This window comes from Saccharopolyspora sp. NPDC049357 (genome assembly GCF_040677225.1).
GTDB lineage: Bacteria > Actinomycetota > Actinomycetes > Mycobacteriales > Pseudonocardiaceae > Saccharopolyspora.
The window spans coordinates 1-54,725 of sequence record NZ_JBFAQJ010000038.1 but is presented as its reverse complement, the minus strand read 5'-3'; the positions used below and the strand labels follow the sequence as shown (position 1 = coordinate 54,725).

Genomic DNA, 54,725 nt, shown 5'->3' with positions numbered 1-54,725 from the left:
TCTGCCCAAGTCGGGCTCGGCGAGCGACCTCGGGCACCCCGTCCTCGGTCAACCACGTGTTGTGGCTGTGCCGGCCTTCGTGGAAGCTGAAATCGGACAAGATCGCCGGGGCGTGCCTACTGTGTCGGGGCTCGTCTGGCCGCACCCCGTCCCACGCGGGACGCCAACAGCGTTGCCGGAAGTTCGACCGGCGAAGTGGTGCTCGGTCCGGGGTGCAGAACACCCAAGGGCTGTCGTGCGAGTGCATCAGCGTCTCGTACGCCGTGGCAATGCCAGGCGGCAGCGGTACCCACCGGGTCCCGGCCGGGCTCTTCGTTCGTCCCCTCTTAGCCGCCTTTCCCCGTCGCTTCGGACGCTGTGAAGCCGATGCTGGGATGGTGCCTTCGAGCGCACCTCCAGGCCCGACTCGGCGGCCCCCCTTGAACAGGTTCCCACCGATCTCCTTGAGTGGTTCCTGGATGCAGATCGCTCGGTTTTCTCGGTCGTACTCATGTCGTTGCTGGCCGACCAGCTCGCTCCAGCGTGCCCCGGTGTAGAGGTCCATGAGGCAAAGAACGACCCCCGACAGCCCAGCGGTGGTGTGCAGGCGCATAGCGGCGCGGAGAGCTTGGACTGGGTTCGCGACCAGCCGATCTGACTCATAGGCACCGGAGGTGACTCGGATCCCCGAGCACGGGTTGGCTGGCATGCAACGGGCTCTGACGGCTGCGTTCAACATCGTGGAAAACGTTGCGAAAACGGACGCCACGGTCGAATCTGCGTAGTCATCGTGGAGCTCCGACACCCACTTCTCGATCTCCACGTAGTTGTTGAAGATCCCGATCAGTGGCCACGCTGACCACTGCGGTAGCAGCTGCGAATCCAGGTGGGACTTGTACTTGGCGAGAGTGCTGGGCTCCAGCCGTGGCGCTAAGGCATCGAGAAACTCGCGTGCGAACGTGCCGAACGGCGTCTCGCCATCGCGAGGGTCGATCCACATGTGCCGGCGGATCAGTGCTTCCTGCTCGTTGCCCCAGTTCTCGGCCGCTCTCTCGGAGGGAAACCCGGACTTGCTGCCCCAGGTTCCGTCAGGGCGCTTGAACCGGGCGCGCCATCCTCCACTGTCGTCTTGTTGGCCGTAGGCCATGACCACTTCCTTCCTTGCTCTTTCCCTCTTGTGAAGCCACCTCGGCAGACGTGCCGGGGTGGACATTTGTGTGGGGCTGTGCCCGGGTCAGGCCGCCCGAAACCCGTTCCCTTTCCCCTGCCCCTGAGGCGCGGGTGTTTTCCTGGCGAGCCGTACGATTTCTGCGGCGTCCTCGCGGCTGAACCGGTAGTGCTTCCCGAACCTGCGGTGCGGGATGAGCCCGGCTGCTGCCTGCTCCTTCAACGTGCGTGGTGATAGCCGCAGGAGGTCTCCGAGCTGTTCCGCAGTGAGCAATGCATCGGGGTCATGCGGCGCATGTTCGGCAAGTGCGCGGACGGCGCCAGCTAGTTCACGAGCCGCCGAGGCAAGTTCCGTCGCTGCCGGGATCGTGTCAGCGTCCGGAGTAGCGGCATCGGCGAGCGGATCGTGCGGGTTCATGTGGCAGCCCCCTCAACCCTGTCGCGAGCGTCGCGGCGGGAAGCGTAACGCCGGCGGACTGGATTGAGTCGCGACTGCCGCGTCACACACCTCTGCACAGCCTTCTGGTTACGTCGTTGTGCTGGGGGAAAACTCGTGTTGCTGGCGGCACACACCTTGGTTTCAAGCAACGCTGGCTCCCGGATTCGTTTCGTCGTTGAGCTCGGTGCGCCCGTTCTGTTGCTGGAGTCGCCGCAGGAAGATGTCGTGGTAATCGGCCCGCAGATCGATTCCCTGGAAGGACCGGCCCAGTCGTCGGGCGGCGAGGCCGGTAGTTCCTGCTCCCGAGAAGGGGTCAAGGACACCGCCATCTTCAGGGCAGCCGACCGCAATACAACGCTGTGGAAGGTCGACCGGAAATGGGGCGCAATGCGCCTCCGGTAGTGGTCGCGTGGATATCGACCAGATGTCTCCGACGTTCTTCCCGGTCCCTCGTGGTTTCCAGGGCGATCGGATTGTGTGCGGCTTGTTGCCTCCGCGATGGTTCTTCCGATGCTCTGGACGGTTCGGTGACAACGGTTCGAGCGCGTGGGCTGCGTTGAAGTAATAGTCCGGCTGCTTGACCAAGAGGAAAACCATCTCGTAGCGTGAGGAGAAGCGATCTGATGCCGGGTCCGGTATGGCGTTGGGCTTGTGCCAGACCATCGCGTTGCGAATGATCCACCCATCTTGTTGCAAAGCAAGAGCAGTCCGCCACGGAATACCCATCAGGCTCTTGTGACGCACCACCGCGGATCCCGCGTCGGCCGTGATTCTGCGCGTGTTTCCTGTGCCGCTGTTCTGGTAGCTGAAACTGTCCCGGACGTTGAGCCAGTAGGTTCCCCGTGGTGTGAGAAGGCGCCAGGTTTCCGCGCTCACCTCTCGCAGTCGATCAATGTAGTCATCGATGGTTGGTTCCAGACCATATTGTCGATCGTGCGCAAGAGCACCGCACTTCCTGCAGTTCTTGTTCACGCTCGAATGAAGCCACCACGATGCCCGTTTCTTGGTAGTCCGGCGTTGATGGGGTGTGGTCCCCAAGGTGTGTCGGCAATCCGGGTTTCCGCCGATCCAAACTGCGGTTCCGTAATCGCGCAATCCCCAGTGGGGTGGCGAGGTGACGACACAATCCACCGAAGAGCTGGGAAGTGATGCCATGACCTGAAGCGCGTCACCAAGATGCAATTCGATGGTCTCGTCACGATAGTAGAGACTGTTCACGCGACACCTCGCTGCGGAGTTTCTTCACGACGTGCGGTGTTGGGAAGTCGGAAAATCAGCACGTCAAGATGGGCCGAGATGGCTGTGGTACGGCCGTGAATATCGGTATTTTCCGGGAGGTGCCCCGCGCGGGTGACGATTCTCGGGCGCACCCGATCTCCTCGAGTAGGTGCTGTCAGAGCGATGCAGTGGTCGGCAGGGACGAGGCCGATTGCGTCGGCGGCGTCGCCGACTTTGCCGGGCAGGTCGAGCAGCCTTCCGTGGCGCCGCCAGGGGCGGCAGGTGATCACGATGTGCCCGCCAGGCCAGACCCAGTCGGCGGCGGCATCTAGGTCCTCATACAACCCGACGAGCACCTGGCTGGGGTCGCTGGCCGGGGTGTGCCGCAGGCCGGTGAGCACGAGGTCGACGGCGCCCGGCAGTTCGGCGGCGCGGGGGTCGTCGACGCTGTCCAGCAGGGTCGCGGTGCCGACCGGGCCAGCGAGGCGGGCAAGGTCGAGGTTGGCCTCCAGGGCGGATTCCCACCGGGGCTCGGCGGGGAGGCCGATCGCGTCCCGGCCTGCCCGGAGGGCTTCGGCCAGGACCAGTCCCGGTCCTGGGTTCGGGTCGCAGACGGCGTCGCCGGGGGCGGTGTAGGTGGTGATGATCTGCCGCGCGACGTCCGGGGTCAGGGCGGTATCGGCGCGGGTGGCCCCGACGTGCCGGTCCGCGATCTGCCGAGCTGGGGTGGTGTGGCCGGTGTCCCAAACGCTGGCGGGACGCAGGAGGGCCTTAGGCATGACCGTCCTCCGTGGACTGGGTCGAGCGGCGGAAGACGCTGGCGGTGGTGTGGATGCGGCGGTGGCCGCCGAGGGCGATTGCCCGGAAGCTGCGCCGGCTTGCCAGCCGAGTGCGCGACGGGGGTTGATGGGCCAGGATCAGCCGGTCGGTCAAGATCAAACCGGCCAATGCCGCGGCCCGCGACAACTGCCCTGAATGGCCGACTCGCGCTTGGTGCTGATCGCTACTGTGTGTGAGTACGACGGCGGTGCCGGCAGGGGCGAGCACCGGTGTCCAGTCGGCCATCGCGAATGGGTCCGCGGGCTGGTCGGACCAGCCCGCGATGATCAACCCGAAGCCGTCGGAACCCGAACCGGGCGACTGGTCGAGCGGTTGCTGATCGGTCGGGTTCACGACCGGCTCGGCTAGGCCGCCGGACCGCGGTCCGAGTCCGGATTCGGACTCCCGGGCGCCGGGCAGACACCCACCCGCCGTGTTGGACCCATGATCGCCGTGAGTGCGGTGGTCCGGTGTGGTGGTCGCGCCGCGGCCGAGTCGGAGGACGGACTCCACGAGCCGGTCCCGACGCGTCGGGACCGGCTCGTAGCGGGGGCCTCTCCGTCGACGAACATGATCCGGTCGCCGGGCGCGGTGTAGGTCGTGGTGATCATCGAGACGGCGGCGGTGACGATCTCGTCCGCGTCCGCGGCGGGGTCGACGAGACACAGCCGCACCGTCGCCGACACCGGCGAGCCGGTGCGTTCGCGGGCCGACCCGACGCGGGGGTTCGGCCCGTGGTCGTCGGGGGTGTCAGGAGGCGGTACCTCCGGGAGCGGGAGGGCAGGCATCGAGTGCTCCGGTGATCGGTCGGTCTTGCCAAGGACACCCCTGAAGTCCGCGAAAACGGCCCCGATCGGTCGCCGACGGGCCAAGATTTTCTCGTCATCCCTCGACCGGAACCGACACCCAGCGTCACTGGCGTCTCCGGTTCCTCCAAGACGCTTGTTGATCTCGTGGTGCGCTGGTGAAGATCGACAGTCGCGGCGGCTGGCCGGCGTCAACGGTCCCGTGGCGGCCGTTGTTCAAGATTGCTCCGGAAACTTCTCAAGATCCCTTTTCTTGTTCCGTCTCTCCGCCTGCTTGAGGTGGCAGCAGCGGAACAGCATATGACTAACACCGCAGCACACCGGCTTGCTGTTCATCTATGTCGTGATCTTGAAATCGATCAGAAGATGATCTCCTTGTTTCGGAACAGGAAGATCATCTTAGTTTCGTCTTAGTGCGGAACCGTGCGCTGCGCTGTTCCTCGCCTGGCCCTCTCGGCGGCGTCACCAACCGCCGTTCGAGAGGAGCCGAGCAATGGTTCTCCCCACTTACTCCGAGCGCGAAGAGTGGCCGGGCAACCCACTGGATGCCGCCCGTGAAGCCTTCGGGTGGCTGACTGCGGGCGATTACCCGGTGGCTGTGGACGGCCGCCTGTTCGACCATCTTCCGGACCGGATCATCCCGGTTAACGAACTCCGGGACCTGCTGCTGGCCCACGGCTGCCCCCGCCGGGTGTGGGACGAGGTCTGGACCCACGTGATCAGCCGCGCCCGTGTCGAGGGCGGCACGTGGACGATTACCGCGGTTGGGTTGGCGCTGCCGATGCTGACCTCCCTGGCGGCCCGGCTGACCGAGCGCTACGCCGACGACCCCAGCGACATCCACGCCGAGGTGCTGCGCGGGTTCCTCGACGCGCTGCAGACCGTGGATCTCACCGAGGGGCGGATCACCATCCGGCTGCGGTGGGCCGCCTACCGTGCCGGGCACTGCGCGCTGCTGGACGGGATGGACGGGCCGACCCCGAAGCCGCCGGGGTTCCACTCCAGCGAACCCAAACCCCCAGCCGGCCATCCCGATCTGGTCCTGGCCCGCGCGGTCGAGGTCGGGGTCCTGACCCGGACCGAGGCTGAGCTGATCGGCGCGACTCGTCTGGATGGCGTCGAGCTGGCCGACTGGCCGCATCATCCCGGGCTGGCCTACGAGGGCCTGCGCAGCATCCGCCGCCGGGCCGAGAACCGACTCGTCGCCTGGCTCGCGGGGTCCGACGCGAGTCCTGGCGACAGTGATCCGACCGGCGATACCGCCGCGGTGCGACTGTCCCCCGACGAGCAGATCGAGGACTCAGGCCAGTCGCAGAGCGTAGCGAAAAAAGTCGGTGGCCCAGCGACCGATCAGGCCCCGAATTCCGGACTTCAGGGACGCGGGTGAGCCCTACCCGCTTCGCACTCCCGCTGCCTCGCACGCGCTCTCTGGAGGTCTCTCTGATGCGCTTCTTGTCTGCCTCATGCCTATCCCGACGCGGTGGTCTCTGGCTGCTGATGATCGCCGGGTTTGCCGCCGCCGGGCTGCTGGCGATCTCGATGCCCGCGGTCGCCGAGACCACCCATGTCCTCGCGCAGGCCGCGCGGATCGAGGACGTTCTCAACAACATCCGGAACTGGATCATGGGTCTGCTCGCCCTGCTGGCCACGGTGTTCCTCACCATCGGCGGCGTCCGCTACGTGCTGGCCAACGGTGACCCGGGCGAGGTCGAGAAGGCCAAGCAGTCTTTCAAGTCCGCCGGGTTCGGCTACGCCCTGGCGGCGCTGGCTCCGCTGGTCGTGGAGATCCTGCGCGGAATCGTGGGGGCTTGATCCCATGTCGGCCACCGCGTACTCCACCTCGGGGGCGGGCCACCGCCTGGGCCGCGTGTGCACCGCGGTGGCCACCCTGCTCGTGCTCGTCGTGGCGGCGGGGCTGGTCTTCACCGGTGCCGCGAGCGCCCAGCCTGCCCCGCCGCCACCTGCTCCGTCCGCACCCGTTCCCGCGCCGCCTCCTCCGCCGTGCCAAGGGCCGAACTGCATTCCCCAACCCGTTCCGGTGCCTCCGGCGAACCAGCCGCCCGGAAATCAATCGAACCCCCATCAAGCTCCGGCCCAGGAGTCGTCGTGCGGGTTTACCGACATTCCGGCCTGCGTGTCGGATGCGATCGAGTCGTTCTTCCGCGATTTGGTCACGCCCGGTTTGAACAGCCTGCTGGACCTGCTCGCGAAGTCGCTGCTGGTCACGCCTCAGTTGGACCAACTGCCGGTCATGGGACAGGTATGGGGTAGTTCGCAGCAGATCGTCATCGCGGTCTACGCGACGCTCGTCCTGGTGGCCGGAATTATCGTCATGGCCCACGAAACCCTGCAGACCCGCCACTCAATCAAGGAAATCCTACCCCGGGTGATCGTCGGGTTTCTCGCGTCCAACCTGTCGCTGTTCTTCGGCGGCAAGGTTATCGAGATCGGTAACGCACTCTCGCGCGCAGTCCTCGGCGACCAGCTAAGCCCGGAGACTGCGGCTCGCGCGATGACCGACACATTGATGCGTGATCTCGACGGAGGCGGGCTGTTTGTCATTTTTATCGCGCTCGCTCTCATCGTCATGCTCGTCGCGGTTCTGCTGACCTACATCGTCCGCGTCACTCTGACCATCATTCTGCTCGCGGGTGCCCCGATCTTGCTGATGTGTCACGCGCTTCCGCAAACAGAAGGCATCGCGTTTTGGTGGTGGAAGGCATTCGCCGGGGTGATGGCCATTCAAGTTGGTCAATCGCTCGCCTTGGTCGCGGCAATCAAGCTCTTCTTTTGGCCCGGCAGCATCACTCTGTTCAACTAACAACAAGGGGGAAGTGCTGTGATTCAGTTTCTGGTCGCACTCGCCTTGTGCTACGTCCTCATCAAGATTCCTTTCTGGATTCTCGGATCTCTGCGCGGCGGAGGAGGCCGCTCTTTGGTCGGCAGTCTCGTCCGGGGATTCGCATCCTACAAGACCTTCGGTCTCCTCGGGGGACTGGGAAGTGGTGGAGGAAAGGCCGCTCGCTCCCGTGGCGGTAAGAAATCGGCCGAGCCGCCGGACCCGTATTCCACAACGCGGGCCACTTCCAACGGGCAGTACATGTTGCCGCTGAACGTCAAGCGAGTGCGGAAACCGACCCAACAGCGACCGGCGCCGCAACCGTCCTCGCGTTCTCGCCCAGCCCAGCAGGGCAAGCAGTTGGAGCTTCCATTGGACGGCGAGTGGCCGGAGAACAAACCGCGGCTCGGCCGGGACGGGCAGTACCAGCTCCCACTGAATGTGCAGCGGCAACCCAAGCCGAAACCGGCTCCGGAGCCGCCCCCGGAGCGGAAGTCCTCGACGGGACCACGTGGCCGACAGATGCAATTCCCGCTCGACGGGGAATGGCCGGAGAACAAACCACGAGTCGGCCGCGATGGGCAATACCGACTGCCGATCGAGGTGCAGCGAGTGCGGCGACCCGCGCCACCCCCGGAGCCGCCGAAACCGACCCGTCCAGCAACGCGGGGGCGACAGACGAAGCTGCCCGCCGATGGCGAGTGGCCGGAGAACAAGCCCCGGGTCGGCCGGGACGGGCAGTACCAGCTCCCGCTGAATATGCAGCGCACGCGCAAGCCAGCCCGCAGTCAGCCCCAGGCACCGCCACCGCCACAGCGGCCGGGGCCGCGTCAGCAGGAGTTGCCGCTGAACCTGCCGAAGCTCCACCCGCCCCGGCCCAACACAGGAAGGAAAGGAGGTGATCCGCGGTGAGCGTGCGGATTCCCGCCGACGTCGACCGCGAGGACCGGATTCTGGCCGGCTTCACCGCCCGCCAGGTCGCGGTGATGGCGGTGACCGGCCTGCTGCTTTACGGCGGCTGGCAGGCAACTCGCGTCGTGATTCCGGTGATCGCCTACGTCGCCGTCGCGGTCCCGATCGGGGGCGCGGTGACCGCGCTGGTCGTGCTGCGCCGCGACGGCGTCACCCTGGACCGGCTGCTGCTGGCCGCATTGCGACAGCGTCTGCAACCGCGTCGACGGGTCGCGTCCGGCCAGCAGCCCGCCGAGGTGCCGGAGTGGTTGTCCGGGGTGGCCCACGGGCACGAAGACGTCGCCGCGGGCGGGCTCGACCTGCCCGCCCACGGGGTCGCCGAAGCCGGCATCGTCGATCTCGGCGACGACGGCGTGGCACTGGTGGCCGCGTGTTCGACGGTGAACTTCGCGCTACGCACCCCGGCCGAGCAGGAAGCACTGACTGCAGCGTTCGGCCGGTACCTGCACAGCCTCGGCGCGAGCGTGCAGATCCTCGTCCGCGCCCAACGCCTCGACCTCTCCGGCCAAATCGCCGAGCTACGCGACCGCGCCGCCGGTCTGCCGCACCCGGCGCTGGAGTCCGCCGCGCTCGATCACGCCGACTACCTCGCCCAGCTCGGGCAGCAGGCCGACCTGCTCCGGCGGCAGATCCTCCTTGTGGTCCGTGAACCGGTGCGCATCACCGGCCAGGACTCGTTGACCCGGCGCCGCCGCTTTGGTCGCCCGCGCAGCGGTGGTGATCAGCCGTCGGACGGAGCGCGCAAGGCTGCGGCCTCCCGGCTGCTGCGGCGGATGAGCGAGGCCACCGAACTGCTCTCGCCCGCGGGCATCAGCGTGACCCCGCTGGACGCCGCCCAGGCCACCGCTGTGCTGTCGGCCGCCACCAATCCGGGCAGCCCGCTGCCGCCCTCGGCGGAGATGGCCGGCGCCGGCGAGGTCATCACCACCCCCATTGGCTCGGACTGGGACCTCGATACCGAGGAGGACTTCTCGTGAACACCACCAAGAAGCGTCGCCAGCCACCCGCGGCGGCGAGTGCCTTCGCGCCGGACGCGATCGAGGTGCACCCGCGGCACCTGCAGATCGGGCAGGACTGGGTCGCCTCGTTCGCGGTCACCGGCTACCCACGCGAAGTGCATCCCGGCTGGCTGCAACCGTTGTTGACCTATCCGGGCCGGTTGGACGTGTCGCTGCACGTCGAACCGATCGACCCGCGCATCGCGGCCGATCGGTTGCGCAAGCAGCTCGGCAAGCTCGAATCCGGCCGCCGACACAGCGCATCCCACGGCCGGTTGCAGGACCCGGAGGTCGAGGCGGCCACCGAGGACGCCTACGACCTCTCCGACCGGCTCGCCCGCGGCGAAGGCCGCCTGTTCCGCCTGGGGCTGTACCTGACCGTGCACGCAGCCTCGGAACAGGAACTCGTCGAAGAGATCGGCGCGCTCCGCGCGTTGACCGCGTCGCTACTCATGGACGCCAAACCCACCACCTACCGCTCCTTGCAGGGGTGGATCACGGCGTTGCCGATGGGCCTGGACCAGATCGGCATGACCCGCACCTTCGACACCGCAGCCCTGTCGGCGGCGTTCCCGTTCACCAGCCCGGACCTTCCGCCCCCGGATGTCACCTCCGCGTCGACCGCAGCCGGGGTGCTCTACGGCTGGAACCTCGGCAGTCAGGGACTGGTGCACTGGGACCGGTTCGCCTGCGAAAACTACAACTCGGTCATCCTCGGCCGCTCCGGAGCAGGCAAGAGCTACCTGGTCAAGCTCGAAGCGCTCCGCAGCCTGTACCGGGACGTCGAGATCGCCATCATCGACCCGGAAGACGAGTACGCCCGCCTGGCCGCCGCCGTCGGCGGCACCTACTTCCCCCTCGGCACCGAGGGCATCCACCTCAACCCCCTCGACCTCCCGATCCACACCCGCCCGGACGGGCGCCGCTCCGCACCAGCCGATGCCGTCACCCGCCGCAGCCTGTTCATCCACACCCTTCTGTCTATTCTTTTCGGACAGCCGTTGACTGCGGACGAACGGGCTGTGCTGGACCAGGCGGTCACCACGACCTACCAGCAGGCCGGGATCACCGACGATGCCCGCACCTGGACCCGGCCCGCACCGCTGCTGTCCGACCTCCGTGCTGTCCTCGCCCACCTCGGCGGCGACACCGCCCGCGAGCTGGCCAGTCGGTTGCAGCCGTTCACCGACGGCGCGTTCCGAGGGTTGTTCGACGGCCCTACAACGGCGCCCCCGGCGGGCCACCTGTTGGTGTTCTCCCTGCGGAACCTGCCCGACGAACTCAAACCCGCCGGCACCTTGCTGACCCTCGATACGGTGTGGCGCCGCGTGTCCAACCCGGCTACCTGCCGGCCGAGGTTGTGCGTGGTCGACGAAGCCTGGCTGCTCATGCAGCAACAGGCAGGGGCCGAATTCCTGTGGCGCATGGCCAAATCCGCCCGCAAACACTGGGCCGGGCTCACCGTGGCGACCCAGGACGTCGGGGATGTCCTCGGTACGGATCTCGGCAAGGCCGTGATCGCCAACGCAGCCACCCAGATCCTGCTGCGCCAGGCACCGCAAGCCATCGACGACGTCGTCCGCAGCTTCGCCTTGTCCGAAGGCGAACGGCAGTTCCTGCTGTCGGCCGGTACGGGCCAGGGCTTGTTGTCGACGGGGACTCAGCGGGTCGCAATGCAGGCCATCGCCTCCGACGGCGAGCACAACTTGATCACGACCGACCCTGCCGAGCTGGCCTCGTTGTCCGAATACTCCGACGAGGCAGGCGAATTCGCTGATATCGGCAGCTCGCAAGACCTTCTTCTCGACTGAGGTTAGGAGGAATCTTTCGTGCCTTCACAGCTTGCCACCGCGGTAGCCGACCAGAAAACATTCGGTTCGTTCCTGGACATCCTCGTCCACGACTTCCTCCCCGTCTTCGCGCTGGCGGCGGGATTAATGGCGGTGATCTGGATCGCCTGCGCGACGATCATGATCTCCGGGTACCTCATCGGGGTGCGGTTGTCTTCGGCGTGCGCGCACTGGCCCACGCGTGCGTGCGGTACGTCCGTCGCCGAGGAGGAGTCGAGTACGCCCAGCTCGTCACCGTCGACGCCGACGGCGCCCACACCCAAGGTCGTCAACCTCGACCGCTACCGCCGACGCCACCAGCACCGACGCTCCTGCGGATGCCAGTCCGACGGCACGGCCCCGCCTCGCTGCGACGACGATCCAGCGTAAGCGCGCATACCCCTTCGTCATCTAGCAATCCAACGCGGATGGCCCTCCATTTTCTTGAATTGTCCCTATCGCCACGGAGGTCACGCATGTCTTCATCTGCCCGCGGCCGGTCAGAGAGTTCTTCTGCCGGGCGCCCGCGCCGGTTGCTGACTCAGAACCGGGAAATGCGGGCCATCGGCGTGTACAACTGGTCCCTGCCCGCCTGGGCCGGACGCCTGCCCGATGGCCGCGCCTACAACACCTGCCCCAGCGCGGGGATCTGCCGACAGATCTGCTACGCCCGCCACGGCACGTACACCTGGCCTGCGGTGCGGGCTAAGCACAAGTCGAACTTGCGGTTCGTGCTCGACGACCTGGCCGGCTGGGAACAGGCCATGCTCACCGAGCTGGCCGCACCGAAATTCCGCGGTAACTGGGTCAGAATCCACGACTCAGGCGACTTCTTCAGCACCCCGTACCTGGAATCCTGGCTGCGCATCATGCGGGCTCGTCCGGACACCAATTTCTACGCCTATACCAAGGAGGTTCGCCTGTTCAGGACGCTCGTGGCGCCAGACCCGCCGGAGAACTTCCTGTGGACCTACAGCTACGGCGGGACGCAGGACGCGCTGCTGGACCCTGCGGTGGATCGAGTGGCCGATGTCTTCCCGGACGAAGACTCCATCACCGAGGCGGGCTGGTCGTCCCAGGAAGCCTCAGACCTGCTCGCGGTGCTCGGACCTCACCTGGTGGGTGTTCCCGCGAACAACATCCCGCACTTCCTGAAGAAGCTGGCCGGGCGTCGGTTCTCGGAGTGGCAGGCCGCAGTCGACGCACAGCGCCGCACTCGCGGAGACGCGGCCGTTCGTTCGATCACCAGTGCCCCGTCGGCTCACGGTCACGTCGTTCCGGGGCCCGACGAGCGCGCCGCGTGATCACACCGAGTATCGCGCCGTCTCTCCCGACAGTAAGGAGATTTCCTCGCATGGGTCTCGCAAGTCAGTCCGTCATGGACAGTCCACTGAGGAGGCTGCTGACCGATCCGTGGGGCGTAATCCAGGCTGTGCTGGACCTGGTGTGGTCGTGGCTGCAGACCTGGGGGCTCATCGCGGTCCCCGCGATCGTGCTCGTGGCGACAGGACTGGGACTCGTTCGCCGGTGGTGGTTCCTCCGCTGCCAGGATGCGCTGCACGAGCGGTCCCGGGTCATCACCATCCTGGCGCCTCCCACCGTCGACGCCGACGGTGCCGAAGCGGTGTGGTCGAACTTGATCGGGCTCGTGCGGCCGATGGTGCAGCGCCTGACCACCGGACAACCCCATCTGGCCTGGGAATACGTCTTCGGTCATGACGGAGTGCAGATCCGGCTGTGGGTGCCGGGCGTGGTGCCCCCGGGCATGGTGGAACGCGCCATCGAAGCCGCCTGGCCCGGAGCGCACACCCGCACCGACGAAGCAAACCCACCGGTACCCGCGGCAACGGCCGAGGGGCGCCGGCAGCTGGTCACCGGCGGCACGCTTCGCCTGGCCCGATCGGAAGCACTGCCCATCCGCACTGACTTCGACGCCGACCCCATCCGCGCCCTGCTGGGCGCTCCCGTAGGGCTCGAGGTGTCCGACACCGCCTGTGTGCAGGTGCTGACTCGTCCGGTCACGGGGCGTCGGGTGAAGCAGGCTCGTCGAGCCGCCCGTCATCTCAACGCCGGGCGGCCGACCCGCCTGGCGGGCCGGCTGCTCGACCTCCTCGCGCCAGGCCCCTCGGGTACGAAACCGTCGAGCAGCCAGCCGAAGCTGGATCCGCAGACGTCGCTGGAGTTCCAGGCACAAAATCGCGCGATCGTCGGCAAACAGCGCGGGGCGCAGTGGGAGACGCTGATCCGGTACGCGGTTGCCACAACGGTGCCGATCGACACACCCAACGAGCAGGTAGCCCGGGTGCGCGAGCAGGTGAGGGGCCGCGCTCACGCCATCGCGAGTGCCTTTTCCGGGTTCACCGAGCACAACCATTACCGCCGTCGACGGTTGCGCAACCCGGTGACCGCTCTGGCGCGGCGCCGGCTGCGGTGGGGTGACTTGCTGTCGGTGCCGGAGCTTGCGGCCGTCGCCCACCTGCCGACCGACGAGGCGCTACCGGGCTTGGCCCGCGCCGGAGCGCGGGCGGTGCCACCCCCGCCGAACACGCCCACGGAAGGAGAGCTGATCCGCCCAGTCGGAGTCTCCGATACCGGCCACGCGCGCCCTGTGGGCCTGCGGGTCTCCGACGCCCGGCACCACTTGCACGTCCTCGGCGCCACCGGGTCGGGAAAGTCGACGATCCTGGCGAGGATGATCCTTGCCGACGCCGAGTACGGGCGCGGGGCAGTGGTCATCGACCCCAAGGGCGACCTGATCACCGACGTCCTGCAGCGGCTTCCCGAACACGCCGCCGAGCGAGTCGTGCTCTTCGACGCCGACTCCCGCGGACCGACACCGTGCCTGAACCCCCTAGAAGGGCCGAAGGAATCCGCCGTCGACAACCTGGTGTCGGTGTTTTCCCGGGTGTTCGTCTCGGCCTGGGGGCCGCGCACAGAGGACATCCTCCGCGCCGGATGCCTGACCCTGCGGGCCGCCTCGGACACACCCACGCTGGCGACCCTGCCGAAACTGCTCACCGACCCAGCCACGCGGGCGCGGCACCGGGATCGCGTGTCCGACGACCCGACACTGCGAGGGTTCTGGGACTGGTATGACCAGCTCTCGGATGCGGCTCGCGCTCAGGCGACCGCGCCGCTGCTGAACAAGCTCCGCGCCTTCTTGTTGCGGTCGTTCGTGGTCAAGGCAGTCGCCGCAGGTCCATCCACAGTGGATTTGGATGCTACCTTGGATGGTGGCCTGTGCCTGGTGCGCATTCCCAAGGGAAGTCTTGGCGAGGACACCACCCGGCTGCTCGGATCGCTGATCGTGGCGCGCGTCTGGCAGGCCACCACCGCCCGCGCCGCACTGCCCCAGCGCGAACGCCGCGACGCCGGCCTGTATGTCGACGAAGCGCACAACTTCCTGAACCTGCCATATGCGATGGAAGACATGCTCGCCGAAGCCCGCGGCTACCGACTGAGCATGACGTTGGCCCACCAGCACCTAGGCCAGCTTCCCAAGGACCTCAAGGAAGGCATCTCCACCAACGCCCGCAGCAAGGTGTTCTTCACCGCCTCCCCCGAGGACGCTCGCGAACTCGCCCGCCACACCGCACCGCGAGTCTCGGAGCACGACCTCGCGCACCTCGGCGTCTACCACGCCGCGGCGCGGCTGGTCGTGGGCGGCGAGGAGACCCAGCCGTTCACAGTGACGACCCAACCACTGCCGCCGGCCATTCCCGGACGCTCCAAAGCCGTCCGCAAAGCCGCTGCGGCCCACACCCGCCCCCTGGAACCCCGAACCGAAGACACCCGTGAGCAGGCAGGAACCACCGGCACAGACCCGCGCCGCGCACGCCGCGCGGCCTGACCTCACAAGCCCCAGGGCGGTCCTCCCATCTCGGAGGACCGCCCTTCCTTATGCCCGGGCCATCCCAGAGGAGGAACGATCGTGTTCACACATCACCAGCAACGCGACCTGCGCGCCCCGATGCCGCAACGGCCGAGCCTGCGCTTCGCGGCCTCCGCCGAGCATCAAGCCCAAGTCGCAGCCCACCTCACCGCCCGCGACCGCTGGCTGGCCCGGGTCCTGGCCGAGCACCGGGTGCTGACCTCCCCACAGATCGCGGCAATCGCCTTCGGTCGATCTCGCCGTGCGGCCAACCACCGCTTGCACAAGCTCTACACCTGGCGGGTACTGGACCGCTTCCAGCCCTACATCGGCCGCGGTCGAGCCCCTATGTACTACGTCCTCGACACCACCGGTGCCCATGTGCTGGCTCATGAAGATGGCATCGACCCCAAGGACCTGAAGTTCCGCCCCGAACGTTCAGTTGGCATCGCCTACAGCTTGAGGCTGGCCCACCTCGTGGGCGTCAACAGCTTCTTCACCGCCCTGCAGTCCGACGCGCTCGTCGACATCACCCAGGAACAGGCCGTGACCGAGTGGTGGTCCGAAGCCCGCTGTGGCCGGCACTTCGGTGACCACGTGCGCCCCGACGGCTACGGTCGCTGGCACGAGGCCGGCCGAGAGATCGAATGGTTCCTCGAATGGGACACCGGCAGCTACCAACTCAGCCGGTTCGTCTCAAAACTGCCCGGCTACACCAGCCTCGCCACCTCGACCAACATCGTCACCCCGTTGCTCGCGGTCTTCGCCACCGCAACCCGGGAGGCACACGCACGACGCCACCTCGCCGAGCACCTGCGCACTGACCCGCGGCGGGACGACCTACCGATCGCCACCACCACTGTCGAACACCTTCGCACAGCCGGCAGCCCGGCCCACGAGATGTGGCTTCCCCTGAATCACACCGACGCCGGCCGCCATCGGCTGATCAGCCTTCTCTCGGCCTGGCCTCACTTGGAAGCACCGACCAGCTCCACAGACGCCAACGGCACCGACCCCAGCCCCGTTCCGCGCTTGAGTCCCCCAGCGCCGATGCCGCCCTGGCAACACAGCGAGCTGACCTGGAACCCGAAGAGGTGATCCATGCATGGCCAAAATCGCGGCCTCCGCAATTGGTGCACTCGTCACCCTGATCGCCATCATCGCGGCTGCCGTGTCCGGAGTCGTCGCCGTGCTCGGCGCAGGCAACTCCGCCGTCAACAGCCAACCAAGCCCCGCAGCACTCGCCGACATCCCCGGCAACTACCTCATGCTCTACCAACACGCCGCCCCGACCTGCCCAGGACTGGACTGGAGCATCCTCGCCGCCATCGGCAAAATCGAAACCGACCACGGACGCCTGGACGCCGAGGGGGTCCACAGCGGAGAAAACTTCGCCCACGCCGGAGGACCGATGCAGTTCCTCCAAGCCACTTTCAACTCAGTCATCGCGGAACACCCGCCCCCGCCAGGTGGCAGCGCACCACCTTCGCGGTACAACCCGCACGACGCGATCTACGCCGCCGCCGCGTACCTCTGCGACTCGGGCGCCCGCGACGGCGGCGACCTCTACCGCGCGATCTTCACCTACAACAACGCCGACTGGTACGTACGCAAGGTCCTCGACCAAGCAGATGCCTACAAAGCGGCGCAACAGAACGCACCTCAACAGAATGGGTGGGCGGTGCCCACGAACGGGACGTGTAGCTCAGGATTCGGACCACGCGGCGGAGAATTTCACCGCGGGCAGGACATCGCCGCACCCATCGGGACACCGATCGTCGCCGCCGCAGACGGCACCGTCATCGACGCCGGACCAGCCACCGGCTATGGGCTCTGGATCCGCATCCAGCACGCGAACAACGTGATCACCACCTACGGGCACAACAACCGGAACCTCGTTCAAACCGGACAGCACATCCACGTAGGCCAGTCGATCGCCGAGGTTGGCAATCGAGGTGAATCAACAGGGCCACACCTGCACTTCCAGATTGACGTCGGCAACCAGGCAGTCGACCCCATCGGCGTCTACCAACAGCAGTCAGCACCACGGCTGTGCACTCGATAACGTGCTGCCAGTTGGACATCGAGCTGTGGTCGGATGGTTCTCTTACGCTCCAGGGGGCGATCCCGGCCCGAGGCCATACCGACCCGGTCGATGCGCAGCAGCGTTCCGTCGATGATGACGAACGCTTTGCGTGCCGCTGTGGTGATCGCCTCGCTCAGCCCGGCCGTCCGGGCAGCGAGGAGCTGGAGGGCTTCGCGGATATAGCGAAACACCGTGGTGATGCCGATGCCGAACCCGACTGCCAGGTCCGCGTAGGTTTCGCCCTTGCGCAGGTAGGCCAGCGCCTGCTGACCTGCTTCCAGCCGCCGCCACCGGGTTCGGCGAACACGGCGTTCGTGCCGTAACGGCTCGGCCAGCACGTTCAACGCGCGATGGGACACCGACATCCCCGACGGGTAAGAAAGCACCCTTGGAGCTCCTGGGCAGACAGAGTTGATCTAGACAATCACTCGTCTACCAGGAGCTTCACTCATCTCCGTAGCCAGTCCACCAGGCCGCACACCCTTACCCGGCAAGTGGAAAAGGCTCACTCCCATCGCCGAGTCGCAGCGATAACTCATACGATGGAACCGTGCCTATGGCGGCTGAACGTACGGGCGGATTGCAGAGAAGTTCGACATCTCGCAGACAGCAGAGCGAGACGAGCTGCACCGGGCGGGAATTCCGAAGGCTGAGCGGTATGGGCGTGGGTCGAACCTATAGAGGGGCTGAATCGATAATTAGCGTCGCTCCAACTGTTCCACAATCCTGCCCCACAGCTTGGTGAACAGCTCCTCTTTCGTGTAGGTCAAGTCACTCCTGCCCATCGAGCTGAATACCGAGAAGTCCATCATGCGAAGTTTCGGCGCACCGGCCTCGCGGTCAAAGTATGGCGTGGCGTACCCGTTGCTGCTGGTACCGCCACCGATACGATTTCCACCGATCATGAAGTTGAGCTGATCGTCGCTGTGAAACCCACCTTTCGAAATGTCGAGGGCGTACGCGGTCTCACCGTTACGCTCGATCCGCACCTTCAGGGTTTCGCCGCTAACACGAACCCTGCCAACGAAGCCAAGCGGCGTGAGCTGGGGCAAAACTTGTTCGAACTGCTGTAGGAGATGGTCGAAAGTGGCATCCAGCTCGTCGTACTTGCTGAAATCGCCCGGAACCATCTTCGGCATGCGGTAGGCCATCGCTTCTTCGACAACCTCACCAACGTCGCGCGGTTGTTGGCCTGCTGACGTAGCCGTGCCGACCTTCTGTACGAGCTGCTCCGCCAGAGCCTCCGGGGTAAAATCATCGCTTCGCAGGTAGCCAATATGTGGATGGAGAAGGTCGGGTGGTACCTGCACGTCACCCATCAGCACCGGGAGCACGTATTCGTCACCTTGCTTAACTGCCGTCATCATGACCGCCGAGAATTCATCCATCGGGATGGGCTTAGCCAGGTACTCAGTAGAGATGAAGGGCACGAAGAAACGCGTCTGCGAACCGTACACTTTTCGCTGCTCGCGAATGAAATTTCTACCCCACCACTCATTACCTTTATCTTTGTCATAAAAGACCTTGAGTCCTCGGTCCTTGGCGGCGCCCACCACCGCCTCTACGTAGTCTCGCTGTTCCCCGGCAAACGAAACAGCAATGTCATAGGTCGTCGCACTCATGATCTCAATTATACGTTGCCCAGTCTCGTAACAGACATCGAGCTTCAGCGGTCGTTAAGCCTCACGACAGTAAACCGGGGCTTTCAGTCAGTCACTGTCTACAGTCTCAACTTTCGACATATCGTAAAATGCTACCTCTCCTGTCTCGGGGAAGTGCACGACTGCACAGTAGACATACTCACCGAAGGCGCCGCCGAAGTTTTTGCCTTCCTGAATGACAATGCCAACTTCTTCCCGGCCTGACACTCGAACGCGGCGAGGCTTGGACCGGGATTCACCGAACTGCATTTTGCACTCCTTCAAGCATGAGCTAACGATAATGATCGAGTGATCGCTACTTGCGACCGCCGGCAGTGGCAAGATCACTCATCAGATTCACCCACTAGGGGCTTGAGTTCCTTTTGCATTGACTCGTGCGGTCGCAGCGGCAACACGACTGCGAAGCCACGCACCTCGGAGCAACGTGCAACCGAACACCGTTGCTGACACCTCGTGGCGATCTTGCGCTTCGTTACGTGGGGTTACCTGGATTCTCAAGGTACCCCAAACTTCGCAAACTCACCGATGGACGTTGCAATTTCGATCCGGGCAGACGAGCGTCACGTTCGTCTCGTGGCTGCGGGTGACTCCGTGCGCGCGACCAGCCGGGGGATTGCACGGAGCACTACTGACCATCGTGACGCTTGTCGGTTGTGAGGTCGGTGAGTTGTTGTGCGGTTCGGACTGCGTGGATCATCAGCTTGTGGTGGCGGATGCGCTCGGAGACTTGTAGGACCTCGGCTCGTTGAGCCTCGGCCCGGCGTGCCCAGTCGCCTTCCGAGAGCGTGTTGGCTACGCACAGGACGATGCGCGGACCCAGTCCCCAGATCAGGCTGTTGACTGCGCAAGCGGCGACCGCCAGGTCGTCAACGTCGGCGCCGTACCAGGTGACCGTCGTTGGGTCGCGGTCGAGCTCGCGCATTGCCTGCGCGGCAGCGCGGAGGAGCCCACCGGTACCTACGGCGGGGTCGCACACCGAAGAGTGCTCCTCCGGTGGGGTCATTCGCGCCATCATGTCCGCGAGCGGCACAGGAGTGTAAATCTGTGCGTTCGCCTTGCCTGCGCTGTCGGACTTGAGCAGCGTGAGTACCACGCCGAGTAAATCTGTGTCGTAACGACGTTCGGTGCCAGTGAGATCCAGCTGCCTCGCGTGTAGCGCGGCGTCGGCAACCTGCTTCGCGGCGCGCTTCAAAGCAGGCTCGGGATCATTGAAAACCCACTGCATGAGGGGGAAGACGAGATGAGTTAGGTCCGGGCGAGAGTTGATGACAGCGGTGTAGATCTCCCGCAGAGTTCTAGCGACTTCCTCGGCACTCTGCGCGCGCAGCTGTTCGGCGAGATCGGCCGTATTGGCGTCGCGCTGGTTGAGGAGGGCTAGCGCAGACACGACCGAAAGGGCGACGTCACGTCGACCGGAGTGGTTGGATTTGTTCCATGCCACCTCGACCGACTGCGCGATGTCGGCGGCATGTCGGTCGGGGTCCGGGTGATTGCCTTGCCTATTGGTGTTTCGTGGCACGGGAATTCCTTTCTGATGTAACGAGGCGTGCTCGTCCTCGGCAGGGACTGCGGAAGGGTGAGATTTGGATTTTGGAGATCTGGCATTGATCCAGGGTTCCTCGGCACTGAGAGGGCCTTGGGGGTCGCGGTACGGGCTCGTTTAGCCCGACGTGTCGGGGGTATTTCGAAGTTGGACGCCAGGCGCTCGGACGCGTCAAGCGGCACAAATTCGCGCGTCAAGGTCGAAGACCGCACGCGCCAGGTCGGCGGCAAGGCGCCGTAGTTGCTACTCCGTGGCGTCGTCGGAACTCTGACGAACCGCTCCGGCCATGGAGATCACGGCTCGATACGGGTGTTCACAGTGCGTTTGCATGGCTGGGCTCCAGGTAGAAAACGCGAGAGGAGAGACGAAGCGAGAGACCGAGTTGCGTGAGCGCACAAATGGCGTCCGGTGCGCGGCGCGAGCGGCTCGGAGGCCCAGAACGTATGGGGCCGGCGGACCCACCCGAAGGGTGTTCGCACGGTCCGCCGGCCTACCGCAAACCCTGTGAAAGGGCTCCCCTCCTTGCAAGGAGGGCATGGTCAGGGTAGCCCACAGAGCTCAGCGGACAACCTCCATGCGTGCTCACGCTGCGTTGTTGTCGACAGTGGTCAGAGTCCGCTTGAGGTGATGGCTGCGCGGTGCATTTGCTTTTGCAATAACGTTGTGCGGTTGACTGGGGCGCCTAGGGCATTGCTGTGGCGCGTGAACAGGCATCAGCAGGTGGCGGTATGCGCGTTCGGGAGCCGGTGATGACCGCTGGTCGAGTTGGGTCGACCAACACCCGACTAAGAACGGCAGCGGTGGCGGAGAAAACTGCGGACGACGATGGGGCCGTGTTCTTTCAGGTAGGCGACCGCTTGTGCTTCAGTGGGAAATACGACGCTGGAACTGTCCGGAAGGACTGCGCGCCAATACCGCTGGTTCCAGTCGTACTCAATGCGCCCGTCCTCGGTGTCGTACCCGCCGGCCGTCCACCAGTCGTCAGGCAGGGCGTGTTCATTGGCGTGTGCCTGCGTGGCGGACCGGCAGCTACCGGGCGCGTTCGTGGGTGTATTTGCCGATGTCGTCTGGTGGCGACGGGTGTGCATGTCTCGGTTCCTCCTCGGTCTCGGGAAGGGGGTCCCCGCCGTCGACGGGCGGGCACCCCGGGAAGGTCAGCCGACCCAGTAAGTTCCGGTGTGGGCGGTCGTGAGCTCGACGTGCGGCAGGGGCTCACCCGGGTACGGGGTGTGTATGATCAACCGGCCGCCGTTGTCCATCGCGTCATCCGGGACGCGGCGCACCGTGAAGGCAAACGCGCCGCGCGGGTCGCCGACGCTGATCGTGACGGTGATCGAGTCTTCGCCCGGATCGGTGTGGATCGTGGCGCCGTTGGCCCACGACAGGGCCACCCGCTGCGGTCGGTGCGAACCTTCGCGGAAATCCGCCGCGGACTCCGCATCATCAATCTCGGGGTCTTCGTACGGGTCGTAGGCGTCGCAGATCAGCGAGCCGGACTCGTCGGTGTAGCCGTCGGTTTCCTCGGTTAGGGACTCGCCGCATGCCTGGCACCGCCATTCGGTGTCGTCGGCGTTTTCGAACGTGATCACCGAGGAATCAGTGTCGTCGTAGTCGGTGGAGATCATTTCGCCGTTGGCGGACAGCACGAACACAGCACACCTCGCAGAAGCGGAAAGAACGGAGTGAAAGAAGAGAGGGGAGGCGCAGCCGGCCGCAGCACGCGCGGGAGATGCGGCGTGGGCCGGCCGCACGGGCTCAGAATCGGCAGAGGAAACGCACAGCCTTGCCGCAGGACGGGCACGCGACATAGCCGCGAGTGCGGTCGTCGAAGGGCACGCGGACCAGGTCAGACACGCGGTACGTGCGCATGTCGGCGCCGTCCCAGGCGTGCAAATCCACGGTGTTGTGCGTGCACCACCGGTGCCCGTTGGCGCATTCGCCCTCGGCGTTCGAGTAGTCCGCCCACTCTTCCAAAGCATCCACAGTGGAGCGATAAACCGTCGGCGCGACGTAGCGCCCGCCATGATCACTCACAATGATCATCAGGTCGCCGAACTCAACGGCCGACAACACTACGAACCCGAGATCATCAAGCAGGTGATCAGAGAAGTTGACCAGGTTGTGGGCCCACAACTGGCCGTCTCCGTGCAGGCCGGTCGGAGTCTCGCCCGTGCGCGCGCTGATCCATGCGGTGATGACGTCATCGTGCGGGTGCGCACGGCCGTTGGTCTCCATCCACCCGCGCAAGTCCTCGGTGAGGTCATCGGCGTACTCGCCGCGGTCATTGATCCACTCTTGCGTATCGACGGTCAAATACCCGTCACCGTGCGACCACGCCTCGACAGACACACTCGTCATAATCATGCCTTCCACAGATTGCGGTAGCGGGCAAACGGGGTGCGAATCCCTACCCGCGATTACTTCTTCCTAGTCGGAACTCTCTCTGTTTTCCGGTGAATCTACCGTAACGCCGGCTCTGCCAGTGCTGCAACAGTTGCGGACGGATTCTTTGGGGAAACATCGGACGAATTCCGGCTTTTCGGTTGCCGCAAAGAGTAGGCGCCGAAATAAGGCGAATTCTTATTGGGGGATGAGGGCAGTTTCCGAGTCGTTCCAGCCCGCGGGTAAATTCCACAATTTTCCAGAAGAGGAGGGTTGTCAACGTAGGAGGTCGTTCGCAATTGGAACTAATGGATCGGTGCCGCTAGTGAATAGTCCACTCTTATCATTTCTTTCATATCTTCCCAGTCGTAGGGGCACCGAGGCTGGGCGGTTTCAGGAAGGGATAGCGGCGCGCTGAGCAGGAAAAACGCGACGCGAGTGGGTTTCTCGCTTATCGGGAAGACGAGTGGATGCATGAGCGAGCGCATGAATAGGTGTATGAGTGGGCGTGGCGTCCAAGATCGCTCGTGACGACCGCAAGCTGAGCGCGCGATTTGATCACTCGCGGAGGTGGGGAGGCCGGGGAGTGAGTCACTGCTGCACAGCGCCATTGAACCATTTGCGGCCGAACAAGGAGCGGAGTAATCAACCTTGCCATGACTGTTCCGGAGCACGTCATGCGCAGCATGACGAAGGCCCCTCCAGGCGGAAGGGCCTTCTCGTTCCTGACTGAGAATGTGTCGGCGGATAGCCGCTGCCTGGAACGCAGAGATCATATCAGACGGCGATACGTGCCGGTTGGCGAACTGCCCTAGGGCTTCCTGATTGATCCTCGCTGCATCGGCATGAACGAATTGGGGCTTGGATCCCGAACATGATCCAGGAGAATTCCGAGATTCAAGCTTCGAGCGATCTGCGCCTCAACGGCGGCGTTCGATTCAACTGGCTGCGCGGTGTTGCCGCACTTGGAGAGTGCGCGCAAGCGCGAGGGTGCTGGAGTCGGGTCGCTCGCCGATCTCGGCGAGGGTAGTGGTGAGCAGGTGGAGGGTGCGGCTGATGGCGTCGGTGAGGCCGAGCTCGGCTTGCACTCGCATGATGTCGCGGTAGATGTCTTCGTTCTCCGGGTTGAGCAGCCTGGCGTGTTCGAGCAGTTGGAGTTGCTTTTGGGGGTCGTGGCTTCGGTAGTGGGCGGCCATGCCGGCGAGTGCGTCGAGGACGGTGCGATGGGCGGCTTCCCGGGGGCCGTCGAGCCAGAGTGCTGACATGCCGTCGGCAATCTCGCCGATGTAGAGCGCGGTGATGCGGGACCAGGCGGCGAAGCGTTGCTCGTCGGTGCTGGCGATGTGTCGGTCGTGCTCGGCCTGGTTGAGCTGCCAGTAGTCGACATCGACGAGGTCGGTGTTGAGGGCAACGCGTTCGTCGTGTTGGACGATGAGGTCGGCGGCGTGGTTGTTGGTGGCCTCGGCGAGGGCTTTGCGGATCTGGGAGAGCGCGGCGTAGAAGGCGTTGTAGGGGCGTCGTCCCCGGGCTTCGGGCCAGAGCGCTTCGCGCACGGAGGCTCGTGTGGCGCCGTGGGGGTGCAGCGCGAGGTAGGTGATCAGTGCTTTGTGTTTGGGCGCGAGCTCTGCCGTGAGAGTCCGGGCGGGTATCGCTGGTGGGTGCCAGGTGAGAGTGAGCGGGCCAAAAACGGCCAGACTCAAGGGACTTTTTGGTGGTTCGTGAGCAGCCTCGGTGTCGGCGAGCTGGTTGCCATCAGGTCGGCCGGCGTCATCAGGCTCGTCATGCCTCGGGTCGCTCGGTGCTGTGGATGGCGGAGCCGTCTCCTGATGCTGCAGTACGGGGATGGTGTCGTCGCCATCGAACTCGGATTTTGCCTCGTGGGTCTCGGTGACGCGAGGTTCGGCGTCGCGGTCGGGTTCGGTTTTGTCGATGTGGTCGTCACCGGTCAGCTCGGCCTCGTCAGTGAGGTCAGGGTGACCTGGGTAGGGACCGTGCGTGGTGTCGGTGAGTAAGTCGAGGAGATCGCGGGTGTCGGTTGCCCCGAGATGGAACAGCTGCGCACCTCGAAGTTCGGCCACTGCGGGGCTGGTGGCGGTGACTTCTCCGTCGGCGCGGACGCGCACTGTCGCGCCGGCGGGCCAGTGGCCGAGCAGGATCCCGGCGGTGCCGCTGGCGGCTCCTGTATCGAGCACGGGTTGCAGGCGTGGGTGGGGCCGGTCGATGCTGGCGACGAGCACCCTCGTGAGCTCGGTGCTCGGGAGTTCGGTGTTGCGGGTGGTAGTGCCGTCGGCGAGTGCGGTGATGGCCTCGTCCAGGTCGGTAGTGGTGTGCAGCCGGGGTGATTCGGGTGCCTCGTCGCCCAGCAGTGCCCGGGCGTCGTGGTCGGGGATCAGCAGGGTCGCGCTGGTCGTGGCCAGCAGATGCACGAGCAGGGACCGGGCGGTGGCCTCGGCGCCCGCGCCGGTGATCCCCAGCCCGTGGAGCGCGGCAAGATCGAGCGCGTAGGCGCGGCCGTCGCGGACTCCTACGTCCACGTCCGTACCGGAGTAAGTCGAATCGGTCTCGACGTAGGACAGGTCCATGTCGGGAGTGCGGGCGGGGAGCGTGATGGAGTCAAGATCGGTGGGCTCCTCGCCGAGCTGGGCGTCGTCGTGGGCCAGGCGTAGTGCGTGCACCGCTGGTGCGGGAGCAGGTATGGGGGTGCGGTCGCCGCTGCCGGGCTTGTAGGAGCGCATTCTTCGGCGTCGTCGCGTGAGCATTCTCAGGGAGACTGCGGCGGCCAGTGTGGCGGCGACCACGCCGCCGCTGCCGAGCATGACCGCGGTGGACGAGGTGGGAGCAACGGCGCCCTCGGAGGTGCCCGGTCGGCCCGGCACGGCCTCCGCTGGTGGATGTGCAGGCACGGTCGGGGTGGGAATCGCTGGCGGTGGTGCTGGTGGAGCAGGCCGTGGAGGTGGGGTGTTGTCCTCAGCTTGCTCGGGCAGGTGCAGGATCCAGCCCGGGCGGATGAGGTGCGGGTTGGTGAGCGTGGCGCCGTCGGGTTGTGGGCGGCCTTGGTTGAGGGCGAACAGTTCGGTCCAGCGGTGGCCGTCGCCGAGTTCGCGTTCGGCGATGCGCCAGAGGCTGTCGTAGACCCCGTCGTGAGGGGACTGCACCCTCACGATGCCCCGTGCATTCGTTGAATTCGTGTGCTGCACAGGATGTGTCGGGATGGGGGAGTCGACGGCAGACACAGCCTCGGTCGTGGGGTCGAGGACGGTGACGGCCGCGGGCTGCGCTGGGGTTGCGGGCGCGGGGTCGGCGGCGACCGCGGATCGGGGAAATAGTCCGAGTACGGCAGTGGCGACCAGCAGGCCGGCCACAGCGTGGACCGGGCCGATCGCGGGCGGTCGAACACCGCGCACCGCGTCCGGGATGCAGCGTGCCACGTCGACGGCGAACACCAGCCAGACTGGCCAGGCGATGCAGGCCAGCATGTCCAGGAGCAGGGTGACCGACAGCGGGTTGAGCAGGACGGATTCGATCTCGCCACTGGTCGGTAGATGGTCGGGGAGGGGCCAGCCGAGGAATGTCACCAGCCCCCAGGGCACACCGGCCAGCAGGGCAGCCAGTGCCGCGCATGCGGCCAGCGCGCCGACAAGCCGCAGCAGTCGCGTAGCGAGGCAGGCGAGAGTCCTCATCCGACGGCTCCTGTTGTTCCTTGGTCGGGTCGGGCTTGGCCCTCGGCGGACACGGTGATCTCGCCGAGCCCGATCAGGCCGAGGATTTGGGTGCGTTGCTGGGCATCGACGTGCACGCGCACGGTGGTGGCATTGGCGGTCACGGTGCCCGTGGCGCCCACGGCGCCGAGATAGCGGCGAGCCGCGGCTTGGGCCGCCTCCGGGTCCAGCTGGGGCTGGCCGCCGGCGCGGTAGGCGGCGAGATCCAACTCCTGCGCTCCAGCGCGGGCGGCTTGTTGGGCGTGGCCAATCGCCTGAGTTTTGGCAGCCAGGGCGAGTCCGCCGTCGAGCACGAGACCGGCGAACAGCAGACAGGCCGTGGTGATGACGACGACGAATGCCGTGACCCGGCCGTGCTCGTCACCCGCAAGGGCCCGCCACCGCCTGCGCATCAGGCACCGCCGCCGGCATCGGTTCCGCGCCACTGGTCCACGACCGAGGAGGCGGTGGAGCTCGCCGTGGTGGTTCCCGGAACCCCCAGCATCGCCAGGTCGGAGAGCTCGATAGTGCAGGTCAGGGTCACGGTGACTGTGCTTCCGGGCTGCAGGCCGCCAAGTCGGGCGGAGACACCGAGGTTCTGGCAGCGCAGTCCGGCCTGACTGAGTGCGGCCTGCGCGGTGGCGTGGGCGTCACTGTTGGCTTGGCTGGTGCTGCGGGCCAACGTGGCCGCGCGGACGGCTTGGTGCGCGGCGTCGTTGACACGCAGCCGGGAGTCGGCCAGGCGCCCGCAGAAGACCACGAACAGCAACAGGACGATCAAAATAGGTACCAGCAGGGTGAGTTCGGTGGCCACCGAACCTCGTTCGTCGCGTTGCAGGCGGAGCGGTCGGGGTGTCATTCGTTGTCTCCTGGGGTGACGAACCGTTCGCTCGGCCCGGCCGCGCGGCCCCGCACCGGCAAGTCCAGGAACGGCACCACCGCCGCAGCCTCCCCTGTGATCTCCACAGTGGACTGCTGTGGTCCTCGATTCACGGCGGCGTGTGGGTTCCTTAGCGGTCCGGCACCGAGCTGGCTGAGCACTGTGGAGGCTTCGGCGTGGCCATTGGCACTGCTGGCTCGGTGCACACGGGCGGCTGACAGTGCTTGTGAGGCGGCGGCTTGGGCGATGTGGGTGGCGTGCGCCCAGATCGCGAACTGCGCGATCAGCAGGATCAGCAGCAGCAACGCCGGGACGGCCAGCACGAGTTCGGCGGTGACCGTTCCCCGTTCGTCCTGGCTGCAGCGCCGTATCCATTCACGTAGTGGGTGGGCATGGTGTGTGGTCATCACATGCTGCCCCCGATCTCGTTGGCCTTGCGGGTGACCGCGGCGACGATGATCGCGAGCACGGCGATGGCCCCGGCGACCAGCAAGGCGGTCACCAGCACGGTTTCGGTGGAATACCCGCGCTCGTCCGAGCGGATGTCGGCGATGCGCGTCCGGGTGGTGGCGATGACGCATGCGATGTAGGTCAGCATCAGCGGTTCCTCTTTTCGTGATTCACAGGGAGCCGAGCACGGTGGCCACGGCTGGATAGGCGATGAATAGCAAGAACCCCGCGAACAGGCAGATCACCGGCAGCGACATCCGCTCGGTGGCGGCTTGTGCCTCAGCTTCGGCTTCGGTGAGTTCGTGGGTGCGCATGGCAGCGGCCTTGGCTGCCAGGGAGGCGCGCACTTTCGCGCCTTCGGTTCCGGCCAGTGACACCGAGGACGACAGCTCGATCAGTTCGCGCACCTCCAGCTCCTCGCCGAGTTGGCGCAACGTCTCCCACGGCGTCGCCCGGGTGATACGTGCTGTGGTCAGCGCACGACGGATCCGGGCGAAGGCCCATCCTTGGCCGATCTCGGCGACGTCGGTGAGCGCGCCGTCGACCCCGGCGCCCCCGGCCAGAGACACCCGCACGAGGTTCAGGTAGGCACCGAGCGCGTGGCGAAACGCGGTGCGCTTGCGCTGGGCTTGGTGCCGCAGATCCAGGTCAGGAAGGACGAACCCGCCGATCGCACAGGCGAGACCTGCCACGGCGGGAACCTGCCAGGGCAGGGTCACGCCGAGGGCCCACAGCAGCAGTGGGAGCAGATTGGGCAGCAGCACACCCGCGACAGCGAGCACACCCTTTTCCGCCAAGAGCGCTTCGGGTGCCCGTCCGAGCACGAGCAGATCACGCTGCTGGCGGGCGCTGGGTAGGCCCAGTGCGGCCAAGGGGCGCACCGCGGGGCGGCCCCACCGGGCAGCCCACCCACCAGCGTCGGTGTCGGTGATCGTGGGCTTGCGCGGTTGCGGTGCGCGGCTGGCGGCCAGAGCGCTGGCCAGCGACGGCACCGGAGGCAGAAGCCACACCACCAGCGCCCAGACACCAACGCCGAATCCGGCGGCCAGAACAACGATGGTGGTGATCACGAGGGCACCTCCGTGCGTGCCCCAGCAGCAGTGGGGCGGGTGAGGAAGCGTTCGGGCTCTTGCATGCGGGCGATGCGAGCCAGCCAGGCGAATGCGACGGCGAACAGTGCCCCGACGGCCAGGAGCATGGTCTGCCCGAATGTGCCGTCGTAGGGGTCGAGGTAACCGCGGTTGAGGAGGACGAGACCGGCCGCGAAGAGCAGAGTGGTCGCCACGATGACGCGGACGCTGGTGCGGGTGCGTGCTCGGCCGGCTTCGACGCGCAGCCGCATGGATACCTGTTCGCGGGCTTCGATCGCTAGCTCGCCGAGAAGATCGGCGAGCTGGCGGGCCTGGCGCTGACACGCCAGCACCAATGCGGAGACCACCAGATCTCCCGTTGGGTCTGACAGGTCGGAAGCCAGGGCCGCGAGCGCGTCAGGGAGCTTGTCGCCCCGCTCGATGCGCATCGCCAGCTCGCGGACGTCGTCGCGGATCGCGGCTGGTGCGGTCTCGGCGGTTGCTTGGATCGCTTGTTCCAAACCTGCTGCCGCAGAAAGGGTGTCGCGCAGCATCTCGGTCCAGGCCGCGATCGCTTCGATTCGGGCGAGGCGGTGGGCCTGCTCGGTGTCGCGTCCCAGCACCTGCGGCAGCGACCACACGGCCGCGGCGGTGAGCACGCCCCCGATCACCCAGCCCGTGACAAGGACACTCAGCACGCCAGCGGCAAGGCTGATCACCGGGCGTCGCGCCGAGGGCCCATCCCGGAGGTGACGAACGCGTTCTCGCCATCGCGACGGCGTGGTGGTCGAGGCGGGGATGTGCCCGCGGAGACCGCCGATGAGCAGCAGCGCTCCCAGCGCCATGCCGAGCCCACATAGCGCCGCAAGGAGGGCAGGGGTGGTCATGGCCGCCACCACCCTTCGCCGCGCTCCAGCACGCCCGCGTCGAAGTCGGCCTCGGCGAGCCGCTCCACCGTTTCGGTGCGCAGCGGCACTCCGGGGACCGCGCGGCCGGTGGGATCGGGGCGGTAGACCTCGTTGGAGATGATTTGTGTGTCGTCGGCGTCGATGACTTCGCGGATCGAGGAGACCACCCGGGTCTTGTCGTCGCGGGCTTCGGTCAGGTGCACTACGAAGTGCAACGCGGAGGCCACCAGCAGGTTGGTCGCCTCCAGCCCGAGCCGTTCGGGGCTTTGGGCGGCGTAGGTGGCCAGTTTGGTGAACGCCCCGCGGGAGGTGGAGGCGTGCAGGGTGGCCATCGAGCCGTCGTTGCCCTGGGACATCGCGTTGGCCATGGGCACGAGTTCGGCGCCGCGGACCTCGCCGACGATGACCCGGTCCGGGGACATGCGCAGCGCCCACCGCACCAGCTCGGCCTGCGAGATCGCCCCCTCGCCCTCGACGTTGGCTTCGCGGGCCTGCATCGCGATCACATCCGGGTGGGCCGGGTCGCGGTCCAGGCCGAGTTCGAAGTTGTCCTCGATGGTGATCAGCCGCTCAGCTGGCGGAATCGCCGAGGCCAACCCGCGGAGCATCGTCGTTTTCCCGATCGCGGTGCCACCGACGACGAGCACGTTGAACCGGGCGCGCACCATCGCGGCCAGCAGCGCCTCCAGCCCGGCATCGATCGTGCCCAGCGAGCGGAGCTGGGCGAGGGTGACCTGTTGGAACCGGTGCCGGCGGATGGACACCGAGGGCCGGCCGGTCACGGCCATGACCGCGAACATCCGCGACCCGTCCGGCAGCTCCACGTTCACCCCGGGCGAGCCCCGGTCAAACCGGCGCTCCTCCACCCCGGACCGTGCGGCAAGCGAGCGCACCAGGCCGATCAGTTCCTCGTCGGAGTCGGCGACCGGCGGCAGCTGGGCCCGTCGCCCGTCGGCGTAGCGCACGAAGACACGATCGGCGCCGTTGACGTTGATGTTTTCGACCTCAGGGTTGGCCAGCAGCGGCTGCAGGCCGCCCATGCCGAACACCTCGTCCAGCACCGAGGCGACCACGTGGCGTTCGACCTCGTCGGGCACCAGCCCGGCCCCGCTCGGACGGGTCAGCTCCTCGTGGGCGTAGGCGTCTGCGGCCTCAGTAGCCAGTTGTTCGGCCAGACTGCGCCGGGCTGCCTGGTCTGGTGCTGGGCGTCCGGCTTGTTCGTCGTGCCGGATGCGTTCGGCCAGTCCTTCCGAGACCGCGGTGCGCACCCGGGCCCGCAATGCCGAAGCCGCGGGGTGGGTTTCGTGCACGGTGTCGTGCTCTGCGCTGGTCATCACAACACCTGCCCGTTGGTCGTGGCCCGCACCGCGGCCTGGGCATCGCCGGTGCGGTGGGCCTGGATGTGGTCGATCACCGTGCGGGCAAGCCGGGCACAGGCCTGCCCCAGTGCGGAGCGATCCGGTGTGCGGCCCCGCGGGTAACCGCACAGCATCGACGCGCCCGAACGGTCGTGGGGGAGTCTGGCCATGACGGGGACCCCCAGCTCTCGTTCGGTGTCCTGGTTGCTGTAGCCCTCGCCGATGAGCACCAACCCCGGCGTGCGAGCCCAGGTCGCCATCGGCTTGAGCAGCGATGCCAGGTGCGAGAGCTCGTCGGCGCGCGGACGTGCCATGACCACCAGAGCATCGGCACCGCGCACCAGCGGCAACGCAGGCGAGGACGGCTCCAACCGTCCCGCATCCACCAACACCGTCGAGTCCGGTGCACCGGCGGCAGCCTGCAACACCTGACGGCCACGCGAGGTCAAAGCTGACAGCGCCGCGCGTGCCTGTTCCGCAGCCACCGGGCCCACCACGACCGGCAGCCCCCCGGTCAACCGCTGGACGTGGTCGGCCACTACGTCTTCCGCGGTCTGGCGTCGGGCTGCCGCGGCCAGCGACACCAGCCCTGGCGAGGTCGGCAGGCAGAACCGGGCACTGAGATCACCGCCAGACGGATCGGCCTCCAGCACGCTCGCCTCGCCGACAGGCCACCGCGCGGCCATCGCCAACGCCGCGGTCGTCACGCCAGGCGAGCCCTTCACAGAGCACAGTCCGATCAACATCACTGACCCCCCGTCGCGACCGCGACCAGCGACAAGTCACCGGGTGGCCGTGCTGCGACCTGCCGCGCACTGGCAGACGGCAACTGCAGCGACACCACCGTCGATTGATCACTGCCCGAACCCTCAACACCGACCACCACCGCCGGCCACGGACCACCAGAGACCACACCCTGCGAAGACGAACCGCTGCCCTGCGAACCAGGAGAGACGATCACCGACACCGCGGTCCCGCGTGACATCTGCGGCGGCATCTGCCCGGGCTTGGCCGCCACCGCCACAATCGCCTGCCCCGCCGCAGGCACCTGCGGGCGCCCGAGAGCAGCACGAGACAGAAACGTGCCCGCGGGCAGCGCATACGCCATCGGACGCCCCAGCACGCTGGAGGACTGGCTCGCCAACACGAGATCGGCCCCAGAATCCGCGGACACGGTGACCTCCCGCAGATCCGACGGAGCCAGGACCTGGCCGACCTGCACCGGATGCGCCAGGCTCAGCACCGGTTCCCGTTTGCCCACCTGCAGCACAGTGATCACCGACCCCGCCACACAGATCACGACCAGCAACACACCGAGCACCAGGTAAGGCACACGCCGCCGGGGGCCGTGGGCCAGGCGGGAGGTGTCCCCGGGTCTGCGTCCGGCCCAGGATCGCGACGGGCTCTGTGTCTCGGAGGACGTCGCAGTAGAAGTAGCCATAAGGCGTCTCCAAACATGCCGGTACCTGCACCCCAATTCCGCAGAACGGGGCGAAAATAGGTAGTTTCGAATTTTTGGTTGTCTATAGTGGATGTTCTGTTGCTAATTGGGAGCGTTGTTCAACGCTTGTGACTCGGCCACCTCGAAGGACGCGGTAGACGTGGTAATGAGGTCCGGCAGTGTCCCGCCTCCGGTTGGGCCGGACCAGGTGACCGTCCACGTCACCGTTGCCTCGATCGGATACGCGTGGCTCTGATGCGCCTCGGAACTCTGCCGGTAGGTGTGGCCACAGTCCGGCGAGGTGGCGCGGGGATCGGTGCCTGGTGGGAACGGTGTTCCCGGACCTGGACAGCTCACCGTTGAGCCGTCACCCATCGACCACCGCACCGAGCTCGGGGAGGCGGTCGCCGTCACCGAGACGCCCGGCACCGAGGCTGTGGCGGTCTGGGGCTGCCACTGCCCGCGCTCCAGCCACAGCCACGTCGGCAACTGAACCAGCTGCGTTTCGGCAGGAGATGCCTGGATCTGCGGGGAGGGCAACCGCAACTGGCTGTATGCCTGGTGCGCGAGCTGTTCCGGGGACGGACCCGGCTGCTGACCATCGGGAATCCACACCGGGGGCCGGTAAAGCCCATCAGCCCACCCTGCACCGGAGCACTGAAACACGTACCACTGTCCCGACGGTCGCGGCTGCTGCTGCGCCGGTCGTGGTGACGCCGGGGCGATGCGGGAGCGGTGCACGGCTGGCCTGACGGTGACCGCACCGCCGCCCGAGTCCTCGAAGGAGATGGGCGTCGTGCCCTGGCTCGGTGGTTGGTAATCGCTGGGAACGTAGTGGCAGTCGGCCAGCGGAGGCCGATCCCCAGCGATCACGTCGCCTTGCGGAGGCTTCGGAGGCGAGTCCTGCGAAGATTCGCCACCGTCGTCCTCGGATCCGCTGCCGGAACCAGGCTGGTTCGGTTTCGACGGGGCACTGGGTTCACCGCCGCTTCCGGCGCCGAGCTGGCAGCCGGTGTAGTCGGTCTGGCCACACTCGACATTGCCCCATCCGTCACCTGCCAGCGCCGTGCCTGCACCGGCGATCAGGCATGCGGAGACCGCGGTGGTGACCAGGGTGGTCCTGCCTAACATGTCCCCACCCCCTGCACCGAAAACCGGGACACCCGCCAGCTGCCATCAGGCTGCGTGACCACCTTGGCGGTGATGGATCGCCGTCCACCGCCGGTCTCGTCAGCCAGCTGATCAGTACCGCTCCGGTACTTGAGCCACTGCGCTGAATCTCCGCAGTCGGAGAGCATCACGGTGCGCGGATCACCGGGCGGCTCGAGGGAGGACACCGTTGGGTGGTTCGCCGGACGCCCGCGCGTCACGAGCTTGTTGACATGGTCGGCATACAAGCTGCGGCTCAGCGTGGTCAGCGCATCGCCCGTCGCATACTCGGCCAGCGCGGGCGACCGCCAATCCGAGGTTTCCGCGGCCCGTGCCATGGCCTGCCACATCTGCAGGTAGACCTCCCGTGCTCGGGCAGCGGCGAGATCGGCGGGCGATGAGGTCGTGGCCGGGGGAGACACGACCTCATCGGTTGCAGGAGCAGGCGCATCCGCCGCGTGCTCGCAGCCCGCCATCAGTGGGAGCAGAACGACCGTGGCGACGGAGACAATGCCGACCCCACGAGGTATCCGGCGGTCTTGCCAGCGTGCTGCAGTTGCAGGCGACACCAGCACCATCGACGCTCGATCACGTCCGGAGCCATGGTCGATGAGGGGGACATCGTGCTCCACGCCGCGCTGGTCGCTCTGCTGTGGGCAGGCCTCAGTGTGCTCATCAGCTTGGCCGGAATGCCGCCAACGCAGCAGCGCATTCGCCGAGGACGGGTCACCGGTCAGTTCGCGATCGCCCTCGTCATGCTCTGGTTGCTGGTCTGGAGACTCCACGACCCAGTCAACATCACCGTGGCTGTGGCCTTCGCTGTCGCAGCGGTCCCCCTGGCTTGGGAAGACGCCCTCACCCAGCGATTGCCCAACCGCCTGATCGCGATCCTGGCCGCGCTGGTCGTCAGCGCTGTTGTGGCAGGCGCACTGCTCACCGCTGATCTGCAGCCGTTGTTGCGAGCCGGCGCGGGAGCGGCAGGATGCCTCGTGTTCTTCGCGCTGATCTACGTACTGGCCCCCAGCGGCTTCGGTGGCGGAGACGTCAAACTGGCCGCGCCGTGGGCAGCCGTACTTGCCTGGTTCAGCTGGCCAGCGTTGTTCAGCGGATTGTTGGTGGCCTGGCTCGCCGCGGCACTGATCCATCTCGGACTGCGCACGGTCAATCGACCGCTCTCGACTGTGCCGTTGGGACCGTGCCTCATCGGGGCGAACATTGTCGTGCTGCTGATCGCCGGCGACGACGGTGTCATGACCGGCTGATCCACGGCGTGGCATGAGACCTCCAAGATTCGGGAGATGACCTGAGGGAATTGCTGGAGTGTGGTGAGCAGGTCGTGTTCAGCCGGCCTGTACCAAGGGGCGTTCGGCACGCTCCGAGGGGTGCACACGCTGCTGGCTCGACAACGAGCCATAGGGAGCAACGGCAGCCGCCAACTCGTGGGCCAAGGGACTGAGTTCGTAGGACGCCGCGCGCCCTGCCCCGGTGCACTGGATCAGGCCGCTGCGGTCGAGGCGACGAAGCGTGCGAACGAGGGTGCTCGCCGGTATGCGGTGATCACGCCCGCGCATACCGTCCGAAGTGGAGGCGTTGCGAAGGCGGTCGAGGAGCTCTTCGTAGCAGTGCGGTCCTGACCACAGCGCCATGAGCACATCCGGCGTCCAACGCCCGCGCATCACGCGACAGACTTCGACCAGCTGTTTCTCTCGCCCCTCTGGCGCGACGGAGTGCGACCGTGCCGCAGGGACCCGAAGCGAACTCGTGTGAGCAGCCGCGGCCTGGTTGGCGACACACACCCGGTCTCGCCCAGTGCGCTTGGCCTGCTGCAAGGCACCGTCAGCCGACGAGATCAGACTAGGCAAATCCCATCCGTCGGTAGGGCCACGTACTGCCACGCCCACCGAAACCGTCATTCCTGCCAACGTCGCAGGCTCACCTGACGTCGAGGTCACGGCCGCCACCATGGCCCGTACCCCGGAGCGGATCGTCTCCGCAACCTGTACCGCGTGATCGCTGCCGGTCGGTAGCAACACAAGGAACTCGTCACCGCCATAGCTGCCGTACCGGCCGACGAGCGCGTCCTCGTCGACAGCGTCACGAATGAGCTGAGCTGTCCTGACCAGGGCGTGGTCGCCCGCTTGATGCCCCCACACATCGTTGATCTGCTTGAACCGGTCGAGGTCGATCAGCAACAGCGCGGCCTGACGGGCCTCTCGCAGCAGCTCCGGAGCTTTCGACTCCCACCCCCAGCGGTCGGCCAGGCCGGTGAGTTTGTCCAACGCACGATGCTGGCACAGTGGGCAGGGCTTCGGACCTTCGATGACCATGACGTCCTCCTGACGACGTGTATGAACCACCTGGCTGTTCAAGACGGATAACTCCCAACAGGTTTCGTTCCTACGGGGAGCAAAGCCGGTTCTTCGCTGCTGGTATGTCCACTGTGGGACCAGGAGGGCGTGAAAGGCCAGAGTTGACAGGTTGACAATCCGTGTCAACAAATGATCGCTTCGCTCGGAAAGCGAGCTCCGGATAGTGGATGTCGAGCAACGCTTTCCTGCCCTAGAAAGTTCCGTATCTCCCGTGGTCACATTTCGCATACCGCCCCCCGACGGAAATTGATATTGGAAGTGCTCTGGGGTGCCCGAGCGGGACAGAAGGGTCATCGCGGATCTTGTTTCCCCAGATCAGCGGTACGGAACCGCCTCAAGTCCGTTACAGTGGACTCGCTGGCTCGAATGTAAACACCGGCAGAATCGTCGTCAACTAGAACAGACTGACGATTGCGCAAAGACCTCGGCGTTCCGTTATGGTGGACCCGTTACTGCTCGGAGGAGGTGTGATCATGGAGGCTGAGGGCGGCGAATCGCGGCAGGAGACGTTTGCGATCAAATTGCGTCGCCTCTTCGATAGCGTTCGATCCGAATCCGGCGACACATACACGCCTCGGGAAGTCGCCGAGGCGCTGACGCAGCGGGGCCGCAAGATCTCCCGCGCGTACCTCTACCAGCTGCTCAAGGGGGAAAGCGAGCCTGGGTACGCGGTTGTTGAAGCGCTCGCTGAGTTCTTCGGTGTGCCGCTGGACTACTTCTCCAACACCCCACGAGGCGAGGAACTCAATGCCCAGTACGAGCTCCTGGCAAAGCTGGGGGACAGCAACGTACGGGAACTGGCCTTCCGAGCTAAGAACCTGACGCCGGAGGGCTTGCGGAACGTGCTGCGGTACATGGAGTTCGAAGAACACCGCACCAAGGACGAGGAACACACGTCCGAGTGAATCGCTAGCGCACGTGTGTTGACTGCCGTCATGGTTGGTCCAACGATCGGAGGTGAGGACATGTTCACTCCGAAAAGGAGGGAACGGAGGCTTCGTCGGCAGCTACGCGCGGAGCTATCCGCTCTGGACATCAGCCATCCGATCGACATGGCGGAGGTGTGTCAGAGGCTCGGCGCCCACCGTGGCCTGACAATCCGGCTCCTTGCTCTTCCCCTCGAAGTCCCTGGCCCCTTTGGGTTGTGGCTGCGGACCAGCAGTGCTGACTACATCCTCTATCAGCGGGAAACGACAGTGCTGCATCAGCAGCACATCATCGCGCACGAGCTGGGACATCTACTCGCAGGACACAGCTCCGACGACGGCGACGACGCGGTGTGGGCAGAACTACTGCCGGATGTCCCGCCGGATCTCCTTCGCCGGGCACTTCGCCGGACGCACTACGACACCGATCAGGAACGCGACGCTGAAACGGTCGCGACTCTCCTACTCGAACGCGCTGCAGTCGTCAGTGCAGTCACCAGTCCGGGAGGATCGCCGCGCGCACGCCGAGCGCAGCACTCCCTCGGCGATCGGCAGGACTGGCTATGAGCCCCGTGACCGTTGCCCTGTTGCTGGCGTTGGGATGGTTCACCTACCGGTTACTCCGCGAACCCAGCGACCTTGCTTTGCGCGCCGTCGTTGCCTGGATCTTGCTCCGCGTGTTCGGAACGCTAATTGGGCTCAGCGACATCTTCTCGGAAAGCCTGAGCAAACTGATCTACAACCTCGCGCTCAACGGCTCGTGGTTCTGCCTGATGTTGTTCTTCCTGTTCTCAGCAGTGAGACACGGGGCGGTACGCAAAGCCTGGGGCGAGGCCGTCGTACTCGCCGGCACATCGGTCGTGATGACTGTGGCCATGCTGGCGACACCTGCACCGGTACGCGAGACCGTCTTTTCGCAGACAGGGCGGCTACCCGCCGATATGACCGCGCACGGCGTGGCCGTCTTCTACCTCGCCGGCTCGCTTTACTTCGCATATGCCGCAAGTCGAACGGCGTACTGGGCCATCCAGTACGCAGCCGAGTCGGCACCACGCGCCCGGTGGGGGTTCCGCGTTGCAGCAGCGGGCTTCTCGTGCTTGGCCGTAGCCGCGGCGATCCGAGGGATCTTCGTCATGGTCCGCTGGGTGGGTGGCGACGTACCGTCTCAGCTCGAAACCGCTGTGAACTTGCTGGTCCCCCTGGGGATCCTGGCCTTCGTTCTCGGCGTCTGCTTTGTCGGGCTTTCTGCGCGTTGGGCAGCCGCCCGACTCTGGCTACGACGGCGCCGACAGTTCCATGCCCTCCGGCCGCTGTGGCAGTGCCTTCACGCTGCCTTTCCGAACGACGAACTCGAAGCAAGCAGACGCAATGATCGCGACGAAATCGTTCCGGTGCGCTTGCATCGTCGCTTCTGGCGCCGCGTAGTCGAAATTCGCGACGGGATGGTCCAGCTCAGCCCACACCTAGCTGACGCCGGATACGACACTGAGCGTCCCGCACACGAGCAGGCCGAGACAGTCAAGTTCGCCATTCAACGTCAACTTGCAGGTGAAACTCCGAGTACGAGGTCAGCGATCCTCGTGGCGGCACCTACCGGCGCCAGCACGAGCGAGGTCGACGGAGAAGTTGAGGAGCTCTTGGCACTGGCCCGCGCACTCTGAACCGAAACCCTAACGGAGGCACGTAAGTGCAGCGATTGATCACTGCGGACACCATCCTCACCGGACGAGCAGGTCAAACCGTGCCCAAAGGTGCAGTACTCGTCGACGACGACCGGATCGTGGCCACCGGGCACCGCGACGACGTCAGCCGACAAGCCTCCAACGAAGCCGTCTTGCACGAATACGCCGGGCACACCGTGCTACCGGGCTTGATCAATTGCCACGTGCACCTCGCCCTAGACGCCAGCAGCGAGCCGCTGCAGCACTACCTCGACTCCGACGACACCGACCTTCTGCTAGCCATGGCCGGCAGAGCCCAGGCAGCCGCGCGAAGCGGCGTCACGACATTGCGCGACCTCGGCGACCGCAACGGTCTCGTCTTCCACCTGCGCAACGCCATCGAACACGGCGCCCTCGCCGGTCCCCGCATCCTCGCCGCCGGCGCCCCTCTTACGCCACCGAACGGGCATTGCCACTTCTTCGGAGGCGAGGTCGACGGCGAGGACGACATCCGAGCACGTATCCGTGACTCCGCCGACCGCGGCGCAGACCTGATCAAGATCATGGCATCGGGCGGACAGATCACGCCGACATCGCCGCCGATGTGGGCCTCGCAGTTCACCGGAGAACAACTTCACCTCGCGGTCTCGGAAGCCAGAAGCGCAGGGCTGCCGGTCGCCGCCCACGCACACGGCACCGAAGCCATCGCTGAGGCAGTCGATGCCGGCGTCAGCACCGTCGAGCACTGCACGTGGATGACTGGCGGCGGTGGGTACGACACCCGTGACGACGTCGCCAAGACCATGGCAGAACGCGGAATCCACGCGTGCCTCGCCTGGCCACCGCACTGGCGCGCCTTCCTCGACCGGCTCGGCCCAGACCGAGCCAAACAGATCGTCAGTCGCGTCCGCTGGATGCGCGACCTCGGTGTACCCATGATCCCCGGCACGGACGCGGGTCTACGCGGGTCGAGCTTCACCGGCTACGCCGAAGCGCTCGGACTCTACGAGTACCTCGGGTTCTCCCGAGACGAGATCATCGAAATGGCCACAACGACAGCTGCAGAGGCATTGGGCCTGAACGACGTCGGCAGCATCGCTTCCGGCTACAGCGCTGATCTCATCGCAGTTGAGGGTGATCCGCGTACAGATCTTGCTCCGCTGAGCAAACCACGATTGGTGATCGCACGTGGAGAACTAATAGCCGACGTGTAGCGGCCACTGTCCTACAGAACGGTCGGCTGTCTGTCCTTTGCATTCGAGCTAGGGTTGAAACCTCCTCAACGAAAGCAGAATCGCAAGCTTCGTTTGGGCTGTCACCAAAGCTCCATCTTCTGGATCACCTCGGCGGGTTTGGGCAACTCGGGGCTGGGATCGCCAGTGGGTGTTATCGGCAGCGGCAGGTTGGTGCGCATTCGTACGAGGTCGCGCCATGCGAGCACCTGCTGCCACTGCTGCTGGACGCGCATCCCCTTGGCGCCGGTGAGCCGGCCGGAGGCCAACAGGTCGTCAAGGCTGCATCCTCCGTCGAGCAGCCGGGCGGCGGTGGCTGCGCCGATGCCGCGGACGCCGGGGATATTGTCGGCGGGGTCGCCTTTCAGCGCGCAGAAGCAAGGCCATTGCGCTGGACTAACGCCGTAGCGGCCGGCTACGTCTTTGGGGCCGATGTGCCTCTTGCCGGGGTGCATCGCCGTGTTGAGCACGCGGACCTGCTCATCGAGCAGCTGGTAGTAATCGCGGTCGGTGGAGAAGATCCACGCGGATCGGTCACGCGCGTGTTTGATGAGGGTGGCGATGACGTCGTCGGCTTCGGCGGTCTCGACCTCGACCCAAGGGATGCCGCATAGGTTGAGTCCACGCTGGACTACGGGGATCGCTTGCAGTGCCTGCCGCGCACCGTCGTCGAGCGCCCTTGGCCTTGTAGGCGGCATGGGAGTTCTGTCGTTCGGCTGAGCCGTGCTCACCATCGAAGACCACGATCACTTCGGGGGCCGTCGGCAGCTCGTCTCGGATCGCGACCCGTAGGAGGGCGAAGAAGCCGAAGGGGGCGGTGAGGTCACGGGTTTTGTCCCGAGAGCGGATCTCCGCGGGAAACCCGAAGGCCGCTCGCCAGAGCAGGTTGTGGCCGTCGACCAGTAACAATGGGACTTGTGCAGGCATCACCGCACCGCCTCTACAAACAACTCGGCGACTGTGGTGGGCTGGAAGTCCCTCGTCCGGTAGTACGCAGCCCTGGACAGGTCCCGGCAGCGTACCGGAGCACCAAGCGTGGCCTTGGCAGTTCCACAGAGCGTGTTCCCCGCGTTCACGCGGGATGACTACCCCGGCGGTCTCGACCTAAGCTTGGGGTTTAACCCTTGATGTCCGTTTTTGCGGCTTTGCCGGGGTCGTGTTGCCGGGCTCGGTGAGAGTTTCGTGATCCTGCTGGGCGCCCGGGACCAGGCCGGGAGAATTTCGGTGCGCTGGCGGGCAATGCGGTCGTCGGACGAACGCGGCGAAAACCCCGCCGGACACGGGCTGGGGACAACCGAGCAGGTGTGACTGTCTTTCTCTCCCACGGACGCCGGCGGTCCTCCACGAGGTGACGAGCCAACCGGAGCTGGGTGTAGGCCGCGATCACCAGCCAGGTCCATCGATCTGCCGCCTGAGGCGAGCGAACGCGAGGAGTGGTCCAACCGAGAGTTTGCTTGAGGAATCGGAAAGTATGTTCCAGATCGAAGCGACGTAAGAACATCTGCCATAGTCGGTCCATCTGCGTGGCAATGGTCGCGGTGGCGGAATGCCACAGCCATAACGGTTTCGGGGTACCGGTGCCGGGTAACCGGTCGACCTGTAGCCGGATCACTGTGCCTTCCATGACCGGGAGCGGACCGTCGTGCTGCGCCCAGGCGCCGGTGCGGGTCAGCTTGGGGTGCAACTGATCCCACGAGCGGGCGTGCGCGGTGCCGTAGCGCGTGGTGTGGGTGGTCGTGCCGTGGCGTGGGCCAGGTTCGGGGGTCTTTGAACACGAACCGCGCTCCGTGCCGTGCGTTGCGCCCCACGGTGCCGGGGCGCCGGGGTGGCGCGGGGAAGGCCATCACGCGGTCTGATCGCAATCTGACCAGCACCTGTACCGGGAGATCGGCCAGCAGGAACGCCAGGCGGGGGCCGTCGTAGCCGCTGTCACCAATGATCCAGATCTCAGGGTCTCCCTCACGCCAGTGCCCGGCGGTGATCAACGCCTCCACGACCGTCCGCAATTGGGCGGCGGCACAGTCGGTGTGGTCGTCGTCGGGCTGCACGCGGGTGACGTCGAGCACCGCGGTCCACGACGTGCGGCCGGGTTCCACGGCCGCCACGAACGAGTACGGCCATCCGGGAATCATCTGGGCTTGGCCGCTGCCGCGTGCGTAGGTGTGGCAGAACAGTCGGTCCGGGCTGGTGTTCGCATCAGGTCGCAGCCAGTTGCTGACGTCGATGGCCAGCACGATGCGACCGTCGTCGCAGCGCGGTAGTTGTTGGACAGCAACAACATTGCGGAATCGGTCAATGTCAATCCGGCCCTGGTTCAGACTGTCGTACAGCGCGCCATGGCCACGCCGGTGCTCAGTCGCCAACGACAACTCGACCAAAGAGGTAACCGGTCCCTCAGCGCACAGCGCAGCATCGGTCAACTCGAACAACACATCCGCCCGCGCGGCCAGACACTGGTAGAACGCGTGGCGGAACCGGGACAGGTCCCCCAGCGCACCGGCCGCACCGGTGTCGTGCACACTAATCATCGAAGCCCTTGGTGTGATCTTCCGTCTGTCGCAAGAAGGAATGATCAACCAAGGGCTTCATCCATGATCAACCGGGGTCCCCACCGGCCATCCGAACCTTAAAACCCAAGCTAAGGACTCCTGCAGAGAGGGCACGATCACCGCCGCCGCTTCGGAGAGTCAGCCGGGTCCCGAAGCTGAAATGGACGGGCTTCGTCGCCTACGCGTGGGCGCCCGCCCTACGCGAGCTGAAGTTCGTAGACAGCTCGGTGCTTGCCAGGGCCTTTGTAATCGGAGATTACCGAGACGCCGTTGACGGTGTGGTCACCGGCGAGGTTGGTGAACCCGAGACGGGTCCAGGTGTGGTGGGCGGGTGTGTTCTCGGGTTCGGAGGTCAGGTACAGCCGTGTGCAGTTGAAACCGAGGGCCTCGTCGCGAACGGCTTTGAGCAGCGCGGTGGTGATGCCACGACGGCGGTGCTCTGGATGGGTGACGACATCTTGGACGTAGATGTCTTGGGGGTGGTCTTGGCTACGAAACGCGATGACCGCGCCTACGAGGTCGCCACCGTCGACGGCGACGGGGCAAGTGCTGGAGAACAGGTTGGCGTAGAGCCAGTAGTCGGACTCCGTGCGGGGACGGACGAAGGGCGTGCCGAGCTCCATCAGGTCGATGACGGCCGGGATGTCGTGCTGGTTGAGGGGCCGGGTTTTCATACTTGCCTTCCGGTCTGGTGAGCGAGTTCGACGATGTGGGCTGCGGCTGTGATCGGGTCGACGGCATCGGTTACGCTTCGGCCGACGATCAGGATGTCCCAATTCTCGCTTGTCAGCTGCGTGTGGTCTGCGACGCTGAATCCCCCGCTGACGGCGACGGGCAACCGGGTTCAAGAGCGGAGTGTCTGGGCTGTCTCGAACGCGGTCGCGCTGCCGATGCCGACGTCGATGTTCGTGGTGATGGCGAATCCGTCGACGCTGGCACGTTCCATGTCGATGACCCATTGAGCGCCCCATGACCGACCAACTCACTGCCTGGTTGCACACGGTCGTCCCGGCCGCCTGGTCCGCCCTCGTGGCGTACCTGGTCACGCTAGGCGCCCCCGTGCGGCTCGTCGACGGGCTCGGTGACGCCGGGCCGACGCTCGTGGTGCCGCTGGTGCTCGCCGCGGTTTACGCCGGAATCCGGAGGCTCGAACCGCACCTGCCACCGGTGCTCACCCACGTACTGCTCGGCAGCAACCGGCCGCCGAGCTACTCGCCAGACACGGAGTAGCGCTGGTTTGGCGCCGCACGCCCGTCGTGGCGTGCGGCTCGCCCCTCGATCGGGGCATGCGCACCTACGGAGCTCCGCGAGCTCGCCAGGATCGCCCTAGCCTCAATCTTGGGAGTTCCCATGGCATACCGCTACATCGTGCTGTGGATCGCGCAGGTCCGATACAGCGTCCGGCGCGGCAGTGGCGGCGGCGGGGTACCGCTCGTCGGCTGGCTACCCGCCGACGCAATCCCCCTGCGTGAGGATGCGCCTGCGCGCAAGGACGCCAAGCTCTGAACCGCGGGGATCAGGCAGTTGGCGTGTCGAAGCGGAGGTCGGTGATCGTGGTGAGGTCGATGCCGTAGTGGGCGTAGACCTTGGTGGTGTTCTCTCCGGTGAGCTGTTCCTCGCTGTAGCCGAGGCGGGCGGCGATCTCGACGACCTTGTCCTTGCTCTCGGCCTCGACCTCGGCGTAGGTCGGGATTCGCGGCCAGGTGTCGATCTCGATCTCGGCCCCGTCGAGGGTGAAGCTCACCCGCTTGTTCTCCTGGTAGGCCTTCGGCGTGTAGCCGAGCTTGCCCAGCAGCACCTTGGTCGCTTCCAGGTCGTCGACGGTGACCTCGGTTTCGCGGGTGCCGTCGATTCCGTCGTGGGTAATCTCCTTGATCGTCAGCGTGATCTTGCGGCCGGTGTCGCGCAGGCGAATCCACTTCGACTCGTCCCCAGGGGTGATGTCGAAGACGTAGCGGCGCTGCAGTGCTTCCCCGACCTTGACCCCGCCCTCTGCGAGGATCTGCTTTTCCAGCGTGTCGGCGTCGATGTCGAGGATCTTGGCTTCGTGCTCGATCGGCATCGAGATTTCCTTTCGTGCGTGATCAGTTCACCGGGGTGGCAGTGAGCGCGAGACGCCGGTACTCGGCCTCGCGGTATTGGACGATCTCGGTAGCCAGCTCGCTGTCCGCGAATTCGTCCAGCGGCCTGCACAGGTCCATGCGCTGGATGCAGACCCCCACCATCCAACGACCGTCGCGGGCTCGGTACAGCCGGACGCCATAGAACCCTTCCTGGCAGTCTGTGCCGTTGTTGAACCTGCAGCCGGCACACGTCTCCGGGAGCCGGGCGGGCCGGATCCACTTCACCATGATCCGGCGGCCGTCGGACATGCGGTAGGCGGTTCGCGCGCCGGATACCCCGGCGGTGACGTAGTGCGCCTCGGGTACCGCTCCCCGCTCGACCAGCACCTGCTCGATGGCGTCCAGCGAGCGCTGCCCGTGGTCCAGCGAGTTGAGCAGGCGCACCGACAGGGTCGGCGAGAACTCGTCGAGCAGTCGGTGGACACGGTCGACGTGGCTCTCGTCCAGCACGACCACGTTGGCGTTGGCCTGCACCTCGTTGGCCGCGCACACATCGATCGCGGCACGTAGGGCATCGATCTTCCGTTGGGCTTTCGCCACGTCCTGAAACCGCGCGTGCTGCACCTCTGCGAGTTCTCGCGGGGTGGTGCCGAAGATGGAGAAGTTCACGCGGTCCAGCCCCGCCTGTGCAGCCTCCGGGATGACCTGTGCGGCGCGTTCCCCGTTCGAGGTCATGCACGCGCCATACCCGGCCCGCCGCGCGACTCGGATGAGGCTGGTCAGCCCCTGGTGCAGCGTCGGCTCGCCACCGGTGAGATGCAGCTCGCAGACCCCCAGAGTGAATCGAAGCGCCAGCAACGCGTGCAGGTACTCGTCGTCGGCTGCCATCGAAGTGGGAAGGAACGACACCCCGTTGCTCCGAGCGTAGATCGAGACACGCCCCGATGACCCACCGCCGGTGAAGCTCCCGACCTCGCGCCGGCGGTTGTCCGCCGCGACGGGTGTTCCTTCGTTGTGGCAGAACGTGCACGTCATGCCGCACGCGTCGATGATCTTCGCCCGTAGCGTCGCATCCCGCTTCACGTATGTCGGTACGCCATCGGATATCCCATGCACGATTGGTCTCCTTCTGAGCGTTCGGACGGGAACGGGCGGCTGCAGCGGGCGCTCGTGGTTCGCTGCAGCCACCCCTGGCCGGGCGCGGTCGGGGCGTCGGGGCGCCGTCCCGGCCAGTTGAAAACCGGTGCTGGTGCCAGACGGGGGCTAAGGCACCAGCACCGGGGCCTGTTCGCGGGCGAAGTGCTCGGCGACGCACGCCGGGCAAGCTCGCGCTGAGATCACAGCGTTGGAGGTCCCTGCATTCAGGCCGCACAGGGAAAAGCCCGGCTGGTCGGGCTCGCGCTCGTGCGCATTGCCCTTGTCATCGGTCCACACGTCGGCGACGGCCGGCATGGTCGGTTCTCCTTGAAGTCGTGCGGGGCCGGTGCAGCCCGTGTCGCTCCTCACCGGCCCCGCGGGGAAGCCGCGCGCCAGCGGGGCGGGATCCCGCGTCGCGTCGTGGCTTGTGGTCATGGGCGGACCGCCGATCACGAGGTCGCCTCGTCCCGACGTCGTGTTGCCCCGCTGGGAGAGGTCGGCCGCACTGTGACCGGGCGATCGAGTTCGGGAGGCAGGAAGCACAACGGATCGGGCCGCAGGAACGCCATCGGCGCTCGCGCGTCACCCGCCGGCGCGAGCGCCAGAGCGACGCGAAGAGTCCAGACCGCCGACGAGTGGTACTGCCACGACACCAGCTCGGGCGCGAACACGTCGGCTCCCAGCATGGTCGGCACGCGATAGGCGGTTGCATCGTTCTCGCCGCGAAGGATCACCACGTCAGCACAGGTCTTCCACCTGAACACCGCGGCTACGACCTCGGGACTGGCCTTCGGCCCGAAGACGTAGAGCGTCCAGTTCTGGCGACGCAGTTCCGACAACAGCGCGTCGGTCTCGCTCGGTGTCGTCCTGGTCGACGTCGGCATTTCCCCTGCTCCCCGCGTCACTCCGGTAGGTACGCGACGAGCTTCCGTCGCTGCGGCCCGCACCGGGAGGGAGCTGCGAGGGGAGCGCAAGGGGAGAGTTTGGGGAGAGTTCGATTCCGCACTCGGTGATCGCTCGGTTACTGTCGGAAAGCAACCTGATCAGAGGAGCTGATGTGCCGGAGCACAACGACGCCTTGCGCGCTGCTCGCCAGCGCCTCGGATCGCCGTCGTCACCCGGACAGCCGATGACGCGCCAAGAGCTCGCGGAGGCGGTAAACGCCGAGGTCTACCGGCTGACAGAGAAAATCACGGAGATCGACGCGAACCACATCGGCAAGTGGGAACGCGGGGACATCCGATGGCCGGCTACTCACTATCGGCAGGCACTTCGGAACGTTCTGGATGTCGATTCTGATCTCGACCTGGGGTTTAGGCGCCGCAGCGGCGGGGTTAAAACTGAGGACGTGGATAGAAGGAGCTACCTCGGAACGGCCCTGGGGCTAGGGGCCGGTGTCGCGTTGGGCCGAGCTAACCGTGCCAACGCGGCCGGGGACGCCGGGGACGAACTGGTTGCGTCGATCGCCGCGCCAACCGAGTCGTATCGGCGGATGGAAGCGTCGGTGTCCTCGCAGCACCTGGCGCCTGCCGCTGAGGGGCATTTGCGCTTGGTCAAGCAAGTAGTGCGAGACAAGCTGCACGACGCCCGTGGCTTCGCGGCCCTGAGCGAGGTCGCTGGGTTCTCGGCGTGGCTCGCAGCCGACCGCGGCGACACGGCCGCTGCCCGCACGCGATACCAGGAGAGCATCCGGTTCGCGGAAGCGGCGCGAAACCCGCTGCTGGTCTCCTACATGCTCGGCAGCCTGGGACACTTTGCCGTCGAGATCGGCGACCCGCACCAGGGTGCGCAGCTGCTCGACAAGGCGGCACGCCAGCTCAGTAACCGTAGTCCGGCCGCAGCTCGGGCATGGCTCGCCTCGCTGCGCGCTGTCGCCTACGGCGCGCTGCGCGATCGGACCGCGATGACCGACGCTCTCCGCACTGCGGAACGCCTTGCCGATCGCCAGCCTGGCGAAGCGCAATGGCCGTGGGTCTTCGCCTTCACCTCCGCCAAGGTCGCCCGCTACCAGTCGAGTGCACTCGCGAAGTTGGGCGACCTGTCAGCGGCGCGGAGTGTCTACGCCAGCGCCATCCCGTCTATCACCACGCCCAAGCCGCAGGCCCTCGCCAAGATCGAATACGCATTGCTACTGACGGGCACAGGCCATCACGACGAAGCCGCGAGGCTCGGCGGTGAAGCATTGCGGGTCGGCAAGCAGTACGGCTCCGAGCGGATCGTCTCCAACGTGCGCACGCTTCGTTCCAAGCTGCCTGTGCGCAGCCGCGAGGTCGACGACCTCGACGACATGTTGATCAGCCTCTACGACGGGGAGCAGTGATGACCAGACTCGCCATCACAGGACATCGCGGACTACCCAGCGAGACCGAACAACTCGTTGACTCCGCCCTCCGCGAGGAAATCGCCAACACCCCCAATCTCGTCGGGGTGAGCTGCCTCGCCGATGGAGCCGACAGCCTGTTCGCACAAGCCGTGCTGGACCACGGCGGGAAACTCGTGGTCATCATCCCCGCGACTCGATACCGGGACGGCCTCCCCGAAGAGCATCACCCGGTCTACGACGCACTCATCGCCCGCGCATCCGAAACCGTCCAGCTCGATCACGTGGAATCGACCTCGCAATCCCACATGGACGCCAGCCTGGTGATGCTCGAACGAGCCGATCGCCTCGTCGCGGTCTGGGACGGCAAGCCCGCAAGGGGATACGGCGGCACAGCCGACATCGTCGACGCCGCCAAGGACCGCGGCCTACCGGTGAGCGTGATTTGGCCCCCCGGCGCCCAACGCGACTAGCAGTTGACCGAGAACGATCCGCCCATTTCACGGCGTCCGTCCGAGGGGCTGCACACCCGCGGCGACCATGCGAAAGCGCCCGTCAGCCATGAGGGCTGGCGGGCGCTTTCCCTTCCAACCTCACCTAGCGGCGTTCGCGCCGGTTTGGCGTGGCTATCAGAAGCTCGTGCGATCGACATCCACGACGCTGCAGGTGACCTGTTTCGCGGAGCTCTGCAGCATGGTCGATGCAGCGGCTCCCGCGATCTGGGCGGTCTGGCCAGCGCCCAGATCGTTGCGGATCGCGGAGTCGCTAGTGTCCTGCATCGGAAGTTGGTTTTGTAATTGTAGGGTTCGTGGATGAGCAAGTCTGGTCGGCCGAAGAAGGCCGAGCTGAAGGTCTCCGAGGAGCAGCGCCGGGAGTTGGTGCGGGGCGCTCGGGCGGCGACGTCGACGCAGGCGTATGCGCTGCGGTGCCGGATCGTTCTTGCGTGCGCGGAACCCGGTGCGTTCAACACGGACGTGGCTGCGGAGCTGGGTGTTTCGGTGCCGACGGTGGCGAAATGGCGTGCCGGTTCATCGAGCACGGCCTGTCCGGGCTGGCGGATGAGCCCCGGCCGGGCCGGCCGCCGTCGATTCTGCTGGATCAGGTGCAGCAGGTGGTGGAGCTGACCCTGGAACAGGCCCCTGCCGATGCCACGCACTGGTCGCGGGCCTCGATGGCCGAGCGCACCGGGCTGTCGAAATCGACGATCGGGCGGATCTGGCGGCGGTTTGATCTCAAACCCCCCATCGCATTGACGGATTCAAGATCTCCACCGACCCATTATTCGTGGAGAAGGTCGTGGATGTCGTTGGCCTCTACCACAATCCGCCGGAGCGGGCCGTCGTGTTATGCGTGGATGAGAAGTCCCAGATGCAAGCGTTGAATCGCTCTCAGCCGGTGCTGCCGATGATGCCGGGGATGCCCGAGCGCCGCACCCATGACTACGCCCGCCACGGCACGACCAGCCTGTTCGCGGCGTTCAACATCGCCGACGGCACCGTCATCACCGAACTGCACCGCCGCCACCGCGCCACCGAGTTCAAGAAATTCCTGGTCAGCATCGACAAAACCGTGCCCGCCGAACTCGACGTGCACCTGGTCTGCGACAACCTCGCCACCCACAAAACACCCATCATCAACGAATGGCTGGCCCGGCACCCACGCTTCCACGTGCACTTCACCCCGACCGGCTCTTCCTGGATCAACCAGGTCGAGCGCTGGTTCGGCTACCTCACCGACCAACTCACCCGTCGCGGAGTCCACAAAAGCGTTGCAGCGCTGGAAAAAGACGTCCGCAACTGGATACAGCACTGGAACTCTAGCCCCAAGCCCTTCGTGTGGAAGAAGACCGCCGAAGAGATCCTCGATTCCCTCGCCCGATATCTACAACGCATTTCCGACGCAGGACACTAGCGAGAACGAGGTCATGACCGGCGAGGAAGCGCGGCGAGCTACGCGTGGTGTTCCGCTACCAGCAAGCTCAAGGCGTGCCGAGCCTCGCGCGGACGAGGCTCGGCACGCCTTGAGCTGAGAGAGCACCTGAACATCAGGGGAGAGCTCAGCCGAGCGATCAGCTGTCGGCCTTCTTGTCCTGATCCTTGCTGTCATCTTCTGCGGTGGCCTCGGCATCGCCGTCGTCCGCGCTGCCGCCGTTGCCGGCACCGCATTCCGCATGAGCTTCGCCAAGAATGCCAATCGCGGGGCACAAGTTGATGCCGAAGCCGCCGGCACCGCCATGGCCACCGTTGCCGCCCTCAGCGGCAGCCGTGGTCACGGAGGGGTCGTTGTCCTCCGACTCGTCCGCGAACGCCGGAGAACCGATGGCCATCAAGCCAGCTGCGGCGATCGTTGCGCCCACAAGACGGACAGAATTTCGCATTCCTAGTACTCTGATCTCATTGATCCCGACTGGCCGATCAGCCCGATCCGTCCCGGTACTTGAAGCCCGAGGCGTGGTTGTTGATCAGACGTGATCACCTTTGCACTGGGATGTTCGACTTCGCGCGCCAAATCACCTTAAGAGGTAGTTCGATCACCCAGCTGGTCATGGATCACTCACGAGGCCTTCAGTTCGCACGAATGACGAAAAGCCGCCGTCCACACGTCGAATTGACGAGGATTCAGGTTCTTCACGCTACGCGCCGCACTGGATGCTCGGCCAAGGTGGAACTTCACCGCGTTCTCCACGCACCACCTTGGCCGAGCGCGGCCCGGTACCGGAAGGCGATAGCGACGTGAGCTTCACATTTCGGCGTCCGCATTCGCGAGCCGAGCGTTGGCGTCTCGCGGTCTGCGGATCTTCTAGTGCTGTCACGCCGAGCGCCGGAGCGCTTAGAACGCAAACACGCTACCGGTCGAACGGTGAAGCTGGCACAGGTTGACGGTCGAGAATTGGTAGCTCACCTGGCGATCTTCCCAGACGCCGTCTGCGGAAGCGCTCACCGACCGACGTTCCTTGGTGCAGGACTTGGTTGAACTCGACCGCACGTCCAAGTCTTGGAAGTGCCCGTCGACAGCCTGCAATTCCTTGCACGCAGCGGCCGCACGTGGATGATCGCCGCCCGTGGGATCACACTTCAAGATCACGTGCCGAGGTTTCTGATTCTCCGTGACCGTCAAGGTGAACGTGCTCTGCGAACTGTCGTCGGGGCCGGCGTAAGCGCCGACGGGCAGCAGTGCCATGGATGCCATGACGGCGCCGATCCCTATGAGGCGACCCAACCGAATTTGATTCATGAACGTGTCATCCTTCCTGCTAGATCATGGATGGGACTACGCTCATTCGTCATACCGCATTTCGGGATTGATTCCCTGCGCGGAAGACCAACGAACACCTATCCGAGCGACTCATCGGGCAATATTTAACCCACCCGCTAAACGCGCCAGCAGGCGGTTCCACACCGCCTCGAAGTCAGCAACATGACTGATCGAAATTAGGGCAGCGGTGGCTAGCGATCAAAACATGATCCAATTAATTGAGATCATCGATCAGTGCCTCCCAGACGCCTGATCATAAAACACCCGCAGCACTGGCCGGTTAACCCACATCAGGCCGTTCCACCAGGCGCCGCAGGCGTTTTCGCGCATTCGTGATTCCATCACCGCATGAGGTGAGCATGGCGGTCTTGAGTTGCGTCATTCCGAGGCGGTCGCGCTATGTTCTAGGCGGTCTCGCTACCGCAAGACCATCGCAATCCCAAGGGAAACCCGAAATGGATTTGCAATCCGATTTCCGTTGCTCGGCACTTTCCACGGGATCATTTCCGCATGTTGATCTAAGAAAGGTTCCTCTCATGCATAATGCGAAGCGCGTTGTTGCTGCGACGGTTCTAGGCCTGCCGCTGCTGCTCGGCGCCCCCGGCATGGCGTTGGCCGGCGGCGGCGACCACGGGCACGGGAAGCCCCCGAAGCCTTCCGAGTGGCTGCAGCTGCAGAACCAGGAGAACGCTACCGAGCAGGGCAACTCGAACGCCTCGCCGATCTACCAGTTCAGCGTGGGCAGTGGCGACCCGGCAGCGGCGACCTGGAGCAACCAGGCCAACGAGAACGCTACCGAGCAGAACCAGGGCGCCGAGCAAAAAGACTGATCGAACACGCTCGATCAGCTGAAGGCGTCAAGGAAACGGCGCTTGGCCCGGCGACTCAGTCGCCGGGCCAAGCCCACTTCTGATCCATTCTTGGCCGCAGCGGCCGTCTCTACGACGAATGATCACGCCGCGGGATGGCGTTTTTCGATCGTGATCAGTCTTCCCCCTGCGCGTCCTGCTCGGAAGCGTTGGAGTTGTTCTGATGGGCCCAGTTCAGCGCCGCCTGGTCGCCATCGCTCCCGACGCTCACCTGGTTCACCGGCGAGACGTTGATGTTGGTTTGAACGGCGCCACTTTGCTGGGCTTGCGCATTGATCGACGACGGATCGGGCGCATGTGCAACGGGCCCGTCGGCGGCGAGCGCCGGGCAGACGACGCCGAACGACGCCGACAGGACAAGACAAGCCAGCACGCAAGCCCGCTGAATAGTACGCATCAACCTACATCCATTCTAGTGTCGAAAAATCGGTCACATCCAGAACCGCAAGGGGTCGACAACGCCACGGCGACTGGACCTCCGCGCAGCGAAGGTCCAGTCGCCGTGGGAGCACGTGTATCACCGCAGGATCGAGCTAGAGCACGTCAGCCGGTCAGCTGTTGGACTTCTTCTCCTGATCCTTGCTGTCGTCTTCTGCCGTGGCCTCGGCGTCCCCGCCATCGGCGCTGCCACCGTTGCCGGCACCACATTCCGGCTTGCCTGGTCCGGCTATGCCGAGCGCAGGGCAGACGTTGACACCAAGACCGCCGTTGCCCCCATGACCGGCGTTGCCACCTTCGGCCGCAGCGGTCGTGACCGACGGGTCGTTGTCCTTCGACCCGTCCGCGAACGCAGGAGAACCCATCGCAAGCACACCGACAGCGACGGCGGCGACGCCCATCAGGCGCGTACAAGCACGCATGCTGCTAATCCTCTTCCATCGACTCCAAGTACCGCCCGATCAGGCTTCCGCCGAGTTCATGTCGTATTCCGGCGGAGGCCTCGTTGATCAGACGCGGGAACTCTTGCATTCCCCACCCTGATTCGCCCGTCTTGCCACACCAAGAGGTAGTTTCAAACCCCTGAATGGTTGTCGATCAGTGGTGGTTCCTTCAGCTGGGTCTTCTGTCCCCATAGGACGCAAAAAGGTGCCGGACTCCACGTGGGAGGCCGGCACCAGACAAGGATCTGAGCGATGTTCAGGACTCAGCCGTTGGAGCCCTTCTTCTCGTCCTTGCTGTCATCTTCCGCAGTGGCTTCGGCGTCGCCACCGTTCGCGTTGCCACCGTTGCCTGCACTGCAATCGGCGCTGCCCTCACCGAGGAGGCCGATGGCCGGGCACACGTTGACGCCGAGGCCGCCGTTGCCGCCATGACCGCCGTTGCCGCCCGTAGCGCCGGCCGTGGTGACCGAGGGGTCGTCGCTGCCACCGCCGCCCCCACTGGCGAACGCAGGGGAACCGACTGCCAGCAATCCAGCGGCGGCCACCGTCGCCCCCATCAAACGCAGCGTAGTGTGCATCTGAAACTCCCTACATATTCACATCTACAATGATTGATTACCGATCAAGACGCTCATGAAGGAATTTTCAGCGAGCTGTCCTGGCCGGCGATATTCACGGTTCAGCATGCGCGCGGGTTTTGCCCCTCGTGGCCCGCGAAAGAGCGAATTCCCTCACCGATCGGAGAATCGAGAGCCGATGCAGCGTGTTCGAGAAGTGTTCAGAACGCCTTTCGTGTCCTGGGCATGCTGCGGAGCCGGGACTTCTGCACCTTTCCCGAACCCGTGCGCGGCAGCTGGTCGACGACGTCGACGTGCGCCGGGATCTTGTACTTGGCGAGTCTGGGACGGAGGAAGTCGCGCAGGTCCTCGCTGGTCAGCTCGGCGCCTAGATGGCGGACGACGAAAGCCCGGCCGACCTCGCCCCAGCGCTCGTCCGGGACGCCCACGACCGCCGTCTCGGCGACGGCGGGATGCTCGAGGATGGCGCTCTCGACCTCGGCCGGGTACACGTTCTCGCCGCCGGAGATGAACATGTCTCTGACGCGCGACACGTGGCCTCGAAGGCCACCGCATGAAAGTCCTCTACCAAACCCTCGCGGACCGCCACCGACTCCGCGGCTTCCGACGTAACTACGACCCCAACAACTGGGACCAGCAGAACCCGGTCAACCAAGCACTCAACATGCATGCAGGACGAGCCCGCATTATGCCGACATTTCGTTGCTGGGCTGATAATTCGAGAATGCCCACGATTGCAGAGCCCGCGGCGTAATGCTCGTGCAAGCAGGGTTCACAGGTACGGGGGCCTGCCGAATTTCGGTTCTTCGGCGTCAGTGCTGGTCAGCGCGTCAAAGATGCACCGCTACTGGGGGATCCCATCAACGACCCCGGGCCTGGCGCGTCAGAAGAGGGTATCGCCGACCCGCAGCGGCCGGTAGCCAGTGGGGCCGAGCTGGGCGAGTACGCCTTCGACTCCCTGGTCCACGCCAGCCATCCGCGTTGTCTTGACGCGCCCAGTGCTCGGCCTCCTCGGGGAAGTGGTTGAGATCGTTCCAGGTGACGTGGTTGAACTCGGTCATCAGCGGCACCATCTCACTTGCCTGCCAGGCCACTGCGGGAGCCGCGAAAGCTCTGCACGCGGCATACAGGATATCGGCAGCTTCCCGGGATCCAGCGTGCTTGTCCATGTGCACGTCCTGCGTGATCGCCCGGCGTGCATGTCCGATGTGGCCAGCGATGGCGCGGGCCGTGAACACGGCCTGCTCGACGCGCTCGAACGCGCTGGGGTGCGGGTCATCGCCGATAGCGCCTACCGGGGCGCAGGTGTGAATGTCGAAGTA

The 54,725-nt window shown here is 65.7% G+C and carries 59 protein-coding genes and 3 pseudogenes (1 of these 62 running past the window's edge); 23 read left to right on the top strand and 39 right to left on the bottom strand.

Annotated elements, in window-relative coordinates; translation table 11 throughout:
- From AB0J91_RS25970 to AB0J91_RS25945, 6 genes are all read right to left on the bottom strand, one after another.
- Nucleotides 1-1,126, bottom strand: partial view of a tyrosine-type recombinase/integrase gene (locus tag AB0J91_RS25970; protein ID WP_363873668.1) — the 5' portion only. The gene continues 209 nt to the left of window position 1, outside the view; 1,126 of the gene's 1,335 nt are visible here — the first part of the coding sequence; its start codon is at nucleotides 1,124-1,126; its stop codon lies off the left edge, out of view.
- 87 nt (nucleotides 1,127-1,213) lie between these two features.
- A complete protein-coding gene (locus AB0J91_RS25965) occupies nucleotides 1,214-1,564 on the bottom strand; it encodes a helix-turn-helix domain-containing protein (RefSeq protein ID WP_363873665.1) in 351 nt (116 codons plus the stop codon).
- Between the two features lie 162 nt (nucleotides 1,565-1,726).
- Complete coding sequence (locus AB0J91_RS25960) at nucleotides 1,727-2,803, bottom strand: site-specific DNA-methyltransferase (protein WP_363873662.1); 1,077 nt, start codon at nucleotides 2,801-2,803, stop codon at nucleotides 1,727-1,729.
- On the bottom strand, nucleotides 2,800-3,582 hold the full coding sequence (locus AB0J91_RS25955; RefSeq protein ID WP_363873659.1) for a DNA modification methylase: 783 nt from the start codon (nucleotides 3,580-3,582) through the stop codon (nucleotides 2,800-2,802). The genes AB0J91_RS25960 and AB0J91_RS25955 overlap by 4 nt, the downstream gene beginning before the upstream one ends.
- A complete protein-coding gene (locus AB0J91_RS25950; protein ID WP_363873656.1) occupies nucleotides 3,575-3,976 on the bottom strand; it encodes a hypothetical protein in 402 nt (133 codons plus the stop codon). Before AB0J91_RS25950 ends, AB0J91_RS25955 begins: the two co-directional genes overlap by 8 nt.
- Before the next feature lie 11 nt (nucleotides 3,977-3,987).
- Nucleotides 3,988-4,410, bottom strand: coding sequence for a hypothetical protein (locus AB0J91_RS25945; RefSeq protein ID WP_363873653.1), 423 nt, complete (start codon nucleotides 4,408-4,410; stop codon nucleotides 3,988-3,990).
- 511 nt (nucleotides 4,411-4,921) lie between these two features.
- On the opposite strand from AB0J91_RS25945, the gene AB0J91_RS25940 reads away from it, so the two are divergent.
- The 10 genes from AB0J91_RS25940 to AB0J91_RS25895 all read left to right on the top strand — a co-directional run bounded on the left by AB0J91_RS25940 (nucleotide 4,922) and on the right by AB0J91_RS25895 (nucleotide 17,002).
- Complete coding sequence (locus tag AB0J91_RS25940) at nucleotides 4,922-5,815, top strand: hypothetical protein (protein ID WP_363873650.1); 894 nt, start codon at nucleotides 4,922-4,924, stop codon at nucleotides 5,813-5,815.
- Between the two features lie 110 nt (nucleotides 5,816-5,925).
- Complete coding sequence (locus tag AB0J91_RS25935; protein WP_363873647.1) at nucleotides 5,926-6,240, top strand: pilin; 315 nt, start codon at nucleotides 5,926-5,928, stop codon at nucleotides 6,238-6,240.
- Nucleotides 6,241-6,244: 4 nt separating this feature from the next.
- Nucleotides 6,245-7,249 (top strand): hypothetical protein, encoded by a 1,005-nt coding sequence (locus AB0J91_RS25930; RefSeq protein WP_363873644.1) that lies wholly within the window; start codon nucleotides 6,245-6,247, stop codon nucleotides 7,247-7,249.
- 926 nt (nucleotides 7,250-8,175) lie between these two features.
- Nucleotides 8,176-9,216, top strand: coding sequence for a PrgI family protein (locus tag AB0J91_RS25925; RefSeq protein WP_363873641.1), 1,041 nt, complete (start codon nucleotides 8,176-8,178; stop codon nucleotides 9,214-9,216).
- Entirely contained in the window at nucleotides 9,213-11,048 is a 1,836-nt protein-coding gene (locus tag AB0J91_RS25920) for a DUF87 domain-containing protein (RefSeq protein ID WP_363873638.1), read from the top strand. Before AB0J91_RS25925 ends, AB0J91_RS25920 begins: the two co-directional genes overlap by 4 nt.
- Before the next feature lie 18 nt (nucleotides 11,049-11,066).
- Nucleotides 11,067-11,456, top strand: a complete 390-nt coding sequence (locus tag AB0J91_RS25915) for a hypothetical protein (RefSeq protein ID WP_363873635.1) — start codon at nucleotides 11,067-11,069, stop codon at nucleotides 11,454-11,456.
- An 86-nt stretch (nucleotides 11,457-11,542) separates the two neighbouring features.
- Nucleotides 11,543-12,370: a hypothetical protein gene (locus tag AB0J91_RS25910; RefSeq protein WP_363873632.1), complete on the top strand. Its 828-nt coding sequence runs from the start codon at nucleotides 11,543-11,545 to the stop codon at nucleotides 12,368-12,370.
- A gap of 74 nt (nucleotides 12,371-12,444) precedes the next feature.
- The gene (locus AB0J91_RS25905) at nucleotides 12,445-14,916 is read left to right on the top strand and encodes a type IV secretion system DNA-binding domain-containing protein (RefSeq protein WP_363873700.1); all 2,472 of its coding nucleotides are present in this window, start codon (nucleotides 12,445-12,447) and stop codon (nucleotides 14,914-14,916) included.
- An 81-nt stretch (nucleotides 14,917-14,997) separates the two neighbouring features.
- A complete protein-coding gene (locus tag AB0J91_RS25900; protein ID WP_363873629.1) occupies nucleotides 14,998-16,035 on the top strand; it encodes a replication-relaxation family protein in 1,038 nt (345 codons plus the stop codon).
- Between the two features lie 7 nt (nucleotides 16,036-16,042).
- Nucleotides 16,043-17,002: a peptidoglycan DD-metalloendopeptidase family protein gene (locus tag AB0J91_RS25895; RefSeq protein WP_363873626.1), complete on the top strand. Its 960-nt coding sequence runs from the start codon at nucleotides 16,043-16,045 to the stop codon at nucleotides 17,000-17,002.
- On the opposite strand, the gene AB0J91_RS25890 is transcribed toward AB0J91_RS25895, so the two are convergent.
- From AB0J91_RS25890 to AB0J91_RS25805, 18 genes are all read right to left on the bottom strand, one after another.
- A complete protein-coding gene (locus AB0J91_RS25890; protein ID WP_363873623.1) occupies nucleotides 16,963-17,409 on the bottom strand; it encodes a transposase family protein in 447 nt (148 codons plus the stop codon). The two genes, AB0J91_RS25895 and AB0J91_RS25890, sit on opposite strands and share 40 nt — an antisense overlap.
- A 312-nt stretch (nucleotides 17,410-17,721) precedes the next feature.
- Entirely contained in the window at nucleotides 17,722-18,645 is a 924-nt protein-coding gene (locus AB0J91_RS25885; RefSeq protein ID WP_363873620.1) for a toll/interleukin-1 receptor domain-containing protein, read from the bottom strand.
- 87 nt (nucleotides 18,646-18,732) lie between these two features.
- Nucleotides 18,733-18,933, bottom strand: coding sequence for a hypothetical protein (locus AB0J91_RS25880; protein ID WP_363873617.1), 201 nt, complete (start codon nucleotides 18,931-18,933; stop codon nucleotides 18,733-18,735).
- Nucleotides 18,934-19,309: 376 nt separating this feature from the next.
- Nucleotides 19,310-20,203 carry an N-6 DNA methylase gene (locus AB0J91_RS25875; RefSeq protein WP_363873614.1) on the bottom strand — a complete coding sequence of 298 codons (894 nt, stop codon included), beginning with the start codon at nucleotides 20,201-20,203 and terminating at the stop codon, nucleotides 19,310-19,312.
- 1,178 nt (nucleotides 20,204-21,381) lie between these two features.
- Entirely contained in the window at nucleotides 21,382-21,978 is a 597-nt protein-coding gene (locus tag AB0J91_RS25870; RefSeq protein WP_363873611.1) for a hypothetical protein, read from the bottom strand.
- Nucleotides 21,979-21,982: 4 nt separating this feature from the next.
- Complete coding sequence (locus tag AB0J91_RS25865) at nucleotides 21,983-22,585, bottom strand: hypothetical protein (protein ID WP_363873608.1); 603 nt, start codon at nucleotides 22,583-22,585, stop codon at nucleotides 21,983-21,985.
- A gap of 962 nt (nucleotides 22,586-23,547) precedes the next feature.
- Nucleotides 23,548-26,289: a hypothetical protein gene (locus AB0J91_RS25860; protein ID WP_363873606.1), complete on the bottom strand. Its 2,742-nt coding sequence runs from the start codon at nucleotides 26,287-26,289 to the stop codon at nucleotides 23,548-23,550.
- Nucleotides 26,286-26,720: a pilus assembly protein TadG-related protein gene (locus AB0J91_RS25855; RefSeq protein WP_363873603.1), complete on the bottom strand. Its 435-nt coding sequence runs from the start codon at nucleotides 26,718-26,720 to the stop codon at nucleotides 26,286-26,288. Before AB0J91_RS25855 ends, AB0J91_RS25860 begins: the two co-directional genes overlap by 4 nt.
- Nucleotides 26,720-27,166, bottom strand: a complete 447-nt coding sequence (locus AB0J91_RS25850) for a TadE/TadG family type IV pilus assembly protein (RefSeq protein ID WP_363873600.1) — start codon at nucleotides 27,164-27,166, stop codon at nucleotides 26,720-26,722. The genes AB0J91_RS25855 and AB0J91_RS25850 overlap by 1 nt, the downstream gene beginning before the upstream one ends.
- Nucleotides 27,163-27,594 (bottom strand): TadE/TadG family type IV pilus assembly protein, encoded by a 432-nt coding sequence (locus AB0J91_RS25845; protein WP_363873597.1) that lies wholly within the window; start codon nucleotides 27,592-27,594, stop codon nucleotides 27,163-27,165. Before AB0J91_RS25845 ends, AB0J91_RS25850 begins: the two co-directional genes overlap by 4 nt.
- Nucleotides 27,594-27,785, bottom strand: a complete 192-nt coding sequence (locus AB0J91_RS25840; protein WP_363873594.1) for a hypothetical protein — start codon at nucleotides 27,783-27,785, stop codon at nucleotides 27,594-27,596. The genes AB0J91_RS25845 and AB0J91_RS25840 overlap by 1 nt, the downstream gene beginning before the upstream one ends.
- A gap of 22 nt (nucleotides 27,786-27,807) precedes the next feature.
- Nucleotides 27,808-28,707: a type II secretion system F family protein gene (locus AB0J91_RS25835; protein ID WP_363873591.1), complete on the bottom strand. Its 900-nt coding sequence runs from the start codon at nucleotides 28,705-28,707 to the stop codon at nucleotides 27,808-27,810.
- The gene (locus tag AB0J91_RS25830) at nucleotides 28,704-29,594 is read right to left on the bottom strand and encodes a type II secretion system F family protein (RefSeq protein ID WP_363873588.1); all 891 of its coding nucleotides are present in this window, start codon (nucleotides 29,592-29,594) and stop codon (nucleotides 28,704-28,706) included. Before AB0J91_RS25830 ends, AB0J91_RS25835 begins: the two co-directional genes overlap by 4 nt.
- Nucleotides 29,591-30,949 carry an ATPase, T2SS/T4P/T4SS family gene (locus AB0J91_RS25825; RefSeq protein ID WP_363873585.1) on the bottom strand — a complete coding sequence of 453 codons (1,359 nt, stop codon included), beginning with the start codon at nucleotides 30,947-30,949 and terminating at the stop codon, nucleotides 29,591-29,593. Before AB0J91_RS25825 ends, AB0J91_RS25830 begins: the two co-directional genes overlap by 4 nt.
- The gene (locus AB0J91_RS25820; protein ID WP_363873582.1) at nucleotides 30,949-31,719 is read right to left on the bottom strand and encodes a chromosome partitioning protein; all 771 of its coding nucleotides are present in this window, start codon (nucleotides 31,717-31,719) and stop codon (nucleotides 30,949-30,951) included. Before AB0J91_RS25820 ends, AB0J91_RS25825 begins: the two co-directional genes overlap by 1 nt.
- On the bottom strand, nucleotides 31,719-32,285 hold the full coding sequence (locus tag AB0J91_RS25815) for a hypothetical protein (RefSeq protein ID WP_363873579.1): 567 nt from the start codon (nucleotides 32,283-32,285) through the stop codon (nucleotides 31,719-31,721). Before AB0J91_RS25815 ends, AB0J91_RS25820 begins: the two co-directional genes overlap by 1 nt.
- Nucleotides 32,286-32,516: 231 nt before the next feature.
- On the bottom strand, nucleotides 32,517-33,545 hold the full coding sequence (locus AB0J91_RS25810) for a hypothetical protein (protein ID WP_363873576.1): 1,029 nt from the start codon (nucleotides 33,543-33,545) through the stop codon (nucleotides 32,517-32,519).
- Complete coding sequence (locus AB0J91_RS25805; RefSeq protein ID WP_363873573.1) at nucleotides 33,539-34,141, bottom strand: hypothetical protein; 603 nt, start codon at nucleotides 34,139-34,141, stop codon at nucleotides 33,539-33,541. The genes AB0J91_RS25810 and AB0J91_RS25805 overlap by 7 nt, the downstream gene beginning before the upstream one ends.
- A 24-nt stretch (nucleotides 34,142-34,165) precedes the next feature.
- On the opposite strand from AB0J91_RS25805, the gene AB0J91_RS25800 reads away from it, so the two are divergent.
- Nucleotides 34,166-34,825, top strand: coding sequence for a prepilin peptidase (locus tag AB0J91_RS25800; protein WP_363873570.1), 660 nt, complete (start codon nucleotides 34,166-34,168; stop codon nucleotides 34,823-34,825).
- A 78-nt stretch (nucleotides 34,826-34,903) separates the two neighbouring features.
- Here AB0J91_RS25800 and AB0J91_RS25795 read toward each other — a convergent pair whose 3' ends face one another.
- On the bottom strand, nucleotides 34,904-35,890 hold the full coding sequence (locus tag AB0J91_RS25795) for a GGDEF domain-containing protein (protein WP_363873567.1): 987 nt from the start codon (nucleotides 35,888-35,890) through the stop codon (nucleotides 34,904-34,906).
- 515 nt (nucleotides 35,891-36,405) lie between these two features.
- Between AB0J91_RS25795 and AB0J91_RS25790 the strand changes: the two genes are divergently transcribed.
- Genes AB0J91_RS25790 through AB0J91_RS25775 form a run of 4 tightly spaced genes read left to right on the top strand, consistent with a single transcriptional unit; the run spans nucleotide 36,406 to nucleotide 39,733 of the window.
- Nucleotides 36,406-36,837: a helix-turn-helix transcriptional regulator gene (locus AB0J91_RS25790; protein WP_363873564.1), complete on the top strand. Its 432-nt coding sequence runs from the start codon at nucleotides 36,406-36,408 to the stop codon at nucleotides 36,835-36,837.
- A gap of 60 nt (nucleotides 36,838-36,897) precedes the next feature.
- Nucleotides 36,898-37,425, top strand: coding sequence for a hypothetical protein (locus AB0J91_RS25785; RefSeq protein WP_210971841.1), 528 nt, complete (start codon nucleotides 36,898-36,900; stop codon nucleotides 37,423-37,425).
- Nucleotides 37,422-38,519, top strand: coding sequence for an MAB_1171c family putative transporter (locus AB0J91_RS25780; RefSeq protein WP_363873561.1), 1,098 nt, complete (start codon nucleotides 37,422-37,424; stop codon nucleotides 38,517-38,519). The genes AB0J91_RS25785 and AB0J91_RS25780 overlap by 4 nt, the downstream gene beginning before the upstream one ends.
- 26 nt (nucleotides 38,520-38,545) lie before the next feature.
- Nucleotides 38,546-39,733 (top strand): amidohydrolase family protein, encoded by a 1,188-nt coding sequence (locus tag AB0J91_RS25775; RefSeq protein WP_363873558.1) that lies wholly within the window; start codon nucleotides 38,546-38,548, stop codon nucleotides 39,731-39,733.
- Between the two features lie 101 nt (nucleotides 39,734-39,834).
- Here AB0J91_RS25775 and AB0J91_RS25770 read toward each other — a convergent pair whose 3' ends face one another.
- From AB0J91_RS25770 to AB0J91_RS25755, 4 genes and pseudogenes are all read right to left on the bottom strand, one after another.
- The gene (locus tag AB0J91_RS25770) at nucleotides 39,835-40,485 is read right to left on the bottom strand and encodes a 5'-3' exonuclease H3TH domain-containing protein (RefSeq protein WP_363873555.1); all 651 of its coding nucleotides are present in this window, start codon (nucleotides 40,483-40,485) and stop codon (nucleotides 39,835-39,837) included.
- 4 nt (nucleotides 40,486-40,489) lie between these two features.
- Nucleotides 40,490-40,678 (bottom strand): annotated as a pseudogene (locus tag AB0J91_RS25765) (flap endonuclease); the annotation flags it as partial.
- A gap of 158 nt (nucleotides 40,679-40,836) precedes the next feature.
- Nucleotides 40,837-42,279, bottom strand: a complete 1,443-nt coding sequence (locus tag AB0J91_RS25760) for a transposase (protein ID WP_363873697.1) — start codon at nucleotides 42,277-42,279, stop codon at nucleotides 40,837-40,839.
- A 218-nt stretch (nucleotides 42,280-42,497) separates the two neighbouring features.
- A complete protein-coding gene (locus tag AB0J91_RS25755; RefSeq protein WP_363873552.1) occupies nucleotides 42,498-42,974 on the bottom strand; it encodes a GNAT family N-acetyltransferase in 477 nt (158 codons plus the stop codon).
- Between the two features lie 17 nt (nucleotides 42,975-42,991).
- Between AB0J91_RS25755 and AB0J91_RS25750 the strand changes: the two genes are divergently transcribed.
- From AB0J91_RS25750 to AB0J91_RS25740, 3 genes are all read left to right on the top strand, one after another.
- Complete coding sequence (locus AB0J91_RS25750) at nucleotides 42,992-43,273, top strand: hypothetical protein (RefSeq protein ID WP_363873549.1); 282 nt, start codon at nucleotides 42,992-42,994, stop codon at nucleotides 43,271-43,273.
- Nucleotides 43,270-43,530 carry a hypothetical protein gene (locus AB0J91_RS25745; protein ID WP_363873546.1) on the top strand — a complete coding sequence of 87 codons (261 nt, stop codon included), beginning with the start codon at nucleotides 43,270-43,272 and terminating at the stop codon, nucleotides 43,528-43,530. Before AB0J91_RS25750 ends, AB0J91_RS25745 begins: the two co-directional genes overlap by 4 nt.
- Before the next feature lie 120 nt (nucleotides 43,531-43,650).
- Entirely contained in the window at nucleotides 43,651-43,806 is a 156-nt protein-coding gene (locus AB0J91_RS25740; protein ID WP_363873543.1) for a hypothetical protein, read from the top strand.
- A gap of 10 nt (nucleotides 43,807-43,816) precedes the next feature.
- On the opposite strand, the gene AB0J91_RS25735 is transcribed toward AB0J91_RS25740, so the two are convergent.
- The 4 genes from AB0J91_RS25735 to AB0J91_RS25720 all read right to left on the bottom strand — a co-directional run bounded on the left by AB0J91_RS25735 (nucleotide 43,817) and on the right by AB0J91_RS25720 (nucleotide 46,384).
- Nucleotides 43,817-44,362, bottom strand: a complete 546-nt coding sequence (locus AB0J91_RS25735; protein WP_363873540.1) for a class IV adenylate cyclase — start codon at nucleotides 44,360-44,362, stop codon at nucleotides 43,817-43,819.
- Nucleotides 44,363-44,384: 22 nt separating this feature from the next.
- Nucleotides 44,385-45,479 carry a radical SAM protein gene (locus AB0J91_RS25730; RefSeq protein ID WP_363873537.1) on the bottom strand — a complete coding sequence of 365 codons (1,095 nt, stop codon included), beginning with the start codon at nucleotides 45,477-45,479 and terminating at the stop codon, nucleotides 44,385-44,387.
- Between the two features lie 147 nt (nucleotides 45,480-45,626).
- Complete coding sequence (locus tag AB0J91_RS25725; protein ID WP_363873534.1) at nucleotides 45,627-45,815, bottom strand: hypothetical protein; 189 nt, start codon at nucleotides 45,813-45,815, stop codon at nucleotides 45,627-45,629.
- Nucleotides 45,816-45,949: 134 nt separating this feature from the next.
- Complete coding sequence (locus AB0J91_RS25720) at nucleotides 45,950-46,384, bottom strand: hypothetical protein (RefSeq protein ID WP_363873532.1); 435 nt, start codon at nucleotides 46,382-46,384, stop codon at nucleotides 45,950-45,952.
- Between the two features lie 173 nt (nucleotides 46,385-46,557).
- Between AB0J91_RS25720 and AB0J91_RS25715 the strand changes: the two genes are divergently transcribed.
- The 3 genes and pseudogenes from AB0J91_RS25715 (at nucleotide 46,558) to AB0J91_RS25705 (ending at nucleotide 49,731) form a co-directional block, all read left to right on the top strand.
- The gene (locus AB0J91_RS25715) at nucleotides 46,558-47,820 is read left to right on the top strand and encodes a hypothetical protein (RefSeq protein ID WP_363873530.1); all 1,263 of its coding nucleotides are present in this window, start codon (nucleotides 46,558-46,560) and stop codon (nucleotides 47,818-47,820) included.
- Nucleotides 47,820-48,293, top strand: coding sequence for a hypothetical protein (locus AB0J91_RS25710; protein WP_363873528.1), 474 nt, complete (start codon nucleotides 47,820-47,822; stop codon nucleotides 48,291-48,293). Before AB0J91_RS25715 ends, AB0J91_RS25710 begins: the two co-directional genes overlap by 1 nt.
- A gap of 339 nt (nucleotides 48,294-48,632) precedes the next feature.
- A pseudogene (locus AB0J91_RS25705) lies at nucleotides 48,633-49,731 on the top strand (IS630 family transposase).
- A gap of 157 nt (nucleotides 49,732-49,888) precedes the next feature.
- Here the strand turns inward: AB0J91_RS25705 and AB0J91_RS25700 are convergent.
- Together AB0J91_RS25700 and AB0J91_RS25695 are read right to left on the bottom strand one after the other, a co-directional pair.
- The gene (locus tag AB0J91_RS25700; RefSeq protein WP_363873526.1) at nucleotides 49,889-50,176 is read right to left on the bottom strand and encodes a hypothetical protein; all 288 of its coding nucleotides are present in this window, start codon (nucleotides 50,174-50,176) and stop codon (nucleotides 49,889-49,891) included.
- Nucleotides 50,177-50,649: 473 nt separating this feature from the next.
- Nucleotides 50,650-51,000, bottom strand: a complete 351-nt coding sequence (locus AB0J91_RS25695) for an SSI family serine proteinase inhibitor (RefSeq protein WP_363873524.1) — start codon at nucleotides 50,998-51,000, stop codon at nucleotides 50,650-50,652.
- A gap of 611 nt (nucleotides 51,001-51,611) precedes the next feature.
- Here AB0J91_RS25695 and AB0J91_RS25690 point away from each other — a divergent pair.
- A complete protein-coding gene (locus AB0J91_RS25690) occupies nucleotides 51,612-51,905 on the top strand; it encodes a hypothetical protein (protein WP_363873522.1) in 294 nt (97 codons plus the stop codon).
- Nucleotides 51,906-52,059: 154 nt separating this feature from the next.
- Here the strand turns inward: AB0J91_RS25690 and AB0J91_RS25685 are convergent, their stop codons facing one another.
- The 4 genes from AB0J91_RS25685 to AB0J91_RS25670 form a co-directional block, all read right to left on the bottom strand.
- Nucleotides 52,060-52,341, bottom strand: a complete 282-nt coding sequence (locus tag AB0J91_RS25685; protein WP_363873520.1) for a hypothetical protein — start codon at nucleotides 52,339-52,341, stop codon at nucleotides 52,060-52,062.
- A gap of 154 nt (nucleotides 52,342-52,495) precedes the next feature.
- On the bottom strand, nucleotides 52,496-52,783 hold the full coding sequence (locus AB0J91_RS25680; protein WP_363873518.1) for a hypothetical protein: 288 nt from the start codon (nucleotides 52,781-52,783) through the stop codon (nucleotides 52,496-52,498).
- A gap of 305 nt (nucleotides 52,784-53,088) precedes the next feature.
- Entirely contained in the window at nucleotides 53,089-53,403 is a 315-nt protein-coding gene (locus AB0J91_RS25675; protein WP_363873516.1) for a hypothetical protein, read from the bottom strand.
- A gap of 200 nt (nucleotides 53,404-53,603) precedes the next feature.
- A complete protein-coding gene (locus AB0J91_RS25670; RefSeq protein WP_363873513.1) occupies nucleotides 53,604-53,936 on the bottom strand; it encodes a hypothetical protein in 333 nt (110 codons plus the stop codon).
- Between the two features lie 486 nt (nucleotides 53,937-54,422).
- Between AB0J91_RS25670 and AB0J91_RS25665 the strand changes: the two are divergent.
- Nucleotides 54,423-54,725: pseudogene (locus tag AB0J91_RS25665) on the top strand (hypothetical protein); the annotation flags it as partial.

What these genes read in the sequence shown, in the direction of transcription:
- AB0J91_RS25965 (WP_363873665.1), bottom strand. Translation starts at nt 1,564, where the DNA reads ATGAACCCGCACGATCCGCTCGCCGATGCCGCTACTCCGGACGCTGAC.
- AB0J91_RS25955 (WP_363873659.1), bottom strand. Translation starts at nt 3,582, where the DNA reads ATGCCTAAGGCCCTCCTGCGTCCCGCCAGCGTTTGGGACACCGGCCAC.
- AB0J91_RS25945 (WP_363873653.1), bottom strand. Translation starts at nt 4,410, where the DNA reads ATGCCTGCCCTCCCGCTCCCGGAGGTACCGCCTCCTGACACCCCCGAC.
- AB0J91_RS25940 (WP_363873650.1), top strand. Translation starts at nt 4,922, where the DNA reads ATGGTTCTCCCCACTTACTCCGAGCGCGAAGAGTGGCCGGGCAACCCA.
- AB0J91_RS25935 (WP_363873647.1), top strand. Translation starts at nt 5,926, where the DNA reads ATGATCGCCGGGTTTGCCGCCGCCGGGCTGCTGGCGATCTCGATGCCC.
- AB0J91_RS25930 (WP_363873644.1), top strand. Translation starts at nt 6,245, where the DNA reads ATGTCGGCCACCGCGTACTCCACCTCGGGGGCGGGCCACCGCCTGGGC.
- AB0J91_RS25910 (WP_363873632.1), top strand. Translation starts at nt 11,543, where the DNA reads ATGTCTTCATCTGCCCGCGGCCGGTCAGAGAGTTCTTCTGCCGGGCGC.
- AB0J91_RS25905 (WP_363873700.1), top strand. Translation starts at nt 12,445, where the DNA reads ATGGACAGTCCACTGAGGAGGCTGCTGACCGATCCGTGGGGCGTAATC.
- AB0J91_RS25895 (WP_363873626.1), top strand. Translation starts at nt 16,043, where the DNA reads ATGGCCAAAATCGCGGCCTCCGCAATTGGTGCACTCGTCACCCTGATC.
- AB0J91_RS25885 (WP_363873620.1), bottom strand. Translation starts at nt 18,645, where the DNA reads ATGAGTGCGACGACCTATGACATTGCTGTTTCGTTTGCCGGGGAACAG.
- AB0J91_RS25880 (WP_363873617.1), bottom strand. Translation starts at nt 18,933, where the DNA reads ATGCAGTTCGGTGAATCCCGGTCCAAGCCTCGCCGCGTTCGAGTGTCA.
- AB0J91_RS25865 (WP_363873608.1), bottom strand. Translation starts at nt 22,585, where the DNA reads ATGACGAGTGTGTCTGTCGAGGCGTGGTCGCACGGTGACGGGTATTTG.
- AB0J91_RS25860 (WP_363873606.1), bottom strand. Translation starts at nt 26,289, where the DNA reads ATGAGGACTCTCGCCTGCCTCGCTACGCGACTGCTGCGGCTTGTCGGC.
- AB0J91_RS25855 (WP_363873603.1), bottom strand. Translation starts at nt 26,720, where the DNA reads ATGCGCAGGCGGTGGCGGGCCCTTGCGGGTGACGAGCACGGCCGGGTC.
- AB0J91_RS25850 (WP_363873600.1), bottom strand. Translation starts at nt 27,166, where the DNA reads ATGACACCCCGACCGCTCCGCCTGCAACGCGACGAACGAGGTTCGGTG.
- AB0J91_RS25845 (WP_363873597.1), bottom strand. Translation starts at nt 27,594, where the DNA reads ATGACCACACACCATGCCCACCCACTACGTGAATGGATACGGCGCTGC.
- AB0J91_RS25840 (WP_363873594.1), bottom strand. Translation starts at nt 27,785, where the DNA reads ATGCTGACCTACATCGCATGCGTCATCGCCACCACCCGGACGCGCATC.
- AB0J91_RS25830 (WP_363873588.1), bottom strand. Translation starts at nt 29,594, where the DNA reads ATGACCACCCCTGCCCTCCTTGCGGCGCTATGTGGGCTCGGCATGGCG.
- AB0J91_RS25825 (WP_363873585.1), bottom strand. Translation starts at nt 30,949, where the DNA reads ATGACCAGCGCAGAGCACGACACCGTGCACGAAACCCACCCCGCGGCT.
- AB0J91_RS25820 (WP_363873582.1), bottom strand. Translation starts at nt 31,719, where the DNA reads ATGTTGATCGGACTGTGCTCTGTGAAGGGCTCGCCTGGCGTGACGACC.
- AB0J91_RS25810 (WP_363873576.1), bottom strand. Translation starts at nt 33,545, where the DNA reads ATGTTAGGCAGGACCACCCTGGTCACCACCGCGGTCTCCGCATGCCTG.
- AB0J91_RS25805 (WP_363873573.1), bottom strand. Translation starts at nt 34,141, where the DNA reads ATGGTGCTGGTGTCGCCTGCAACTGCAGCACGCTGGCAAGACCGCCGG.
- AB0J91_RS25800 (WP_363873570.1), top strand. Translation starts at nt 34,166, where the DNA reads ATGGTCGATGAGGGGGACATCGTGCTCCACGCCGCGCTGGTCGCTCTG.
- AB0J91_RS25795 (WP_363873567.1), bottom strand. Translation starts at nt 35,890, where the DNA reads ATGGTCATCGAAGGTCCGAAGCCCTGCCCACTGTGCCAGCATCGTGCG.
- AB0J91_RS25790 (WP_363873564.1), top strand. Translation starts at nt 36,406, where the DNA reads ATGGAGGCTGAGGGCGGCGAATCGCGGCAGGAGACGTTTGCGATCAAA.
- AB0J91_RS25785 (WP_210971841.1), top strand. Translation starts at nt 36,898, where the DNA reads ATGTTCACTCCGAAAAGGAGGGAACGGAGGCTTCGTCGGCAGCTACGC.
- AB0J91_RS25780 (WP_363873561.1), top strand. Translation starts at nt 37,422, where the DNA reads ATGAGCCCCGTGACCGTTGCCCTGTTGCTGGCGTTGGGATGGTTCACC.
- AB0J91_RS25770 (WP_363873555.1), bottom strand. Translation starts at nt 40,485, where the DNA reads ATGGTGAGCACGGCTCAGCCGAACGACAGAACTCCCATGCCGCCTACA.
- AB0J91_RS25760 (WP_363873697.1), bottom strand. Translation starts at nt 42,279, where the DNA reads ATGATTAGTGTGCACGACACCGGTGCGGCCGGTGCGCTGGGGGACCTG.
- AB0J91_RS25755 (WP_363873552.1), bottom strand. Translation starts at nt 42,974, where the DNA reads ATGAAAACCCGGCCCCTCAACCAGCACGACATCCCGGCCGTCATCGAC.
- AB0J91_RS25745 (WP_363873546.1), top strand. Translation starts at nt 43,270, where the DNA reads ATGACCGACCAACTCACTGCCTGGTTGCACACGGTCGTCCCGGCCGCC.
- AB0J91_RS25740 (WP_363873543.1), top strand. Translation starts at nt 43,651, where the DNA reads ATGGCATACCGCTACATCGTGCTGTGGATCGCGCAGGTCCGATACAGC.
- AB0J91_RS25735 (WP_363873540.1), bottom strand. Translation starts at nt 44,362, where the DNA reads ATGCCGATCGAGCACGAAGCCAAGATCCTCGACATCGACGCCGACACG.
- AB0J91_RS25725 (WP_363873534.1), bottom strand. Translation starts at nt 45,815, where the DNA reads ATGCCGGCCGTCGCCGACGTGTGGACCGATGACAAGGGCAATGCGCAC.
- AB0J91_RS25720 (WP_363873532.1), bottom strand. Translation starts at nt 46,384, where the DNA reads ATGCCGACGTCGACCAGGACGACACCGAGCGAGACCGACGCGCTGTTG.
- AB0J91_RS25710 (WP_363873528.1), top strand. Translation starts at nt 47,820, where the DNA reads ATGACCAGACTCGCCATCACAGGACATCGCGGACTACCCAGCGAGACC.
- AB0J91_RS25695 (WP_363873524.1), bottom strand. Translation starts at nt 51,000, where the DNA reads ATGGCACTGCTGCCCGTCGGCGCTTACGCCGGCCCCGACGACAGTTCG.
- AB0J91_RS25690 (WP_363873522.1), top strand. Translation starts at nt 51,612, where the DNA reads ATGCATAATGCGAAGCGCGTTGTTGCTGCGACGGTTCTAGGCCTGCCG.
- AB0J91_RS25685 (WP_363873520.1), bottom strand. Translation starts at nt 52,341, where the DNA reads ATGCGTACTATTCAGCGGGCTTGCGTGCTGGCTTGTCTTGTCCTGTCG.
- AB0J91_RS25680 (WP_363873518.1), bottom strand. Translation starts at nt 52,783, where the DNA reads ATGGGCGTCGCCGCCGTCGCTGTCGGTGTGCTTGCGATGGGTTCTCCT.
- AB0J91_RS25675 (WP_363873516.1), bottom strand. Translation starts at nt 53,403, where the DNA reads ATGCACACTACGCTGCGTTTGATGGGGGCGACGGTGGCCGCCGCTGGA.